Source organism: Streptomyces sp. NPDC001717 (genome assembly GCF_042892775.1).
Taxonomy (GTDB): domain Bacteria; phylum Actinomycetota; class Actinomycetes; order Streptomycetales; family Streptomycetaceae; genus Streptomyces.
Genome location: NZ_JBIAUK010000016.1, coordinates 51,778 through 109,448 on the forward strand (window position 1 = coordinate 51,778; position 57,671 = coordinate 109,448).

Sequence of the window (57,671 nt, forward strand, 5' to 3'; positions counted from 1 at the left end):
CCGGTGGCGGTTCGCTGGGTGGTGGGCTGGACCATGCCGCGACGATGTTGGCGGGTCCGGCGGTCACCGGTCAGCCGCCGGCGCCTCCGGGTCCGCCTCCGGGCGGACCCGTGGCGGGGCATCAGGCTCCCCAGGCCCCTCCGGCGCACCAGATGCCGCCGCAGGCTCCCTCCGGCGCGCCCACGGTCGGGCCCGGCTACCAGGCGGTGCTCCGGTACCGCGCGCCCGACGGTTCCGAGCAGCAGCTCATCCGTCGCTCGGCGCCCGGTACCCCGCACCCGGAGTGGCAGATCCTGCACGAGCTGCGCGCCATGAACGTGCCGCCGCAGCAGGTGCTGGAGCTGCACACGGAGTTGGAGTCCTGTGAGCTGCCCGGTGGTTACTGCGCCCGGATGATCCGGGAGACGTGGCCGCAGGTGCGGATCACCAGCGTGGCTCCGTACGGCAAGGACCATGCGGGTCGTCAGCAGGGCATGCGGCATCTGCTCACCCATCAGGGCGAACTCCACCAGGTGGCGGACGGTCCGGCGCGCCCGGCGCCGGTGCGGGCGCCGCTGCCGCAGGTTCCGTTGCAGCCGGCGATCCCGCTGGACGCGATCGCGGCGGAGTTGGCGGGGGCGTTCGGTCCGCAGGGCGTGTTCCGCTTCGACCAGCGGGCGGTGTCCCGTCAGGGTGTGCCGGAGATCGTGGCGCAGACGCTGGTGTGGTCGGGTCTGCCGGTCGATTTCGGGCCGTTCTTCTGGGCGCAGGCGGTGCCGGGTCAGCCGGTGCCGACGCTGGCCGAGCTGGCGGCGCAGCGTCAGGTGCAGCCGGCTTCGGACGCGGGTTCGTACCTGGTGGTCGGCAGTGACTTCGGCAAGGCGCTGTGCGTGCAGTACGGGACCGCGCACATCGTGGCGGTGCCGGTGGAGGGCGGTCCGGGCGGTGCGCCGGTGCCGCCGCAGTTCGTGAATTCGAGCCTGCCGCAGTTCGTGCGGTCGCTGGCGATGCTGGGTCACATGTGGCGGCTGCGGCAGCATCTGACGCCGGAGCAGGCGGGTCGTTGGACGGTCGATTTCCAGGCGAACCTGGCGGGGCTCGACAGTGCGGCGCTGGCTTCGCCGGAGAGCTGGTGGTCGGTGTTGCTGGAGCAGATGTGGGACGGGCTGTTGTAGCGGAGGCCCGTTCGCGGTGGACGCATGGCCGGGTCGAGACCCCTCGAAAGGGGTTTCGGCCCGGCCATTCGGGCTTCCGGGAGCAAATGGCGCATCCTTGACGGGAATCCCCGCGAGAGAGGCGCTTCCAGGATGAGTGCACCCATTGCGATCGTGCGCGGCCGTGGCTACCGGGTGGAGGACGTGGACCGGTACCTCGTCCGGCTGTCGGGCAGCCGGGACGAGGCCTGGGAGCGGGTGGCGCGGTTGACCGTCCTGGCCAAGCAGATGGAGGCGGAGGCGGAGCGGCTGCGGGAGGCGGTGGCGGCGCTGGCGCCGCAGCCGCAGACGTACGACGAGCTGAGCGAGCGCGCCCGCCGGATCCTGCTGCTGGCGCAGGAGGAGGCGCAGACGCTGCGGGCGGACGCGCGGGCGGACGCGTCGGCGACGCGGGGTGCGGCCGAGGCGCACGCGGACCGGGTGGCGGAGCTGGCGCGGCAGGACGCGGTGGCGGTGCGGGAGCAGACGGAGGTACGGGCCCGTCAGGGGTTGCTGCGGGCCCAGCGGGAGGCGGACGACGCGCGGGGTGCGGCGCGGGAGGACGCGGCGGGGTGGCGGTCGGAGGCGGCGGCGGGGCTGGACGCGGTGCGGCGGCGGTCGGAGGCGCTGCTGGCGGACCGGGAGCAGGAGCAGGTGGAGCGGTGGGAGGCGGCGGAGCGGGAGCTGGCGGCGCGGGAGGTCGAGTTGGAGGTGCGGCACGCTGAGGCGGAGCGTCGGGCGGAGTCCGTTCTGGCGGGGGCCCGGCGGGGGTTCGCGGAGGCGCAGGAGGCGGCGCGGCACGGCCAGGAGGACGCGGAGGCGTTGGCCGCGGAGGTGTTGGCGGGGGCGCGGGTGGAGGAGGAGCGGGTGGGGCGCGAGACGGAACGGGTCCTGCGGGAGCATGCGGAGGCGGAGGAGGAGATGCGGGCGCACATGGACCACGTCCGGGCGAGCCTGGCGGCGCTGACGGGGCGGGCCCCGGCGGGGCCCCCTGCGGGGGGCTGAGCCTGGACGCGCGGCCGCGGGCCGTGCGCGCGGGGCTCTGCCCCGGACCCCGCTCCTCAAGCGCCGGAGGGGCTGGGTGGTGTTGCCTGGGCGGGGGCGGTCGGGTGGGGCGGTGCCCCGCCGGAGTGTCTCCTCGTCGTCGCGCACTGAGCCGTGGCTTCGACGGGCGAGCCCGGTTGCGCGCTCCTCCTGCGGGGACACTCCGGCGTGTCCCCACCCCGGCCGCTCGGTCCTGGGTAGCGGGCGGGGGTTCGGCCACGTCCTCCCGGAGGGACGCCGCGGACCGGGCTCAACGGTCGGAGCCCCGCCGATGGGCACCACACCCAGCACCTCCGGCGTTCGGGGAGCGGGGTCCGGGGCGGAGCCCCGGCAGCGGCGGCCGCGCCGACGGGGGCGGGTTTACGGGAGGGCGGCCAGGAAGGTCGCGATCAGCGGCGCGATCACGTTCAGGTGGGTTTCGAGGGCGAAGTGGCCCGCGCCGTCGAAGACGTGGACGGCGGCGTTCGGCGCGTCCCGGAGGTAGGCCTTCGCGCCCGCCGGGGTGAAGAAGGGGTCGCCGGCGCCCCACACGACCAGGACCGGTACTCCGGAGCTCCGCAGCCAGGCCTGCCATTCCGGGTAGCGCCGCAGGTTCGACGCGTAGTCGAAGGCCAGGTCGGCCTGTGCGTCGGCGCGTCCCGGCAGGCCGAGGTAGTGCGCGTCGAGGGTCCAGCTGTCGGGGGAGATCAGGGTGGTGTCGGCGACGCCGGCCTCGTACTGGAAGCGGGTGCCGTCGAGGGTGAACAGGCCGCGGACCTGTTCCTCGTTGCCGGGGACGTCCCGGCGCAGGGCCGTGAACTCGCGGGCCATGTCGGACATGCCCTCCTCGTACGCGTTGCCGTTCTGCACGATCAGGCCGGTGACGCGGTCCGGGCGGCGGGTGGCGAGGCGCAGGCCGATGGGGGCGCCGAAGTCGAAGACGTAGAGGGCGTAGCGGTCCAGGCCGAGGACGTCGGTGAACCCTTCGAGGGTGTCGGCGAGCCGGTCGAAGGTGTAGGTGAAGTCGTCCGGGGTCTCGGTGCGGCCGAAGCCGGGGTGGTCGGGGGCGATCAGGCGCCAGGGGGTGTCGCCGAGGGCGTCCATCAGGCGGGCGAACTGGTGGGAGGAGGTGGGGAAGCCGTGCAGGAGCAGCAGGACGGGGCCGTCGGAGGGGCCGCTCTCGCGGTAGGCGACCCGGACTCCGTCGACGTCGACCGTGTGGTGTCGGACTTCGACCGCGACTGCGCTCATCACATGCCTCCTGTGGTGTCGGTTCCATTAGTCTTGTCGATGATCCTTAATGGGTCAAGGGGGGTTGATAGCATTAGTGGCGTGACTGCTGACTTTCCGCTCATCGGTGAGCCCCTCGCCCTGGACCTCCTCAACACCCGTACCGCCGTCGGCGATCTGATCGCGGATCCGGCGGGTCTCGCGGCGTGGCTGGCCGAGCAGGAGGGGCGGGTGGCCCCGGTCGCCGAGGTGGGCGCGGCCGAGGTGGCGGCCGTGTGCGGGGTGCGGGAGGCCGCGCGTGCGGTGGTCGGGGCGGTGCGGAGCGGGGAGCGGCCGCCGGCGGATGCGCTGGGCGTGCTGAACGGGGCCCTGGCCGCGGCACCGGCCCACCGCGAGCTGGCCTGGGAGGCCGAGGGCGGGGTGGCGGCGGTCTCGCGCAGGACGGCCTCCCCGGCCCGGCTGCTCGCGGCGGAGTTGGCCGATGCGGTCGCGGACCTGCTGACGGATCCCCGGGTGGGGTCGGTGCGCGCGTGCGAGGGGGAGGGGTGCGTGCTGCTGTTCCTGCCGGCGCACCCGCGCCGCCGCTGGTGCGTGGCGTCGGTGTGCGGCAACCGGGCCCGGGTGGCCCGGTATTACGCCCGCCACAAGGGGGGCACCCCCTAGGGCCTGTCGTCAAATCCTGTCGTCGCCCGGAGGGCGGCCCCGCGGCGTCTGGTGCGTGCTCTCGGTGCGCCGGGCGGAAGCCCGCGTACTGGACGTACTTGGGCTTTCGCCCGGTGCGGCGAGAGCGCGTGCCAGGCGTCGCGGGGCAGACGGGAGTTTGACGACAGGCCCTAGGACTCCAGGCGGTACGGGTCGCTGCGCAGGCCGCGGTTGGTGGTGACCACCAGGGTGAGCGGGGGTTTGGTTCCCTCGGGGAGGGTGGCCGTCAGGTGGCCCGTCGCGGGGTCGCAGGTGGCCGGGGTGGCGGTGTCGTTCACGGTGACCGTGGGGTCGGGTGTGAACCCGCCGCCCTCGATGGTGAGGGTCGGGCCGGTGAGGGTGGCGTCGGTGATGACCGGGTTCCCGCGGACGGCCATCTTGTTGATCAGGTACGCGCCGGCCGGGGCGCCCGTCAGGGCCCAGATCTCCGAGGGGAGCCGGGGGAGTCCGCCGTCGACGTCCGCGAGGAAGAACAGGACCACGTACGCCATCGTGACCGCGCCGAGGGCGACGTACTGGAGGTCGACGAGGTCCACGCGGCCGCTGTCGTTCGCGACGAGCTCGCGCAGCGGCCTGCGGCCGGAAGCGGTCGGCTTCGGGGCGGGTTTGGCCATGGTGCCGTTCTCCAGCCGCATGCCGACGACCGTCTTCGCGCCGATCAGGGCCGCGTACGGGCCGCCGAGCAGCGGCAGGTAGACGCTGGTCAGCGTGGAGAGCGGGCCGTCGGCGCCCTGGAAGTACGAGACTCCGCCGCCGGCGGTGAGGCCGTGGACGAGGATCGCGAGCAGCAGCCAGACGAGGATGATCGTCCAGGCCAGGGCCAGGACCGTCGAGGTGGAGAGGCGGCCGTCGCGGCCGGTGACGAAACCGGGGTGGCGGCGCAGGCGCAGGCCGACGGGCACGGTCAGTGCGGCGAGCAACGCCAGTGCGAAGAGTGCGGATGCCATGTCGTCCCCCCGGATGCGGTCCTGGCCACAGGGTGTCCGAATGGCCGGGGTCATGACAAGTGAGCCCGCGCCTACCGCTCCCGCCGGCGCCGCTACCGCTCCTGGTCGGGCAGGACCGGGAACCGGCGCGGGGCCACCAGCAGCAGGATCAGCAGGGCCGCGACGGCCGCGGCCGTGGCGCCGAGGAAGATGTGCTCCACCGCCGCGGCCACGGCCTGGCGCAGGTACGCGGCGGCGGCCCCCGGGAGGAGTCCGGGCCGCTCCAGAGCCTTCGCCACGTCGTCGAGGTGGTCGGGCAGTCCCGGCACGGGGGCGTCCGCGAGCCGCGCGGCGAGGGTGGCGTTGGCGACGGCCGCCAGCAGGGCCGCCCCGACGCTCTGTCCGACCTGACGGCAGAACAGTACGGAGGCGGTCGTGGTGCCGCGCTCGGCCCAGCCGACGGTGGACTGGACGCCGACGATCAGCGGGAGCTGGAAGAGCCCGAGGGCCCCGCCGAGCAGCAGCATGATCAGTGCGGGCTGCCAGGGCCGGGCCGGGTAGGGCATCAGGGTGAAGGAGAAGAGGATGGCGGCGGCCAGGGCGATGCCGAGGGCGGCGGTGTTGCGGAAGCCGATGCGCCGGTAGACGTGCTGGCTGAGGGCGGCGCTGATGGGCCAGCTCAGGGTCATCACGGACATGACCAGGCCCGCGCCGACGGGCCCGAGGCCGAGCACGGACTGGGCGTACGTCGGCATGAACACCATCGGGGCGACCATCAGCAGGCCGAGCGCGCCCATGGCCAGGTTGACGGCGGCGATGGTGCGCCGGCGCCAGACCCAGCCCGGCAGGATCGGTTCCTCGGCCCGGCGTTCCACCCGGACGACCACGGCGGCCAGGAGGGCGCCGGCGGCGAAGAGGCCGAGCGAGGGCGCGGACAGCCAGGGCCAGGCGACCCCGCCCTGGACGAGCGCGAAGAGCAGCACCCCGCCGCAGGCGAAGACGCCGAGGGCGCCGGCCCAGTCGACCGGGCCGCGGCGGCCGGGGGAGCGTACGGGTTCGACGAGGTGGCGGGAGATCATCCACAGCGCGAGGGCGGCCAGCGGCAGGTTGACCAGGAAGATCCAGCGCCAGTGCGCGTACGAGGCCAGCAGGCCGCCGATGGCGGGGCCGGCCACGGCCGAGGTGGCCCACACGGTGGACATGCGGGCCTGGATCCTGGGCCGTTCGGCGAGCGGGTAGAGGTCGGCGGCCAGGGTCTGGATGGTGCCCTGGAGGGCGCCGCCGCCCAGGCCCTGGACGATCCGGAAGGCGATGAGGGCGGCCATGTTCCAGGCGGCGGCGGAGAGCAGGGAGCCGACGAGGAAGAGGCCTATGCCGAAGAGGAGCACGGGCTTGCGGCCGAGGGTGTCGGAGAGCTTCCCGTAGACGGGGAGCGTGACGGTGACGGCGAGCAGGTACCCGGAGAAGAGCCAGGAGAAGACGGAGAAGCCGCCGAGGTCGCCGACGATCTGCGGGACCGCGGTGGCCACGACGGTGCCTTCGAGGGCGACCAGGGCCATCCCGAGCATGAGCGAGGCGACGACGGCCCGGGGCGGTCGCCCGGCGGGCGCCGTCCCCGTGGTCTCGGCCGTGCCGGCCGTGCCTTCCCTTGCGCCCACAAGATCCCTTCCCCGTACACGTATATGCGGGGAACACCATCTCACCGCCGTGGTGTCCGGGGGTATCCCCCAGGAGGCATCGTCCGAAGGGTGGACGACCCCTAAGGGGACCTCCGTATTACGGGCCAGGGGCCGCTCGTCCCGGCGGAGGAGGAATCGGACCCCGACGGCTCCTTAACTGGAACATACGGGCCGGGGCCGGGGGTGGGGTTAACCCCCGGGCGGATACGGCGATGGGCACCAGCGCGCCCGGCACCCCTCCCGCCGGAGACTTCAGGACGACGCCGGCGCAGCCCGCAGGCCGCAGGACCACACACGCCGCGCACCACACGCAGACCGCAGACCGCAGAAGGAGAAAGACCGTGACAACGGCTATGACCGAAACCAGGCACGGGGGTACTGGAGGGCATGAAGCCGTCGCGGCCCGGGCGCGGAAGGTCGTCAAGGCCTACGGCTCCGGGGAGACGCGGGTGGTCGCCCTCGACGACGTGGACGTGGACATCATGCGCGGTCAGTTCACCGCGATCATGGGCCCGTCCGGCTCCGGCAAGTCCACGCTGATGCACTGCCTCGCCGGTCTCGACACGGTGACCAGCGGTCGGATCTTCCTGGACGACACCGAGGTCACCGGGCTGAAGGACAAGAAGCTCACGCAGCTGCGCCGTGACCGGATCGGCTTCATCTTCCAGGCCTTCAACCTGCTGCCCACGCTCAACGCCCTGGAGAACATCACGCTCCCCATGGACATCGCGGGCCGCAAGCCGGACGCGCAGTGGCTGAACCGGGTCGTGGAGACCGTCGGTCTCGCCGGACGCCTCTCCCACCGCCCGACCGAGCTCTCCGGCGGCCAGCAGCAGCGCGTGGCCGTGGCCCGTGCCCTCGCGGCCCGCCCGCAGATCATCTTCGGCGACGAGCCCACCGGAAACCTGGACTCCCGGGCGGGCGCCGAGGTGCTGGGCTTCCTGCGCCGTTCGGTCGACGAGCTCGGCCAGACCATCGTCATGGTCACCCACGACCCGGTCGCCGCCTCCTACGCGGACCGCGTCGTCTTCCTCGCCGACGGCCGCATCGTCGACGAGATGTACGGGCCGACGGCCGACCAGGTCCTCGACCGCATGAAGGACTTCGACGCGCGCGGGCGGACCTCGTGAGCAACACCGTCCTGAAGACCTCGCGGCGCAACTTCGTCGCGCACAAGGGGCGGATGGCGCTCTCGGCCGTCGCCGTCCTGCTCTCCGTCGCCTTCGTATGCGGAACCCTGGTGTTCACCGACACGATGAACGCCACCTTCGCGAAGCTCTTCGCGACCACCGGAGCCGACGTCACCGTCTCGGGCAAGCGCGCCGGGGCCGACGGGGCCGACGAGGGCAACGAGAACCCCGCCAACGCCCGGCCGGCGACCATCCCCGCCGACGCCGTGCAGAAGGTCGCCGCGATCCAGGGCGTCGAGTCGGCCCAGGGCAGCGTCGTCTCCCTGTCGGTGACGGTCGTGGCCGCCGGGAACAAGAACGTCGGCCCCACCTCCGGCGCCCCGACGATCGCCGCGAGCTGGAACGACAACGAACTCAAGTCGATGAAGGTCAGCTCCGGCCACGAGCCGCGCGGCCCCACCGACGTGATGGTCGACGCGGACACGGCGAAGAAGCACGGCCTGAAGCTCGGGGACGAACTGCGCACCATCGCCTTCACCGGCGACTTCCGTGCCACGATCTCCGGTATCGCCACCTTCAAGGTGACCAACCCGGGCGCGACCGTCGTCTACTTCGACACGGCCACCGCCCAGCGTGAACTGCTCGGTACCCCCGGCCTGTTCACCAACGTCAACGTGACCGCCAAGGACGGCGTCAGCGACGAGCAGCTCAAGACGAACATCGCGGCCGCCGTCGGCGCCGACACGTACAAGCTGCAGACCGCCAAGGAATCCGCCGACCAGGGCCGCAAGGACGTCGGTTCCTTCCTCGACGTCATGAAGTACGTGATGCTCGGGTTCGCCGGGATCGCCTTCCTCGTCGGCATCTTCCTGATCTTCAACACCTTCTCGATGCTGGTTGCCCAGCGCACCCGCGAGATCGGCCTGATGCGCGCCATCGGCGCGGACAGCGGGCAGGTCCTGAGGTCCGTGGTCGTCGAGGCCTTCCTGCTCGGCGTGGTCGGATCGGTCCTCGGGGTCGGCGCGGGCGTCGGTCTGGCCGTCGGCCTGATGAAGCTCATGGGCCGGATGGGCATGCACCTGTCCACGGACGACCTCACGGTCGCCTGGACCACCCCGGTCATCGGAGTCTTCCTCGGCGTCGTCGTCACCGTCGTCTCCGCCTTCGTCCCGGCTCGCCGGGCCGGCAAGGTCTCCCCGATGGCGGCCCTGCGCGAGTCCGGCACCCCCGGCGACAGGAAGGCCGGCGTGCGCCGCGCCGTCCTCGGCCTGGTCCTCAGCGCCATCGGCGGCACCGGGCTCTTCCTCGCCGCGGCCGCCGACGACGCCAAGGCCGGATCGGCCTGGCTCGGCCTGGGCGTCGTCTTCACCCTCATCGGCTTCATCGTGATCGGCCCGCTGCTCGCCGCGGGCGTGGTCCGCGTGCTGTCCGGCGCGGTGCTGCGGCCCTTCGGTTCGATCGGCCGGCTCGCCGAACGCAACGCCCTGCGCAACCCGCGCCGCACCGGCGCCACCGCCGCCGCGCTGATGATCGGCCTGGCGCTGGTCGCCTGCCTGTCGGTGGTCGGCTCCTCGATGGTGGCCTCGGCCACCGACGAGCTCGACAAGACGGTCGGCGCGGACTACATCGTCAACTCCCAGACCGGTCAGCCGCTCATGCCGCAGGCCGAGCAGGCGGTGCGTGCCGTGGCGGGCCTCGACCACGTCTCCGCGTACCGGGAGGTGCCGGCCAAGATCACCGCGCCCGACGGCAGCACCGAGGAGGACGTCCTGGGCGCCAACGACCCCTCGTACGTCAAGGACGTACGGCGCAAGATGGTCGCCGGCGAGCACGCGGCCGCGTACGGCAAGGACTCCATGTCGGTGGGTTCGGAGTACGCGACCAAGCACGGCATCAAGCTGGGTGACCAGCTGACGGTCGCCTTCACCGGCGGCAGCACCGTCAAGCTGAAGGTCGCCGCGATCACCCTCGACGGGGGCAACATCGACAAGAACATCAAGTACGTCAGCACCGCGGTCGCCGAGGCGAACGTCCCGGCCGACCGGCTGCCGCGCCCCTTCATGCTGCTGGCCGGCGCGAAGGACGGGAAGAAGGCCGAATCGTACGCCGCGGTCAAGGCGGCGGTGGCGGAGTACCCGCAGTACACGGTGCGCGACCAGACCGACTACAAGAAGGCCATCCAGGACCAGGTCGGTCAGCTGCTGAACATGGTCTACGGGCTCCTCGGCCTCGCCATCATCGTCGCGGTCCTGGGCGTGGTGAACACCCTGGCCCTGTCGGTGGTCGAGCGGACCCGGGAGATCGGCCTGATGCGCGCCATCGGCCTCTCCCGCCGCCAGCTGCGCCGCATGATCCGTCTGGAGTCGGTGGTCATCGCCCTCTTCGGCGCGCTGCTCGGCCTCGGGCTGGGCATGGGCTGGGGGGCGAGCGCGCACCAGCTGCTCGCGCTCCAGGGCCTGAAGGTGCTGGAGATCCCGTGGCCGACGATCCTCGGGGTGTTCGCCGGATCGGCGCTGGTGGGTCTGCTGGCCGCGCTGGTCCCGGCCTTCCGGGCGGGGCGGATGAACGTCCTGAACGCGATCGCGAGCGAGTAGCACCCCCGCCCCGCTCGTACGGGGAGGAAAGGCGCCGGTCCGGGACCCCACGGGGGAGGTCCCGGGCCGGCGCCGTGCGTGCGCCGTACGTTCGTCAGACGCGTCGCATCAGGACGACGCCCTCGGCCTCGCCGACGAGGTCGTAGCGTTCGCCCGGGTGCAGCCGGCCGGCGTACGCGGTCGGGTCCTGGCCCGCCCACTTGGAGCCGTTGTCGATGGCGATCCACTCGGGGACCACGCCCTTGCTCCCGCCGATCCACAGCACCCGGCAGCGGGAGGTCAGCCGGGTCAGCGGCCCGGTGTCGGCCTCCACGGTCGCCCCGTCGGGGATCCGGGACAGGAGGTTCTCGATCGCCGTCACGCGCGCGGGCTTCTCGTACGTCTTCGCCTCGACGAGCTTGGCGGTCGGCATCGAGGTCGCGGCCAGCGCGAGGGACGCGGCGAGCACGGCGATGGGCATGTGCAGGGCGTACGAGCGCAGCCACGGCCGCTCGCTGCGCCGCAGGGCGTCGATGGCGTCGACGAGGGCGAGGGCGACGACGGGCATCAGGACGGCGCTGTAGTGCCAGTCCGTGGACCAGTAGTGGTCGTCCCCGGACAGGAACCGCCAGCCGAGCGTGGGCGCGGCGACCAGCAGCAGCGGGGAGCGCAGCGCGAGCAGCCCGGAGGTGGGCAGCAGCACCCAGGTCAGGGTGGTGAGCTTGGTGCCGAGGCCGTCGAGGGGGCCCGCGCCGTGGATCTTGTCCCAGTAGCCGTAGCCCGCGGTCGCGAAGGCCGGTATGAAGACGGTGAAGACGAGGACGGCGAAGACGGCGGCTGCGGCGGCGACACCGAGCGCGGTCCACACGGCCCGCCGGTCGGTGTGCCGGGCCCGCCAGGCCACGACGACGGCGAGGGCGGCGAGGGTGAAGCCCAGGTCCTCCTTGACGAGGACCAGCGGCAGCCCCCACAGCAGCGCGGCCCGCCACCGGCCGGCGAGCAGCGCCTCCAGGGCGAAGGCGATCAGCGGCACGGCGAAGGCGATCTCGTGGAAGTCGAACTCCACGGCGCGCTGGATCCCCCAGAACAGCCCGTACGCGACCCCGACGGCGATCCCGCGCGGCCGCCCGACCAGCCGGCCGGCGGCGCGGGTGACGGGCACGGCGGACAGCGCGAACAGGGCGGCCTGCACGACCAGCAGGGTGACGGGGCCGGGGAAGACCCGGTACACGGGCGCCACGGCCGCGATGATCGGGCTGAAGTGGTCGCCGAGGATGTTGGCCCCGGGGCCCTTCAGATCGGCGACGGGCGTGCGGAAGTGGGCGTAGGCGCGGATGGCCTGCTCGAAGATCCCCAGGTCCCAGGAGGCCCACTCCATCCGCCGGAACCGTCCGATGGAGAGCACGAGGTAGACGAGGAACAGCCCGCCGGCCACCACCCAGGGCCCCGGCCACCGGGTCCGGCCCGGCTTCGCGGTGGCCGGTGTCACCGGTGTCGGGCGTGCTATGGCGTCACTCGTCACGGAGTCGTGCCCCTCGGCCGGTCGTGTCTCTCCGGCGACAGCGACGCGGCGAGCTCAGACGGTCAGTACGTCGACATCGTAGAGCGGGACCGCGCCATCCCGGTGTTCCCGGCGTGCGGGTCCGCGTCGGATCCGTCACCCCCACGGGGGACCGGAATCCCTCGCGCGCGGCACCCGGGTGCGTCGTAGGGTGGGAACCCCCGGCCCGTGTGACGTGTCGGGTCCTTCGCGTTGCCCCCTCACCGGATGGAAGCCGTTTCATGAGCCTGCACGGACTGCTCGACGCCGTCACCCGGGATCCCGCGCTCGCCGAGGCGGTCACCGCGGCCGGGGACGGCAACCGTATGCACGTCGACGTCGTCGGTCCCGGCGCCGCCCGGCCGTTCGTGATCGCCGCGCTGGCCCGGCGCACCGAGCGGACCGTCCTCGCGGTCACCGCCACCGGGCGCGAGGCCGAGGACCTGGCCGCGGCGCTGCGGTCGCTGCTCCCGCCCGACGAGGTGGTGGACTACCCGTCGTGGGAGACCCTCCCGCACGAGCGGCTCAGCCCGCGCAGCGACACCGTCGGCCGCCGGATCGCCGTGCTGCGCCGGCTCGCGCACCCGAGCAAGGACGACCCGGCCGCGGGGCCCGTCTCCGTCGTCGTCGCGCCGATCCGGTCCGTGCTCCAGCCGCAGGTCAAGGGGCTCGGGGACCTGGTGCCCGTGGGGCTGCGGCAGGGGCAGAGCGCCGACCTCGGCGAGGTGACCGAGGCGCTGGCCGCCGCCGCGTACGCCCGTGTCGAGCTCGTCGAGAAGCGCGGGGAGTTCGCCGTGCGCGGCGGCATCCTCGACGTGTTCCCGCCCACCGAGGAACACCCGCTGCGCATCGAGTTCTGGGGCGACGAGGTCGAGGAGATCCGCTACTTCAAGGTCGCCGACCAGCGTTCCCTGGAGATCGCCGAGCACGGGCTGTGGGCCCCGCCCTGCCGTGAGCTGTTGCTGACGGACGAGGTGCGGGAGCGGGCCGCGGCCCTCGCCGAGCAGCACCCCGAGCTCGGGGAACTGCTGAACAAGATCGCCGAGGGGATCGCGGTCGAGGGCATGGAGTCCCTCGCCCCGGTCCTGGTCGACGACATGGAGCTGCTGATCGACGTGCTGCCGGCCGGGGCGATGGCCGTGGTGTGCGACCCCGAGCGGGTACGGACCCGGGCTGCGGACCTGGTGGCGACGAGCCAGGAGTTCCTGATGGCGTCCTGGGCCGCCACCGCCGGCGGCGGCGAGGCCCCCATCGACGTCGGCGCGGCCTCGCTGCGCGGGATCGCCGACGTCCGGGACCACGCGCGCGAGCTGGGCATGATGTGGTGGTCGGTGTCCCCCTTCGCCGCGGACGAGGCGGTCGGCGGCACGGTGACATCAGTCGGCGAGCCGACGGTGTTGAAGCTGGGCATGCAGGCCCCGGAGGCGTACCGCGGTGACACGGCCCGCGCGCTGGCCGACACCAAGGGCTGGATCGCCGACGGCTGGCACACCGTGTACCTCACCGAGGGCCACGGCCCGGCCGCCCGTACGGTCGAGGTGCTCGGCGGCGAGGGCATCGCGGCCCGGTTGGAGGCCGACCTCGCCACCCTGGAGCCGAGCATCGTCCACGTGGCGTGCGGCTCCCTCGACAACGGGTTCGTCGATCCGGCGCTGAAGCTCGCGGTGCTGACGGAGACCGACCTGACCGGGCAGCGCACCGCCACCAAGGACCTGGGTCGGATGCCGACCAGGCGCCGCAAGTCGATCGACCCGCTGACCCTGGAGGTCGGCGACTACATCGTCCACGAGCAGCACGGCGTCGGCCGTTACATCGAGATGGTGCAGCGCACCGTGCAGGGCGCCACCCGCGAGTACCTCCTCGTCGAGTACGCGCCGGCCAAGCGCGGCCAGCCCGGCGACCGGCTGTACATCCCCACCGACCAGCTGGAGCAGGTCACCAAGTACGTCGGCGGCGAGGCCCCGACCCTGCACCGGCTCGGCGGCGCCGACTGGACCAAGACCAAGGCGCGGGCGAAGAAGGCGGTCAAGGAGATCGCCGCCGACCTGATCAAGCTGTACAGCGCGCGCATGGCGGCGCCCGGCCACACCTTCGGCCCCGACACCCCCTGGCAGCGGGAGCTGGAGGACGCCTTCCCGTACGCGGAGACGCCCGACCAGCTCACCACGATCGCCGAGGTCAAGGAGGACATGGAGAAGTCGGTCCCCATGGACCGCCTGATCTGCGGCGACGTCGGTTACGGCAAGACGGAGATCGCGGTCCGGGCGGCCTTCAAGGCGGTGCAGGACGGCAAGCAGGTCGCCGTCCTCGTCCCCACCACGCTGCTGGTGCAGCAGCACTTCGGGACCTTCTCCGAGCGCTACAGCCAGTTCCCGGTCAACGTGAAGGCGCTGTCCCGCTTCCAGAGCGACTCCGAGTCCAAGGCCACCATGGAGGGCCTGAAGGAGGGCTCGGTGGACGTGGTCATCGGCACGCACCGGCTCTTCTCGCAGGAGACCAAGTTCAAGGACCTGGGCCTGGTCATCGTCGACGAGGAGCAGCGGTTCGGCGTCGAGCACAAGGAGCAGCTGAAGAAGCTGCGCGCCAACGTGGACGTGCTGACGATGTCCGCGACGCCGATCCCGCGCACCCTGGAGATGGCGGTGACCGGCATCCGCGAGATGTCGACGATCACCACCCCGCCGGAGGAGCGCCACCCGGTGCTCACCTTCGTGGGCCCGTACGAGGAGAAGCAGATCGGCGCGGCGATCCGGCGCGAACTGCTGCGCGAGGGCCAGTGCTTCTACATCCACAACCGGGTCGAGTCCATCGACCGGGCCGCGGCCAAGCTGCGTGAGATCGTGCCCGAGGCGCGGATCGCGACGGCGCACGGCCAGATGTCCGAACAGGCCCTGGAACAGGTCGTGGTGGACTTCTGGGAGAAGAAGTTCGACGTCCTCGTCTCGACGACGATCGTCGAGTCGGGCATCGACATCTCCAACGCCAACACCCTGATCGTGGAGCGCGGCGACAACTTCGGCCTCTCCCAGCTGCACCAGCTGCGCGGCCGTGTGGGCCGCGGGCGCGAGCGCGGGTACGCGTACTTCCTCTACCCGCCGGAGAAGCCGCTGACGGAGACCGCGCACGAGCGGCTCGCGACGATCGCCCAGCACACCGAGATGGGCGCCGGCATGTACGTGGCCATGAAGGACCTGGAGATCCGCGGTGCGGGCAACCTGCTCGGCGGCGAGCAGTCCGGCCACATCGCCGGCGTCGGTTTCGACCTGTACATCCGCATGGTCGGCGAGGCCGTGGCCGACTACCGGGCTGCCGTCGAGGGCGGGGTGGAGGAGGAGCCGCCGCTCGAGGTGAAGATCGAGCTGCCGGTCGACGCGCACGTCCCGCACGACTACGCGCCCGGCGAGCGGCTGCGCCTGCAGGCGTACCGGTCCATCGCCGCCGCGAACTCCGAGGCGGACATCAAGGCGGTGCGCGAGGAACTCACGGACCGCTACGGCAAGCTGCCGGAGCCGGTGGAGAACCTGCTGCTGGTGGCCGGGCTGCGGATGCTGGCCCGGGCGTGCGGGGTCGGCGACATCACCCTCCAGGGCCCCAACATCCGCTTCGGGCCGGTGGAGCTGCGCGAGTCGCAGGAGCTGCGACTGAAGCGGATCTACCCCGGGTCGCTGTTGAAGCCCGCCACCTCGCAGGTGCTGGTCCCGCGTCCGAAGACGGGGAAGATCGGCGGGAAGCCGTTGGTCGGCCGGGAACTGCTGGCCTGGACGGGGGAGTTCCTCACCACCATCCTCGGCTCGTGACGGCCGTGGGGGCCGGGCCCGACGGGCCCGGCCCCCACGCGCACCCGGTGCGGGGTGCCGTCAGCCCAGCTTGTCGGCGTCGATGACGTCCTTGCCGGTCGGGGCGTCGGCCTTCACCGGCTCGTTGAACCCGCTGAAGGAGACGTCCGAGGGCTCCTTGCCGGTGTTGCTGGCCTTGAGCAGGTACGGCTCGCCCTTGGTGGCCACCAGCAGGGTCTCGGTGCCGTCGGTGGTCTTCGTGGTGAGGGTCAGGGCCTCCTGGCCGCCCTCCGTGGTCACCTTGCCCTTTTCGGCGCCCTCGCTCTTGTCGAACTCCTTGAGCAGCTGGTTCAGGTCGCAGAGGGCGGCCAGGTCCTTGGAGTCCTCGTCCGTGGCCTTCGACTTCAGCCAGTGCCCCGCCAGCTGCTTGACCGCCGCGTCGGCCTGCTCCTTGGGCAGGTCCTTCATCTGGGCCCGGTAGAAGGGCTCGTCGGCCTTGATGAACACGGACTGGGCGTTGCGTATCAGCTCGAACGAACCGTCCTGGCTGGAGATCGTGCCCCTGCAGTCGCCGCCCTTGCTGACGGCCATGTTCAGCTGCATCTTCTTGCCCGCGTCCCAGACGTTTCCGCTGACGGTGAGCGAGTTCGTGCCCTTCAGGGCGGTCACGGAGTTGTTGGCGACCTGGGACCCGGTCAGGCCGGGGAACGGGCCGGAATCGGCCTGCTTGAGCAGGGAGCAGCCGGTGAGGGCGAGGCCGGCGACGCAGGCGAGGGCGGCGGTGGTGGTGAGGGGACGGAGAACGGTGCGCATGGGGGGACTCTCTCGGGCAGGGAAGGCGGGCGGGGGGAAGGCTAAGGGGGAGGGAAAACCAACCGGAACCCGGGGGTCCGGTTAGCTGTTTCGGCGGCCGGCGACGGGCCGGGCCGGTGGGGGGCGGACGGGGGCCGCGGCGAGGCCGACGGGGGCCGCTTCGAGGCCGGGTGGGGGCCGCGCCGATGCCGGGTGGGGGCCGGCCGGACTCGGGCGGAGCGGGTCAGGACTTCTTCCAGTCCCCGCAGTCGTTGGTCTTGAAGTAGGCGTCGTCGGCTCCGATCGTCACGATCGCGGGCCCGGTGGGGTTCTCGTTCGCGATGATCGAGTCGAGGTCGTGGGCGGCGTTCTTGGTGCGCTCCCAGTAGCAGCCCCCGCCTTCCTCGGCGGGGCCGGCGGACTTGTAGGTGCCCGGCGCGATGTCGGTGCCGACCTTGAGCATCCCGGCCTTGCCGGAGAACTCGGTCTTCGGGGAGCCGCCCGCGGCCTTGGGGTCCACGGCCTCCCAGGACTTGCAGTCGTTGCTCTTGAAGATCTTGTCGGTGTCCGCGATGGTCACGTAGCTCGTGCCGGTCACGTTGTCGTTGGAGATGATCGAGTCGGCCTCGCCGGAGGAGTCCTTGGCCCGCTCCCAGTAGCACCCCGCGGTGCCGTTGCCCGTGGTGCGGTAGGTGCCCGGCTGGACGTCCTTGCCCACTTCGAACGTGCCGCTGCCCTTGAGGGCGGCCTTCTTCTGCGTGGAGTCGCCGCCCGCCGCCGCCGAGGCCGGGGCCGAGGCCGCCGGCTTCTTCGCCGCGTCGTCCTTGCCCGCGGTGTCCGTGCCGGTGCAGGCGCCGAGCGTCATGAGCGCGAGGACCGCGCCGCCGCCGGTGAGGACCTTGTGGCGAGTGATCAGGCTCTTGCGCGAGGTGTGGGACATGGGTGGCTCCTGCCTCTCCGGCGTATTCCGGCTACTGAGCGTTCTCTGTTCGACGGAGTGATCACATCAGATGCCTGTGAACCGAGTCAACAGGATTCAGCGAAGAAGTTGAGTTCACGCTGTGAATGAATCTCTTGCGTGTGGACGGGTATGCTCCGCCGCATGTCCGAGGAGATCGGCGCCCCCCACGCCCCCCACGCACCCCAGACCCCCCAAGCCCCCACTCCGGCCCCCGCCGTGACCGCCCCCGCGGAAGTCACCGCGGCCGAGGTCGCGCGCCTGGCCGGAGTCGGCCGCGCCGCCGTCAGCAACTGGCGCCGCCGCCACGCCGACTTCCCCAAACCCGTGGGCGGCACCGAGACCAGCCCCTCCTTCGCCCTCCCCGAGGTCGAACAGTGGCTGCGCGCCCAGGGCAAGCTCGCCGAAGTCCCGCTGCGCGAACGCGTCTGGCAGCAGATCGCCGCCCACCCCGGCGGGGCGGTCGCCGCACTCGTCAAGGCCGGTGGTGCGCTGCTCGTCGTACGGGAACGCCCCGCCGAGTGGCCGGGGCTCACCGCCGGCTCCGACGAGCAGGCGGCCGAGCGACTGCGGCCCGTCCTCGACGAGGTGCTCCGCGCCCGCCTCGGACCCGGCCACGCCCTCACCGAGGTGTCGCTGCCCCCCGCCACCGTGCCGCTGCTGCGGGCCGCCGCCGAACTCTCCGCCGAACTCGGCGCCCACCAGGCCTTCGAGTTCCTCCTGGGCCGCCACCTCGACGCCAACCCCCGCCAGTACACGCTCACCCCGGACGGCCTCGCCTCGCTCATGGCCGCCCTCGTCGCACCCGCCGACCGGATCGGGCCGGGCCCCCGCACCGTGCTCGACCCCGCCTGCGGCACCGGCACCCTGCTGCGGGCGCTCCCCGGCGCGACCACCCTGTACGCGCAGGACTCCTCGCCCGAACTCGCCGCCCTCACCGCGCTGCGCCTGGCCCTGTCAGGGCCCGCCCCGGTCCGCGCGGCCGCCGCCGACAGCCTGCGGGCCGACGCCTTCGCGGGCGCCGCCGTGGACGCCGTGCTCTGCCACCCCCCGTTCAACGAACGCAACTGGGGCCACGAGGAACTCGCCTACGACCCCCGCTGGGAGTACGGCTTCCCGGCCCGCACCGAATCCGAACTCGCCTGGGTCCAGCACTGCCTGGCCCACCTGCGCGAGGGCGGCACCGCCGTCCTGCTCATGCCGCCCGCCGTCGCCGCCCGCCGCTCCGGCCGCCGCATCCGCGCCGACCTGCTGCGCCGCGGCGCACTGCGCGCCGTCGTCGCCCTCCCGGCCGGCGCGGCGCCGCCGTACGGGATCCCCCTGCACCTGTGGGTGCTGCGCAGGCCCGCCCCCTACGCGACGCCCCCGACCGGACTGCTGCTCGTCGACACCGCGGCCGCCGCGGCCGCCGGCGACGGCGCGGTGGAGGCCGCCTGGGCCGCCTACGACGCCTCCGGCACGGTGGAGGAAGTGCCGGGCGCCACCCGCGTCGTACCCGTCGTCGAACTGCTCGACGACGACGTGGACCTGACCCCCGCCCGCCACCTGCCGCCGCCCGCCGCGGGCGGCGGCCCCGCCGAGCTGACCGCCGTACGCGACCGGCTCGCCGAGACCCTCGGACGGGCGGCCCGGCTCACCCCGCCGCCGGCCGCCCCGCCCGCCCGGGCCGCGGCCAGGCCGCCGCTGACCACCATCGGTGAACTGGCCCGCGCCGGAGCCCTGGAGCTCCACACCGGCACGGGCTCCGGAAGCGGCACCGCCCCCGTCCTCACCGAACAGGACGTCTACGCGGGCACGGGCCCCTCCGGCACCCTGGCGGCGGGCCCCGAGGCCCCCCTGCTCACCGCCCCCGGCGATGTCCTGGTCCCCGTCGTCGGCGCCGCCTCCGTCGCCCGCGTCGTCAACGCGGACGGCGCGGGCGCCGTCCCCGGCCGGGGCCTGGTCCTGCTGCGGCCCGACCCGGCCGCCCTCGACCCCTGGTTCCTGGCCGGATTCCTGCGCGGCACCGCCGGCACCCGCCGCGCCAGCAGCCACGCCTCCACCGCCACCCGGCTCGACGTGCGCCGGCTGCGGCTGCCCCGGCAACCGCTGGCCGAACAGCGCGGCTACGGGGCCCGGTTCCGGGCGCTCGCCGAGTTCGAGGACGCGCTGCGGCTGGCCGGGCGGCTCGGGGAACAGCTCGTACAGGGCCTCTACGACGGCCTGTCGGACGGCACGGTCGCGCCGGACCGGTAAAGCCGCGTGCGGGGTGTGCAGCAGGCGTGCAACGGTTGCGCACACCCCCTCACCGATGGCCGGAAAGGCTTATACGCTCAGACCCGCAACCTTTCCGCACGGCCCGTCAGGAGCAACGATGCACGGCCCCGGCCTCCCGCCGCCGCAGCCCGGTCACCAGTCAGGCAACGGGCTGCAGGTCTCGCTGCGCGTGCTCTTCGTCGCGCTCACCCTGCTCAGCTGCGGGTTCCTGTCATGGGCCGCCATGCTGAAGATCGCCATCATCACGCGGGCGCGGCGAAACTGGATCCTCTTCGTCGGCACGGTCGTGATCAACGTCGTGTGCATCGCGTTCGTCGGCTCGGACAACTCGCCCGACGGCGAGACCGGACCGAACACCAACATCGCGATGATCACCTCGCTGACCACCGCGATCGCCGTCATCGCCTACTTCCTCTACGAGGACATCCGGCACTACTCGGCGGCCGGCAACACCCCGGCCCAGGCCTGGTACGGGCAGCAGGCGCCCACCGTCACCTACCCCCAGCAGCCGGGCTACGGCTACCCGCCCCAGGCGCCCACGCCCGTCCCCGGCCAACTGCAGGTGCCCGGAGTGCCCCCGCAGGCGCCCGCGGTGCCGCGCATCGGCCAGGTGCGCGCCGAACTCGACGAGCTCAGCGAGCTGCTGCGCAGGCAGGACCCGAACCAGCCCCCGAACCAGCCCCCGAACCAGGGCCCGACCTCCTTCCAGGACCCGCACCAGTGACCGACCGGCTCATCGGCGACCGCTACCAACTCGCCACCATCCTCGGCCAGGGCGGCATGGGCCAGGTCTGGACGGCCTACGACCGGCGCCTCGACCGGCGCGTCGCGGTCAAACTGCTGCGCCCCGACAAGGTCGCGGGCCCCGGCACCGTCGCCGAGGAACTGCGCCGCCGCTTCGTGCGCGAGTGCCGGGTCACCGCCCAGGTCGACCACCCCGGGCTGGTCACCGTCCACGACGCGGGCAGTGACGGCGACGAACTCTTCCTGGTCATGGGATACGTCGAGGGCGCCGACCTCGCCGACCACCTCGCCGAGCACGACCCCTACCCGTGGCAGTGGGCGGTGTCCGTCGTCGCGCAGCTGTGCTCGGTGCTGTCCGCCGTGCACGCGGTGCCGATCGTCCACCGGGACCTGAAACCCCGCAACGTGATGATCCGCCCCGACGGCACCGTGCTCGTCCTGGACCTCGGCGTCGCCTCGGTGATGGACACCGACACCACCCGCCTCACCAGCACCGGCTCGCCCATCGGCAGCCCCGCCTACATGGCTCCCGAACAGGCCATGGGCGGCGCGGTGGGCCCGTACACCGACCTCTACGCCCTCGGCGTGCTGCTGTACGAACTCCTCAGCGGCAACGTCCCCTTCGCCGGATCCACCGCGCTCGGGGTCCTGCACCGCCACCTCTACGAGCCCCCGCAGCCGGTCCGCGGGCTGCGCCCCGAGGTCCCGGCGGAGCTGGAGGCGATCCTGCTGCGCCTCCTCGCCAAGGACCCCCAGGAGCGCCCCGCTTCCGCGCAGGAGGTCTACGAGGCCCTCACGCCGCTGCTGCCCGCCCGCGGCAGCGCCGCCCCGACCGGACCGCTCGACCCGACCCGCCCCTTCCTGCGGCCGCAGGCCCCCTGGCCCGACCGGGCGCCGTCGCTCACCGCGCCCCCCGCCGCCCCGTCCGTTCCGGGCATCCCGTCCCCCTCGCCCGCCCCGTCGTCGACACCGGGCATCCCGCCCCGGCCGAGCGCGCCACCGACGGCGCCCGCCAAGCCGGACATCCCCGGCGCCGTGGACCAGGCCCGCCGGCTCCTGTCCCAGGGCCGACTCACCCAGGCCGTGGACATCCTCGGCGGCATCCTCCCGGCGGCCGCCGCCGAGCACGGCGAGCACTCCCCGGTGGTCCGCTCCCTGCGCAAGCAGTACGCGGCCACGCTGATGGACGACGGCCAGTACCGCCGCGCCCTGCCCGAACTGCGCCGCCTCGCGGACGAGTTCCCGGCCGGCGACCCCCAGGCCCTGCGCTTCCGCTACGACTCGGCCCAGTGCCTGGAGCAACTGGGCGAACCGGCCGCCGCGCTGGCGGAGTACCGCTCACTGCTCCCGCTCTTCGAGAACCACTACGCCAACCCGGACCCGGGCCTGCCCCTGGAGGTCCGCCGCCGGATAGCGCACCTCCAGCTCTCCCTCGGCGACCGCCAGGCCGCCCACGACACCCTGGTCCGGCTCCTGTTCGACGCGGAACGCCTGCACGGCCCGGCCCACCCGTTCCCCGCCGAGGTGCGCCGGACCCTCCAGTGGCTGGGTCAGGTGCGCTGACGCCGTCGGCGCAGCGCCAGACCCAGCAGCACGGCCAGGGCCGTCCCCGCCGCCGCCGCGCCCGGCAGCAGGCCCGGCGGGCGGAAGGAGCAGGTGACGGTCGTGGTGCGGCCGTCGAGGGGGAAGGCGACCAGGCCCAGGTGGGACCCGGCCGGGCGGCCGTCGCAGCTCCAGCCCGCGACGGCCGGGACGGACAGCACCGCCGTGCCCGTGGCGCCCGGCGGCAGCGTCGCCTGGACCCCCGAGGAGTCGACCCGTACCGAGGTGGCGGCGCCGGCGCGCAGGGCGGCCACCGCTGGGTCCAGGCGCGAGCGGTCCAGGCAGGACAGGGTCCAGCGGGGCGGCGCCGCCGCGTCGAAGACCAGCGCGGAGGAGGCGCCGCGGGAGACGCCCAGGGGCTGGACGGCCGCCCGGTTGCGGGGCGCGTTGCCGTTCAGCCGGAACGCGGGCCCGTCGGCGAGGCGGGCCGTCGCGTTGTACTCCGGGGCCCACAGGAAGGCCTCGGTGCCCGCGCGGCACACCCCGGGCGCCTCGGGATCCTCGTACACCTTCGCGCCCAGCAGCAGCTCCTGGTTGGCGAACGGCGAGTCCCCGTAGGAGCCGGGCGCCCCCGGCGGGCGGGTGGTGACCAGCGGGGGCACCTGCGCGCGGCGGACCGTGCCGTCGGGCTGGAGACGGGCGCCGACCGCGAACACGGCGTCCGTCACCGGGCTGTCGATGCTCTGGACGTTGCGGCCCCGTGAGGTCCAGCCGGCCCCCAGCGCCACCATCGTGTTCGTGAACACCGCCGGGGTGTGGCTGCTGTAGTACGCGCCGCCCTCCCCGCCCAGCAGCATCGGGTCGTTGCCCGTCAGGGCGGGCCGGCTCGGGTCCGTGCGGTACGCGGGCCAGCCCTCGGCCCCCGCCAGCGCCTCGGCGCGGGCCGTGTGGGCGGCGGACCAGGACGGGTAGTCGTCGAGGCCGCCGAGCTTGCCCTTGTGGCCCCACGCCGTGGTCGCGGCGGCCTGACCCGCGAGCACCGCGGCGAGCAGCAACGCCGCCGGGAGGACCAGCCGGCGGCGGCGCAGCGCCCACCACGCGGCGCCCGCCGACACCAGCCCGCCCGCGAACAGCACGTACCCGATCCGCGTCGCGAGGGGGCTGTCGGCCGCCCACAGCGCCGCCGCCGTCAACAGGACCGCCCCGCCCGCCAGGGCGCGCGGTCCCGGCAGCCCGGCCGCGAGCCCCGCCCAGGCGGCGATCACGGCGATCCCGGCGAGCACGAAGGTCTGCCGGTACGGGCTGCCGTTCGGGGTCGCGAACAGGTGCCAGACCAGGTGCGTCGGCGCCCACTGGAGCGAGAGCGCCACCACCGCGGTCAGCCCCGCCCAGCACAGCCGGGCCCGCGCGGGCACGGCCCGGTGGAAGGGCAGCGCCGCCACCAGCAGCAGCGTGCCGGTGCCGACGAACACGGCGGGGGAGGAGAAGGAGTACGTCGCCGGCAGCAGCCGCGCGAACAGGTCGGCCCAGGACACCGGCCGGAACTCCTTGACCCACCCCGGGTAGGCCTGCCCGGAGCTCAGGAACAGCGGCAGCAGCACCGGAGCCGCCAGCGCGATCCCCAGCGCCGTCGTCCCGACCGCCCGCCCGACCACGACGAGCCGGACCCGGACGCCCTCCCGCGTCAGGACCACCCGTACGAGCACGACCAGGGCGGCGCCCAGCGTCGCCATGTAGGCGGTGTAGAAGTTCGCCGTCCAGCAGACGGCCACGACCAGCACGCCGAGCACGGGCCGGCGCCCGCGCAGCGCCCATTCCCCGGTCAGGCACAGCAGCGGGAAGGCGATCAGCCCGTCCAGCCACATCGGGTTGTAGGAGGCCTCGATCACCGACCAGCCGCACAGTGCGTACGAGGCCCCGAGCAGCCCCGCCGCCCACCACGGGCCGCGCCGCTGGGTGCGCAGCAGCCAGGCCGTCGCCGCCGCGGCGGCCGCCGTCTTGAGCACGGTGACCACGTACACGGCGAGGTCGATGTCGGAGCGCGGGAACAGCGCGACGAGCGGGGCGAACGGGCTGGTCAGGTAGGTGCCCAGATCCGGCAGGAAGCTCGTGCCGTACCCGGAGCGCCAGTTGAACAGCAGTCCGCCCTCCGCCCGGCCGTGCAGCAGGTCCCACAGCTGCGCGTGGAAGGGGACGAACTGGTTGCCGAGGTCGTTGACGCTGCGGTGGCGCGGCCCGTACGGGTAGACGCGGGCGACGGCGTCCCCGGCGCACACGGCCACCGTCGTGAGCAGGGCGGCGAGCGCGGAGCCGTGCAGGCTGCGGCGGCGCGGTGCACTGCGCGGTGCGCTGCGCGGCGAGGGGTGCGATGTCGACATGGTGCGCGCACCTTGGCAGCAGCGGATGACCGAAGGGTGGCTTCCGGGTGGACAGCCGCCCCCGCGCGCCGCCCGGGCGGCGGGGTCCCCAGGACGGGTGACCGAGTGGCGCGGCGGATCGGCCGGAGCGGGCCGACTCGCCTATGAACGGAGCGTGTTCAGTCCGTGCGCGAATCGTTGGTCGAACCAGTGGCTCGGAACACCCCGACCTCATAACATCGATCACCGCACGGCCTTGTGCAAGAACGCACAATCTCCCGGCCCTGGAGGCTCCTTTGCACCGTCGCACAGCGATCTCCGTCTCCGCCGCCCTGCTCCTGGCGGCCCCCCTGTTGACCGCCTGCTCCGGCCAGGCCCACCCCGGTACCGCGGCCGTCGTCGGCGGCGAACGGATCACGACCTCCGCGCTCCAGGCGCAGGTGAACGACGTCCGGGCCGCGCAGAACCGTTCCGGGCAGGGATCCGCCGAGCTCATCGCGAGCACCCCGAACCTGGAGCGGCAGAAGCTCGACGCGATGCTCCAGGCCCGGATCATCGACAAGATGGCCGACACCGCCGGGATCGAGGCCACCGACAAGGACGTCGAGGAGGCCCGCAAGGCGCTGGTGGCAGAGGAGGGCGGGAGCAAGCAGTTCGAGGCGAAGCTCCTCCAGGGCGGCGCCATGGCTCCGGACCAGGCCGACCGCTTCCTGCGCAACCGCGTGCTGCTGGGCAAGCTGACCGCCAAGTACGGCAACGGGAAGCTCGAAGAGCCCGCCCGGGCGGCCGTGAAGGCGCTGCACATCGAGGTGAACCCGCGCTACGGCTCCTGGGACGACAAGCAGATCAGGCTCGGCGCCGGGACGACCCCCTGGATCGTCCAGCGCTCCGGGGCCGAGGGCGCCCCCGTGGATCCGATGGCGGCCGCGCAGAGGTAGGTTCGAAGGGTGACCGACCACGCACCCGCCGACCCCGCATCCACCGACTCCGCCGCCGAGCCCACCGGCCGCATCGTCCTGCTGACCACCAGCCACCGGGTCGCCCCCGGCGTGCTGTCCTGGCCGGCATGGCGGACCCTGCACGCCGCGGACCGGGTGCTGTGCGCCGACCCCGGCCACCCGCAGCTGCCGTACCTGCGGGAGGCCGGCATCGAGGTCGAGCACGAGGCCCCCGACGCGCACGCGCTCGTCGACGCCTGCGCGGGCGGCCGCACGGTCGTGGTGCTCCCCGGCGGGGAGGGCGACCAGCGGCTCACCGACGGGCTGGCGCGGCTCGCGGGCTCGGGCCGCGTCTCGATGCCCGACCTGGAACTGCTGCCGGGTTCCTACGACCTGCCGGGCGCGCGGCTGCTCGACGTGGTCCAGGTGATGGACCGGGTCCGGCGCGAGTGCCCGTGGACCTCGCAGCAGACCCACGAGGGCCTGGCGAAGTACGCGATCGAGGAGGCGTACGAACTGGTCGAGGCCATCGAGGCCGGAGACCGTACGGAGCTGCGCGAGGAGCTCGGCGACGTCCTGCTCCAGGTGGTCTTCCACGCGCGGATCGCGCAGGAGGGCACCGTCGCGGAGGCGGACGGCGACGAGGAGGAAGAGGGCGCGGGCGGGGCGTTCTCCATCGACGACGTGGCCGGGACCCTCGTGGAGAAGCTGATCAACCGGCATCCGCACGTGTTCGGCGACGCGTCGGCCGAGACCCCCGAGGACGTGCACGAGCACTGGCAGCGCACCAAGGCGGTGGAGAAGCGGCGGGAGTCGGTCACCGACGGGATCCCGCTGGGCCAGCCCGGTCTCGCGCTCGCGGCGAAGCTCGCCGGCCGTGCCCGTGCGGGGGAACTGGCCGTGGAGCTGCCCAGGGGTGAGGGCGTGGGCTACGAACTGCTGGCGCTGGCGGCGCGCGCCGAGGAGGAGGGGATCGACCCCGAGACGGCTCTGCGAGCGGCGGCCCGCGTGTACCGGGATGCGATCCGCGCGGCCGAGGGCGTCGGCGAGTAGCCGCCGGCAGCGGTGTTCAGGTGCCGGGAGCGTTCTTCGGGTCCCGGCTCGACGGGTCGTGCCAGTGGGGTGGCGGGGGGTTCAGGAACCACTCGCCGAAGCCCAGCGGGCGGCCGTACCCGGGACCGTGACCGTTGCCACTGGCCGGTACGGCGTCGTGGAAGATCCGGTCGGGAGGGGCACCGAGTTCCTCCAGGAGCCGGGCGGTCTCGTTGATGAACAGCGGCGGCCCGCTGACGTAGACGTCCTGGTCGGGCCAGAGCCCCCGGGTGCCGAGGGCGGTGACGAGCCGGTCGGTGGCCTGTTTGCGGTGCCGGCCGGGAGCGGGCGTGATGTAGGTGACGCCCAGCCAGTCGCAGGTGGCGGCGTACCGGTCGATGAGCGGGCGGTCGTAGAGGTGCGCGGCGTCCCGCGCCACGACGAACAGCCGCACGTCCTGATCGGGAGGGTGCTCCGTGAGTTCCTCCAGCATGGCCCGCACCGGCGCCCAGCCGGTGCCGGCGGCAATGAGGCTGGCCGGCCGGTCCTCGCGGCGGAAGGTCATCCGTCCGCCGGCCGCGGCGAGGCGCAGCACGTCGCCCGGCCGGGTGTCCCGGACCAGGCAGGGGCTGAGGCGGCCGCGGTCGATCCGGCTGACGTGCAGGTCGACGGTGCCGTCGGGGCGGGGTGCGTTGCCCATGGAGTACGTGCGCCAGGTCGTCGGGACCCGTTCGCTGCTCACGCTCGTGTACTGGCCGGGGAGATAGGGGAAGGGGATCCGGGGCTGGAGGGTGAGCACGCCGATGTCCTCTCCGTACTGCAGGTGCCGCACGACCTCCGCGTCCCACCACGGCGGGTCCTCGCTGGCGGCGGCGCCGGCCATCATCGCGTCGGCGATCACCTGGTAGGCCTCGACCCACGCCTTCTCCGTCCGCGTGGTCCAGGCGTCGCCGGAGGTCTCGGCGAGCGCGGCGAGCAGGCTGGAGCCGACGGCCGCGTAGTGCCGGGGCTCGACCAGGAACTTGCGGTGGTCGCGCCCCAGGTCGCGTAGATAGGGGACGAGGGTGTCGTTCTCCAGGTGGGCGATCACGTGCGTGAGCGCGGCGAAGAGCCGGTCCCGTTGTCTTTCCATGTCTTCGAAGGAGGCCGGGAAGAGCTCACGGAGTCCGGGGTTGTGCCAGAAGAGGTGGGAGTAGAAGAACTTGACCGCGTGCTCGGCCCGTCTCTCCACCACCGCGAAACTGCTTTTCAAGATCCTCACGTCCACAGAACCGAAAGTAGGAACGCCAAAGTGCGCGAGGTCAAGCGGAGGGCCATCTACGGACAGCCGCGACGAACGGGCCATATGGGATGACGGGTGGGAGGCGGGATACGGTCGTCGGGTGCACGAGCAGACTCCCGCAGCCCCCGCAGACGTTCCCGCCGACACCTCTTCCACCGAGGGGCCGACCCTCTTCGACTGGGAGTTCGCGACCGATCCGTACCCGGCCTACGCCTGGCTGCGCGAGCACTCCCCGGTGCACCGCACCAAGCTTCCCAGTGGGGTCGAGGCCTGGCTGGTCACCAGGTACTCCGATGCCCGTCAGGCCCTCGCGGACCAGCGGCTCAGCAAGAACCCGGCGCACCACGCGGAGCCCGCGCACGCCAAGGGGAAGACGGGGATCCCGGGGGAGCGCAAGGCGGAGCTGATGACGCACCTGCTCAACATCGACCCGCCGGACCACACCCGGCTGCGGCGGCTGGTGTCGAAGGCGTTCACCCCGCGCCGGGTCGCCGAGTTCACCCCGCGGGTCCAGGAGATCACCGACCACCTCATCGACAAGATCGTCGAAAAGGCGGGGGCCGACCGCGACGGGGAGGCCGACCTCATCCACGAGTTCGCCTTCCCCCTCCCCATCTACGCCATCTGCGAGATGCTCGGCGTACCGCGCGAGGACCAGGACGACTTCCGCGACTGGGCCGGGATGATGATCCGGCACGGCGGCGGTCCGCGCGGCGGGGTCGCCCGTTCGGTGAAGCAGATGCGCACCTATCTCGGGGAACTGATCCACCGAAAGCGGAATGATCTGGGCAATGACCTCATCTCCGACCTGATCCGGGCGAGCGACCACGGCGACCACCTCACGGAGGCCGAGGCCACCGCGATGGCTTTCATCCTGCTTTTCGCCGGTTTCGAAACCACGGTCAACCTGATCGGCAACGGACTGCACGCCCTCTTCGTGAACCCCGACCAGCGCGAGCGCCTCCAGGCCTCCCTCGCCGCCGGAGAGAGCGGCCTGCTGGAGACCGGGATCGAGGAACTCCTGCGCTACGACGGCCCGGTGGAGCTGGCGACGTGGCGGTTCGCCACCGAGGCGATGACCCTCGGCGGCGAGCGGATCGCGGCCGGCGACCCGGTCCTGGTCGTCCTCGCGGCGGCCGACCGGGACCCCGAGCGGTTCGCCGACCCGGACACCCTGGACCTCTCCCGGAGTGACAATCAGCACCTCGGCTACGGGCACGGCATCCACTACTGCCTGGGTGCTCCGCTCGCGCGACTCGAAGGACAGACCGCGCTCGCGAGTTTGCTGACGCGTCTGCCGGATCTGGAACTCGCCGTTCCGCCCGAAGAGCTGCGCTGGCGCGGCGGACTCATCATGCGTGGCCTGCGCACTCTTCCGGTTCGCTTCGCAGTCCCGAACATCTGAGGGGCGCCTGACCTGACGTCAGTTCCCGAGCGAACTTGTGACATGCGTTCGAGTGAGGCTAGGTTCTGCCGTTACCCAGCCGTTATGCGAAAGGTGCAGCCTCATGCGTTCCGGGAACGGCCGCCACAGACGCCCCCGTCAGGTGCCCGCGATAGTCGTCACTGCCGGAGTCACCGGCTCCGCGCTGGCCCTGCCGCTGCTCGCCGCCACCGGCGCGAGCGCGGCCGACACCTCCACGTGGGACAAGGTCGCCGAATGCGAGAGCGGCGGCAGCTGGAGCGCCAACTTCGGCAGCGGTGCCTACGGCGGGCTCCAGTTCACCCAGGAGGAGTGGCGGGAGGCCGGTGGGCTCGAGTTCGCCGAGCGGGCCGACCTCGCCAGCCGTTCCCAGCAGATCGCCATCGCCGAGCGGGTGCTCGCGGCGAAGGGCCCGCAGGCGTGGCCGATGTGCGCCGCGCCCGCCGGGCTGGACGCGCAGGGCCCCGCCGCGGTGGTCGACCCCGGACAGCCCGGCAGCCACGGCAGCGTCAAGCCCACGCCCTCGCGCCCGGACGACGTCGTGCCGCCCTCCGGAGCCGTGCCGCCGTCCACCGACTTCGGGGCCCCGACCCCGGGGATCGCCGACGGCCCGCTCGGACCGAACCTCGGACTGCCCGTCATGCCCCCGGCCGACCTCCCGATTGACGAGCCGAAGACTCCGGGCAACCCGAACAACCCGGGCGACCAGGGCAACCAGGACAACAAGGGCGGTCAGGGCAACTCGGGCAAGCCTGCCGACCCGGGCTCCCCGACGGCGCCTCCCACGACCACGCCGGCCGACCCGAGCCTGCCCCCGGTGAACCCGGCCGACCCGGCCAACCCGGGCATCCCCACGGCGCCTGACGCCTCGACCGCACCGCCCGTCACGCCCGCCGACGGCACGGGCAAGCACCGCGGCGCGCCCGCCACCGAGACTCCCGGGGCGTCTGATGCCGCGTCGGAGCCCACGTACACCGTGAAGTCGGGCGACAGTCTGACGGCCATCGCGGATGCCAAGGGCGTCAAGGGCGGCTGGGGCGCCCTTTACAAGGCCAATGAGCAGGTCATCGGCGGGGACGCCAACTTGATCAAGCCGGGACAGAACCTGGATCTATCCGGACAGTAAGGGCACTTCGGTCGACCGGTACGAGTTGATTGTCTGTTTTCTGTAAGTGAGACATGTGTCTCTTCCGGTCAACTGGCGTGTCCCGCCTCGGGGCTTGCGCAAACCCCGTCCTCACCTGCGCAAACACCCCCGAGAAGGGCGCAAGTAGGGGCCGTTTCTCCCCGATGTCGCGCGTTGAACATCGGGGAGAGACCTGCCTACCTTCTGAATCGCCCGCCACCGCGGGCTCCTTCGACCGCATCGCCGAATCCTGCCGGCGGACGGGGGGAACAGTCGTCGCGTCAAGCGCCGAAGGCAGGAGCGGGGGAACCAAGGTAGGTGCCGGGCGCGGCCGTTGAGAGACGGTCACAACCGGCTAGGGGTCAAGACGTGCGCAAGGTCGCACGGCCGGGCAACTCACTCGCCCGAACCCGACAGCTCACCTCGTAGGCGTCGGTGAGGAGAACGTCATGCTGCTTTCCGGCAAGGGCAAGCACCGTCGCGCCACCAAGGCCGTCCGCATCGCCACGCTGGCCGGTGTCGCCGGTGCCGTCGTCGCCGCGCCCCTGATGGCCGCGGGCACCGCGAGCGCCGCCACCGCGAGCGAGTGGGACCGCGTCGCCCAGTGCGAGTCCGGCGGAAACTGGTCCATCAACACGGGCAACGGCTACTACGGCGGCCTGCAGTTCTCTTCCTCCACCTGGGCCGCGTACGGCGGCAAGTCGTACGCCCCGCAGGCCAACCAGGCCTCGAAGTCCCAGCAGATAGCCATCGCCGAGAAGGTCCTCAAGGGCCAGGGCAAGGGCGCCTGGCCGTCCTGCGGCGTGGGCCTGTCGAACTCGTCCTACACCGGCGGCTCGACCGAGACCCCGAAGGTCGAGACCAAGAAGACCCAGCCGAAGAAGACCGAGACCAAGAAGGTCGAGCCGAAGAAGACGGAGACCAAGCGCTCCGAGACCCCGGCCCCGACCACCCGCTCCGAGCGCACCGAGGCCCCGAAGACGGGCAACGGCTCGTACGAGGTCAAGGCCGGCGACACCCTGGGTGCCATCGCCGATGCCAACGGCGTCAAGGGCGGCTGGGAGAAGCTCTTCGAGCTGAACAAGGACACCGTGTCCGACGCCGACCTGATCTTCCCGGGTCAGAAGCTGAAGCTCAGCTGAACAATGCGGCAATAGCCGCAGGCGTCTTCACCACACGTAACAGCCACACCGCCCGGCGCGCCTTCCCCTCCACGCGCCGGGCGGTGCTGTGTGCGCGGCCAAGACCCCTTCCTTCAGAGACGTATGTCCTGGAACGGGGGTATTCGGGCCCTTTTTCGTCCCAGGACCCGGGCGGTCGGCGGGCCGAGTGCCCGGATCCGGTTAGGCTCTAAGCGGCAAGGCCGTCCCACGGCCTGACATGCCGCCGCACACCCAGCGTCACATCCCAGAAGGAGATGCTCGTGCCGTCCATCGACGTCGTCGTAGCCCGGGAAATCCTGGACTCCCGAGGCAACCCCACGGTCGAGGTCGAGGTGGGCCTCGACGATGGCAGCACCGGCCGTGCTGCAGTTCCGTCCGGTGCCTCCACCGGAGCGTTCGAAGCCGTAGAGCTCCGTGACGGTGACCCCAACCGCTACCTCGGCAAGGGCGTCGAGAAGGCCGTCCTCGCCGTCATCGAGCAGCTCGGCCCCGAGCTCGTCGGCTACGACGCCACCGAGCAGCGCCTGATCGACCAGGCGATGATCGACCTGGACGCCACCGAGAACAAGGGCTCCCTCGGCGCCAACGCCATCCTCGGCGTCTCCCTCGCCGTGGCGCACGCCGCGTCCGAGGCCTCCGACCTTCCGCTCTTCCGCTACCTCGGCGGTCCGAACGCGCACCTGCTGCCCGTTCCGATGATGAACATCCTCAACGGTGGGTCGCACGCCGACTCCAACGTCGACATCCAGGAGTTCATGATCGCCCCGATCGGCGCGGAGTCCTTCTCCGAGGCCCTTCGCTGGGGTGCCGAGGTCTACCACACCCTCAAGAAGGTCCTGCACACCAAGGGCCTGTCCACCGGTCTCGGTGACGAGGGCGGCTTCGCCCCGAACCTGGAGTCCAACCGCGCCGCGCTCGACCTCATCGTCGAGGCCATCAAGCAGGCGGGCTACACCCCCGGCAAGGACATCGCGCTCGCGCTCGACGTCGCCGCGTCCGAGTTCTACAAGGACGGCAAGTACGAGTTCGAGGGCCAGTCCCGCTCGGCCGCCGAGATGACGGAGTACTACGAGGAGCTCGTCGCGGCGTACCCGCTCGTCTCCATCGAGGACCCGCTGTTCGAGGACGACTGGGCCGGCTGGAAGACCGTCACCGAGCGCATCGGCTCCAACGTGCAGATCGTCGGCGACGACCTCTTCGTCACCAACCCGGAGCGCCTGGCCCGCGGTATCGAGGAGGGCTCCGCGAACGCCCTGCTCGTGAAGGTGAACCAGATCGGTTCGCTGACCGAGACCCTCGACGCCGTCGAGATGGCCCAGCGCAACGGCTTCAAGTGCATGATGTCGCACCGCTCCGGTGAGACCGAGGACGTCACCATCGCCGACCTCGCCGTCGCCGTGAACTGCGGTCAGATCAAGACCGGCGCCCCGGCCCGCTCGGACCGCGTCGCCAAGTACAACCAGCTGCTGCGCATCGAGGAGATCCTCGACGACGCCGCGGTGTACGCGGGCCGCAGCGCGTTCCCCCGCTTCAAGGGCTGATCCGGACCTCCGGGTCTAGCCTCCGTACGTCCCCGCACTCGGTCCCGTACCGTGTGCGGGGACGTATTGGTTGGTACGTGTACACAGGGGAGGCGGATCAATGGCCGGGAACCGGGATCGGTTCTCCACCTTCTCCACCGCGACCAGGCTCAAGCAGCTCGGCGAGCGGACCGCGGCCCACGTCTACCGCTCCCAGTCGCGCCGTCAGGTCCGCCGCAGCCGGCTCACCGGACGCGCGGCCCTCCTGGTGCTCGTCCTCTGTACGCTGGTCGTCGCCCTCGCGTATCCGATGCGCCAGTACGTCTCCCAGCGCTCGGAGATCGCGGAGCAGCAGAAGGCGGCCGCCGCGGCGCGGAACCGCCTGGAGCGGCTCCGCGACGAGAAGGCCCGCTGGCAGGACGACGCGTACGCCGAGCAGCAGGCGCGCAAGCACCTGCACTTCCTGCGCCCGGGGGAGATCGGCTACATCATGACCGACCCCGGGGCGCAAGGCCCCGAGCGACACCGCACCGGCAAGGCCGGTACCGTCCGGCCCTGGTACTCCAACGTCTGGGACGGCGTCGACAAGGCCGACCGCCCGGGCGACTGAGCACCGCACCCATCCACGAGAACGAAGAGACTTCCTCCAGGCATGCAGACGCCCCCGCCCCAGACCGACCGGACCGAGCCGACCGACGCCGACGTCGACGCCTTCCAGCAGCAGCTCGGCCGCCCGCCGCGCGGGCTGCGCGCCATCGCGCACCGCTGCCCGTGCGGCCAGCCGGACGTGGTGGAGACCGCCCCGCGGCTCCCCGACGGCACCCCCTTCCCGACGCTGTACTACCTGACGTGCCCCCGCGCCGCCGGCGCCATCGGCACGCTGGAGGCCAACGGCGTGATGAAGGAGATGCAGGCCCGGCTCGCCGAGGACCCGGAACTGGCCGCCGCCTACCGGGCCGCGCACGAGGACTACATCCGGCGCCGTGACGCGATCGAGGTGCTCCAGGGCTTCCCGAGCGCCGGCGGCATGCCGGACCGGGTGAAGTGCCTGCACGTCCTGGTCGGCCACTCCCTGGCCGCGGGCCCGGGCGTGAACCCGTTCGGCGACGAGGCCCTCGCGATGCTGCCGGAGTGGTGGGCCAAGGGCGCCTGCGTCACCCCGTGTACGGACAAGGCGGACAAGAAGGACGAGGTGTCCGAGTGACCCGGGTCGCGGGCATCGACTGCGGCACGAACTCCATCCGGCTCCTCGTCGCGGACTGCGACCCGGCCACCGGGGACCTCGTCGAGCTCGACCGCCGCATGACCATCGTCCGGCTCGGCCAGGGCGTGGACCAGACGGGCCGGCTGGCCCCGGAGGCCCTGGAGCGCACCTTCGCGGCCTGCCGTGAGTACGCGCAGGTCATCAAGGAACTCGGCGCGGAGCGGGTGCGCTTCGTGGCCACCTCCGCCTCGCGGGACGCCGAGAACCGCGAGGAGTTCGTGCGGGGCGTCAAGGAGATCCTGGGCGTCGAACCCGAGGTGATCACCGGGGACGAGGAGGCGGAGTTCTCCTTCACCGGCGCCACCAAGGAACTGACCTCCCACGAGCACCTGGAGCGGCCGTTCCTGGTGGTGGACATCGGCGGCGGCTCCACCGAGTTCGTGGTCGGTGAGGAGCACGTGCGGGCGGCCCGTTCGGTGAACGTGGGCTGCGTCCGGATGACCGAGCGCCACCTGGTGGTCGACGGGGTCGTCACCGACCCGCCGACCGCCGAGCAGATCGCCGCGATGCGGGCCGACATCGAGGCCGCGCTGGACCTGGCCGAGGAATCGGTCCCGCTGCACGAGGCCCGCACCCTCGTGGGGCTGGCCGGCTCGGTGACCACGGTCGCCGGGATCGCGCTCGACCTGCCGGAGTACCTCTCCGAGCGGATCCACCACTCCCGCATCTCCTACGAGCAGGTCCGGGAGATCAGCGGGCGGATGCTGACGCAGACGCACGCCGAGCGCGCCGCGATCCCCGTGATGCACGAGGGCCGGGTGGACGTGATCGGCGCGGGCGCCCTGGTCCTGCTGGCGATCATGGAACGCATCGGGGCCACGGAGGTCGTCGTCTCCGAGCACGACATCCTGGACGGGATCGCCTGGTCCGTAGCCTGAGACGGGGCGCGGCGGGCAGCGGATTCCCAGGCAGAACGGTCTCTCCGGCTGCCTCTACAGGGGTCTGCGGGGGACTTTGGTCCCTTGATCCACATGAAGTTCGTGAAGTTCTTCACAAGGAAAAGAGGTCCGCGGGGCAACTGGAGGGGCCGTTTGAGGCTCTTCCGGGGCCCCCGGGCCCGTTTCTCCGAGCGTTCGTGCGAATGTCGGAGCCGACGGGTTCCGTGTCAGACGTATGGACAAAGGCCGGTGGTCCAGTCCGGTCGAGGGCCTACAGCCCAGTTCAGGACGGGTGAACAACGATTCCCGAAGTGCCACGGTTCCCGTTGCGCGTCATGACTTCCGTCACGCGGGCCGCGGAGTGTAGCAGAGGGTCCCCCGTACCTTGTGAAGGGGCTCACGAGCATCACCCCTGAGGGTGCTGGATACTCGTTCCATGAGCACCACGGAGCGTCCCAGGATCCTCGTTGTAGGAGGTGGGTACGTAGGTCTGTACGCGGCCAAGCGCATCATGAAGAAGATGCGTTACGGCGAGGCGACCGTCACGGTCGTCGACCCGCGGTCGTACATGACCTACCAGCCCTTCCTCCCCGAAGTGGCCGCAGGCAGCATCTCGCCTCGGCACGTCGTCGTACCGCTGCGACGCGTGCTGCCCAAGGCAGAGGTACTCACCGGCCGGGTCACCAGCATCGACCAGGACCGCAAGGTCGCCGTCGTCACGCCGCTCGTCGGCGAGGCGTACGAGCTGCCCTTCGACTACCTGGTGATCGCGCTCGGCGCCGTCTCCCGCACCTTCCCGATCCCCGGCCTCGCCGAACAGGGCATCGGCATGAAGGGCGTCGAAGAGGGCATCGGCCTGCGCAACCACGTCCTCGAGCAGCTCGACAAGGCCGAGTCCACGACGGACGAGAACGTCCGCCGCAAGGCCCTCACCTTCGTCTTCGTCGGCGGCGGCTTCGCCGGCGCGGAGACCATCGGCGAGGTCGAGGACATGGCCCGCGACGCCGCGAAGTACTACTCCACGATCAAGCGCGAGGACATGCGCTTCATCCTGGTCGACGCGGCCGACAAGATCCTTCCCGAGGTCGGGCCCAAGCTCGGCACCTGGGGCAAGGAACACCTCGAGTCCCGCGGCATCGAGATCTACCTCAACACCTCCATGGACTCCTGCGTGGACGGCCACGTGGTGCTGAAGAACGGCCTCGAGGTCGACTCCAACACCATCGTGTGGACCGCGGGCGTCAAGCCCAACCCGGTGCTGGCCCGCTACGGCCTGCCGCTGGGCCCGCGCGGCCACGTCGACGCCGAGCCCACCCTCCAGGTCAAGGGCACGGACTACATCTGGACCGCCGGCGACAACGCCCAGGTTCCCGACATGGCCGCCCGCAAGGCCGGCGTCGAGAACGCCTGGTGCCCGCCGAACGCCCAGCACGCGCTGCGCCAGGCCAAGGTCCTCGGCGACAACGTCATCTCGGGCATGCGGGGCTTCCCGCAGACCGAGTACTCGCACTCCAACAAGGGTGCCGTGGCGGGCCTCGGCCTCCACAAGGGCGTCGCGATGATCGTCATGGGCAAGATGAAGATCAAGCTCAAGGGCCGGCTCGCCTGGTACATGCACCGTGGCTACCACGGCATGGCCATGCCGACCTGGAACCGCAAGATCCGCGTCTTCGCCGACTGGACCCTCGGCATGTTCCTCAAGCGCGAGGTCGTCTCCCTCGGAGCGCTGGAGACCCCGCGCGAGGAGTTCTACGAAGCCGCCAAGCCGGCGCCGGCTCCGGCCGCCGCCTCCGCCCCGGCGGAGAAGGCCAAGGCCTCGTAGGCGCTCCGGCGCACGTAGCACGACCCCGAAGGGGCCGCCCGCCATCCGTGGTGCGGGCGGCCCCTTCGGCGTACCCGGAGCCCTGGGTGGGTAGACGGATTCGTCGGAGCTTTGTGGAGGTGCGCCATGAACGACGCCGCGCCGCGGCTGGCTGCTTTGGCCGAGACCCTGCTGGGAGCCCCGCTGCCCGTGCGCATCCGTGCGTGGGACGGCAGCGAGGCGGGCCCGCCCACCGGTCCCGTGCTCGTCTTCCGCCACCGCCGTGCCGTGCGCCGGATGCTGTGGAAGCCGGGTGAACTCGGCCTGGCCCGCGCCTGGGTCGCGGGCGACCTGACGGTCGACGGCGACCTGTTCGAGCTGCTGGACCGGGTCGCCGGCCTCGTCTGGGAGAAGGGGCTCGACCTGCCGCCCACCGCCCTCCCCGCGCCCGCCGCAAGGGCCGGGAAACGGGCCGGGCGGATCGGGCCGCGCGCGGCCCTGGGCGCCGTCGCCGACCGTGCGAGGGAGGCCCGTCCGGCCGCCCTGCCCGAGGCCGCCCGGCTGCTGCGGGACCCCGAACGGCGGGCAGCCGTACGCGGTCTGATCGCGCTCGCCGGACCACTGCCGCCGCCCGCGCCCCCGGCCGAGGAGGCGAGCGCCCGGCGCGGCGGGCAACAGCACAGCAAGGGCCGCGACCGACAGGCCGTCAGCCACCACTACGACGTCGGCAACGACTTCTACGAGCGCGTGCTCGGCCCCTCGATGGTGTACTCCTGCGCCTACTGGACGCCCGGCGGGACCCTGGAGAGTGCCCAGCGCGACAAGCTCGACCTCGTCTGCCGCAAGCTCGCGCTGCGGCCCGGCGTCCGGCTCCTCGACGTCGGCTGCGGCTGGGGCTCCATGGCGGTGCACGCGGCCCGCGAGTACGGCGTCCGGGTCACCGGGGTCACCCTCTCCCGCGAGCAGGCCGCGTACGCCCTCAAGCGCGTCGCCGACGAGGGGCTCACCGACCTGGTGGAGATCCGGATCCAGGACTATCGGGACGTCAAGGACGGGCCGTACGACGCCGTTTCCTCCATCGGCATGGCCGAACACGTGGGCGCCGAGCGCTACCACGAGTACGCCCGCACCCTGCACGCCCTGCTGCGCCCGGGCGGGCGGCTGCTGAACCACCAGATCGCCCGGCCCCCGGAGCCCGACGAAGACGCCTACCGGATCGACGCGTTCATCGACGCCTACGTCTTCCCCGACGGGGAGCTGTCCCCGCTCGGCAGCACCGTCGGCGAGCTGGAGCGGGCCGGCTTCGAGGTCCGCGACGTGGAGGCGCTGCGCGAGCACTACGGGCTCACCCTGCGGGCCTGGGTGGCGCGCCTGGAGACGCACTGGGAGGAGTGCGCACGGCTGACCTCGCCCGGCCGGGCCCGGGTCTGGCAGCTCTACATGGCGGCTTGCGCCCTCGGCTTCGAGCGGGGGCGGCTCGGGGTCAACCAGGTCCTCGCGGTGCGCCCCTCGGCGACGGGGGACTCGGGCCTGCCGCTGCGGCTGCGGACCTGGACCGAGTAGGGAGAGACCTCACGTCGAAGGGCCCCGGGGCGGCTGCCCCGGGGCCCTTCGACACGCCGTGCCCCGTGCTACTCCGTCTTGATGGCGGTCAGCATGTTCAGGCGGGCCGCGCTGCGGGCGGGCCACATGGCGGCCAGGACGCCGACCACGGCGGCCAGCAGCAGGAAGACACCGATCCGGTCCCACGGGAGGACGAGCGCGTAGTTCGGCACCGCCTTGGCGAGGGTGGAGCCGACGGCCCAGGCGAGGAAGACGCCGATGGCGACACCGAGCACCGCGCCGAAGAGCGAGATGACCACGGCCTCCAGGCGGATCATGTTCTTGACCCGGCCGCGGTCGAGGCCGATCGCCCGCAGCATGCCGATCTCCCGGGTCCGTTCGAAGACGGACATCGCGAGGGTGTTCACGACGCCGAGCACCGAGATGATCAGGGCCATGCCGAGCAGGCCGTACATGATGTTGAGCATCGTGTTGATGATGCCGCCCATCTCGTTGCGCATGTCCTGCTGGGTGGAGACCTTCATCGCCGGGTTCTTGCCGAGGGCGTCGACGACGGCCTGCTGGTTCGCCTTGGAGGCGCCGCCGGCGGTCTGGACGTAGACCTCGCGGATGTACTGGTCGTCGCTGTGCGCGGCGAGGATCTTGTTGTCGAGCACGTACGGGGACAGCAGGCTTTCGAGGTCCTTGAAGACGCCGCCGACCTTGAGCGTGGCCTTCTGGCCGTCGTCGTACCGGACCTGGAGCGTCGAGCCGACCTTGAGGTCCTTGTCCTTGGCGGTCTTCTCGGCGACGAGGACCTCGCCCCTGCCGAGGGAGTCCACCGAGCCGCTGACCGTCTCGATGTTCAGCAGCTTGCCGATGCCGGCCGGATTGACGCCGGAGGCCGAGCGGAAGCTGTCGCCGATCTTCAGGAAGCCGGCGGCCTGCTCGGAGACCGCCTTGACCGCGGGGTCCTTGGCGAGGGTCTCGGCGACCGACTTGTCCAGGGGCATGCCGTCGGCGGCCATGGAGACCTTGTAGTCGGCCTTGATGTTGTCCGTGCTCATCCGGTCGACGGCCTTGCCCATGGTGATGCCGAGCACCGACAGGGTGGTGACCAGCGTCAGGCCGATCGCCAGCGACGCGGCGGTGACGGCGGTGCGGCGCGGGTTGCGCACGGCGTTCTGGGCGGCCAGCTTGCCGGGCACGCCGAAGACCTTCTGCAGGCCGGGGCGGATCGCGGCGATGACCGGCTGGGACAGCAGCGGCAGGATCACGATCACGCCGATGAGCAGGAAGAACGCGCCGGCGCCGATGACCATGCGGCCGTCGCCGGCCATCGAGACGCCGAGCATGACCACGCCGATGCCGGCGAGGCTGATGACCGAACCGAGGACGTTGCGGACGATCAGGGACTTCGCGGTGGCCGGCAGGTGGGCGCTGCCCATCGCGGCGACCGGGGCGATCCGGCCGGTGCGCCAGGCGGGCAGCAGCGCGGCGAGGGTGGTGACGAGGACGCCGATGACCAGGGCCGCGATGACGGTGGTCGGGGCGATCACGAGGTCGCCGGCCGGGAGCTTCGCGCCGAAGGCCTCGATCACGGAGCGGATGCCGACCGCCAGGCCCACACCGCCGGCCAGGCCGACGGCGGCGGAGACGAGACCGACGAGGAGGGCTTCGACGAGCACCGAGCGCATGACCTGGCCGCGGTTGGCGCCGACGGCGCGCAGCAGGGCCAGTTCCCTGGTGCGCTGGGTGACCAGCATGGTGAAGGTGTTGTAGATCAGGAAGATGCCGACGAAGAGCGCGATGCCCGCGAAGGCGAGGAGCATCTGGTTCATGTTCGTCATCCCCCGCTCCACGTCCTTGGCCTGTTCCCGGGCGAGTTCGGCACCGGTCTGCGCCTTGGTGTGCTTGGCGTCGAGCAGCGGCTTGATCTCGGCGAGCAGCCCGTCGGCGGAGGTGCCGGCCTTGGCGGCGACGGAGAGCTCCTCGTAGAAGCCGGGCTTGAGGTACAACTCCTGGGCGACGGCGGTGTCGAAGAGGACCAGGCTGCCGCCCGCGCTGACCGCGCCGTCCTCGGTGGTGAAGACCCCGGAGAGGGTGTACTCCTTCACCGGGCCGTTGGTGGCGACGCGGACCTTGTCGCCGACCTTGTACTTGCCGGTGTCGGCGGTCGCCCTGTCGAGGGCGACCTGGTCGGCCCTGACCGGGCCGGCGCCCTCGACGAAGGCGTAGCGCGGGTCCTTGCCGTCCTTGACGGGCGCGTAGTTGGCGCCCTTGTTGGACCAGCCGGAGCCGATCAGCTCGCCCTTCTCGTCACCGACGCCGGCGAAGCCGGAGACGCGGCCGGAGACGGAGTCCACGCCGCGCAGCGCCTTGACCTTGTCGAGGGTCTGCGCGCTGATGCCCGGATCGCCCTCCTTCTGGCCCTCGTCGTTGCGGCCCTGGCCGTAGGAGGTCACGGAGACCGCGACGCCGTCGTAGCTCTTGGCGGACTGGCTGGAGAGGGACTTGCCGAGGGTGTCTGTGAAGATCAGGGTGCCGGAGACGAAGGCGACGCCGAGGGTGACGGCCAGCACCGTCATCAACAGTCGGGCCTTGTGCGCGAGGACGTTGCGCAGGGCGGTACGGAACATGGTGGAGGAATCCAGAGAAGTCGGCGGGACCGGGCAGGGGAGTCGGGGGGAGCCTCAGCTCGTACGGCCCTTGGAGTCGAAGGCCTTCATGCGGTCCAGCACGCCGTCCGCGGTGGGGGCGTACATCTCGTCGACGATGCGGCCGTCGGCGAGGAAGATGACGCGGTCCGCGTAGGAGGCGGCGACCGGGTCGTGGGTGACCATGACGACGGTCTGGCCGAGCTCGCGCACCGAGTTGCGCAGGAAGCCGAGGACTTCCGCGCCGGAGCGGGAGTCGAGGTTTCCGGTGGGCTCGTCGCCGAAGATGATCTCGGGGCGGGAGGCCAGGGCGCGGGCCACGGCCACGCGCTGCTGCTGGCCGCCGGAGAGCTGGGTGGGGCGGTGGGAGAGGCGTCCGGAGAGGCCGACCATCTCGATGACCGTGTCCAGCCACTGCTTGTCGGCCTTGCGACCGGCGATGTCCATGGGGAGCGTGATGTTCTCCAGGGCCGTCAGGGTCGGCAGCAGGTTGAAGGCCTGGAAGATGAAGCCGATCTTGTCCCGGCGCAGCTGCGTGAGCTGCTTGTCCTTGAGGGAGCCCAGCTCGGTCTCGCCGATGCGCACGGACCCGGAGGAGAAGGTGTCCAGGCCGGCGACGCAGTGCATCAGCGTCGACTTGCCGGAGCCCGAGGGGCCCATGATCGCGGTGAACTGGCCCTGTGCGAAGTCCACGGAGACGTTGTCGAGGGCGACCACCTGGGTCTCGCCCTGGCCGTACACCTTGGAGAGGCCGGTGGCGCGGGCGGCCACGGCCTGGATGGTGCGCGGGGCGTGGTTCATGGTGGTCACGGGAGGGCTCCTCGGTCTGCGGTGCGGGGACTTTTCCATCGTCTCCGCGCCGGCCGCGCTCCGGATCAGCCCCGGTGCCGGTTCGCAGGCCCACTGGAGTCTGACCGGGAAGACGTCGGCATACGCCTCTGGTATGACGGCGACCCTGATCCACCTGCGCGGACCCGGGGCGGCGCGGGGAGGCGCGGGGGTGGCGTGCAGGGTGGCGCGGGGCATCGAAATCCCGTCATTCCCGTATCGGCGGTGATCGTCCCGGAGAGGGGGCCCACCGTGCGTTCTGCGCCCTGACGCACCCTCAATCGCCAATAAAATCAGACAACATCGGAAAGACGGCCAGGTGGAGGCAGGGGTGTTCCGGATAGGCTCGGGGCAGCGCTGAAGGCTTTATCGGGGGCCGCCACGCCCTGCCCGGATGGTGGAATGCAGACACGGCGAGCTTAAACCTCGCTGACCTTCGGGTCGTGCCGGTTCAAGTCCGGCTCCGGGCACTCCTCAGCTCCCCCGAGGCCCGGTCGATTTATCCCCTGCGCTTCTCCCTGTCTTCTCCTAAGATCCTCCTCCAGCAGTAGGGTGATTTTTTTGCGAGCGCATTACTCTTGATGCGAGGCCGCGCTCGGTGGCCACTGAGGAGTGAGATGAGGAGCAGTAACCCGGTCTTCTCGCGACGGGGGTTCAGCCGCGACAACGGTGGCTACGCGGGCTTTGACGCGCAGTACCAGCAGGCCGGGACCAACCCGTACGCGACGAACCCGTACGCGACCGACCCGATGACGGGTATGCCGCAGGCGCCGGCGCGCACGAACGCGATGACCATGGACGACGTCGTGAGCCGCACGGCCATGACGCTCGGCACGCTCATCGTCACGGCGACGCTGTCCTGGGTCCTCCTGCCGGTCGACCCGGCGAACCTCGGCAAGTCGTACGGCATCGCCATCGGCGCGGCCCTCGTCGCGTTCGTGCTGGCCATGGTCCAGTCGTTCAAGCGCAAGCCGGTTCCGGCGCTGATCCTGGGCTACGCGGCCCTGGAGGGTGTCTTCCTCGGCGTCATCAGCGCGGCCACCAGCACCTACTTCGGTGCCGGCGTGGTCATCCAGGCCGTCATGGGCACGATGTGCGTCTTCGCCGCCGTGCTCCTCGCCTACAAGATGGGCTGGATCCGCGTCAACCGGCGCTTCACCGGCTTCGTGATGGCGGCGGCGCTCGGCTTCGTCCTGCTCATGGTCGCCAACTCGCTGTTCGCCCTCTTCGGCGGTGGCGACGGCCTAGGCTTCCGCAGCGGCGGCCTCGGCATCGTCTTCGGCATCATCGGCGTCATCCTCGGTGCCGCCTTCCTCGCCATGGACTTCAAGCAGGTCGAGGACGGCGTGACCTACGGCGCCCCGCGCGAGGAGGCCTGGCTGGCGGCCTTCGGCCTCACGCTGACCCTGGTGTGGATCTACCTGGAGCTGCTGCGCCTCTTCCAGATCCTCTCGGGCGACGACTAGTCGTACCGGCAGCCGTCCGGTTCGCCCACCGCATGGGGAAGGCCCCGCGAGCACACGCTCGCGGGGCCTTCCCGCGTCTCGGCGTCCTGGGGTCCTGGTGTCAGCCGAACCGGCGTGCGGCTCTGCGCAGGTCGTACTCGTGGATGATCGCCTTGGCCTGGCCGTACGACAGTTCGTGCGCGCCGCGCAGCCAGCTGACCTTCTCCTCGAACCGGACGAGGGAGGGGCCTTCGTCCACGGTGCGGAGCCAGTCGGACACTTCACGACCGGTGGTCAGGGGGATTCTGTCGATCATGTTGCGGTGGGTCTGCTCGGAGAACTCTACGGACATGGGCGCCTCCGGAAGGTTGCCGTGCTGTTCTCTTCACGTCACCGTGCCGGAGAGTTCGCCCGTTGGCAATGGTGCGCGGACGGCGCGTAAGGTCGGCCGGGTGCTCGATACTTCACCTCTGACCGCCGCCGTGGACCGTTTCGCGGACCGGCTGCGGGCCGCGCCGCAGAGCCGCCTGCGGCAAGGAGCCGCCGAGGCGGCACTGGAGCTCGCGCGCGAGCTCTCGGCGACGGCGCAGACCCTGGAGGGCGCCGCGGGCGCCGAGGTGCGGGAGATCCCGGACGCGGGGCTCTTCGTCGTCGGCGACCAGGTCGCGGTGGCCGGCGCCGATCTGGCGGAGGCGCTGCGCGGCGTAACGGCCCCGGACGGCGCGAAGGCCCCGTCCGAGGTGCTGGACGAGGCCGTGCGGTGGGTGGAGCGGGCCGAGGCTAGAGCGATGCGATGACGCGGTCCGCGAGGATGTAGACGTTGTTGTCCGGGTCCTCGGAGTCTCCGCAGGAGAAGGTCAGCGCGTAGGCGCCGGAGATTCCCGAGCCGCCGAGGAGGACCGGAGCGGTGCCCGAGCGCAGGGCCTCTGCGAGGCGCTCCGCGGTCTCCCGGTGCCCCGGGGTCATGCAGAGCGTGGTGCCGTCCGTGAAGACGTACACGTCGAGGGTGCCCAGCGGGCCGGGGCGGACGTCCGCGAGGGCCGTACGGGCCTCCGCGAGCTCCTCCAGGCGGCTGACCGTGCGCTCGTGGTCGGCGCCGGGGTGCGAGGGCTGCACCGGAACGAAATCGGGGTGCGAGGGGTGGCGCCGGCGGGCGGCGGCCAGCTCGGCCGAGTCCTCCGGGTACGGGTTCTCGTCGAGGACCTCGTCGCCGAGGACCGGCTCCAGACCCACCAGGTCGGCCTGGCGGGGCAGGAAGACGTGCGGGCCGTCGTCGCCGAGTCCGGGCAGGCCGCCCAGCAGGGACGGCGCGTCCGCGGCGTCACGGGCCTCCTGCGCGGCCCAGAAGGCACGCGCCTCGGCCAGCTCGCGCTCGCGCTCCTCGGCGAGGGCTTCGGCCACGGCGGCTCGTATCTCGGCGGCGGGGGACTCCACGGCGCTGCGGGCGTGCGGGACGGTCGCACCGCGGGGGTGCGGCACCGCCAGCTCACTGCGCAGGGCCGTGACCTGCTTGCGCAGGCCGTGGACGGCGTGCAGCGCAGCAGCGCCGACGGCCGTGGCAGCGGCCGCGGTCAGCAGCAGGGCAAGAGACATGGCGCTCACTGACTAACTCCCGGTGTGATTCGATCCCCCGACTTCCTACATCAGAGTGTCCCGACCTGGGAATGGCGTGCAGTGCATTACGTCATGAAATGGACAGGCCTTTCGTCCCGATGCACCCATCCGTATGGCACCTGACCTGCATATATGCCGAGCCCCCAGGAGATAGGTCACATCCTGGGGGAGATTCGGTCACAGGTCGGCCGCGACGGGGTTAGACCCGGCGTCAGTACGCCGCGAGGGATCAGGCCCGATCCCTTGCGGCGTCTGGGGCCGCTCTTGATCCCCTCAGCTGCGGTTACGGCTCAGCTGAGCCGCTCGATGACCATCGCCATGCCCTGGCCGCCACCGACGCACATGGTCTCCAGACCGAACTGCTTGTCGTGGAACTGCAGGCTGTTGATCAGCGTGCCGGTGATCCGGGCGCCGGTCATCCCGAACGGGTGACCGACGGCGATGGCCCCGCCGTTGACGTTCAGCTTGTCGAGGGGGATCTCCAGGTCGCGGTAGGACGGGATGACCTGGGCCGCGAACGCCTCGTTGATCTCGAACAGGTCGATGTCGCCGACCGTCAGGCCCGCGCGCTTCAGCGCCTGCTTCGAGGCCTCGACCGGGCCGAGACCCATGATCTCGGGGGACAGGGCGGTCACGCCGGTGGAGACGATCCGGGCCAGCGGGGTCAGACCCAGCTCGCGGGCCTTGGTGTCGCTCATGATGACGAGGGCGGCGGCGCCGTCGTTCAGCGGGCAGCAGTTGGCGGCGGTGACCAGGCCGTCGGGGCGGAAGACGGGCTTGAGGCCCTGCACGCCCTCCAGGGTGACCCCGGCGCGCGGGCCGTCGTCGGCGGTGACCACGGTGCCGTCGGGGGTGGTGACCGGGGTGATCTCCCGCTCCCAGAAGCCGTTCTTGATCGCGGCCTCGGCGAGGTTCTGCGAGCGCACGCCGAACTCGTCCATGTCCTGACGGGTCACGCCCTTGAGGCGGGCCAGGTTCTCGGCGGTCTGCCCCATCGCGATGTACGCGTCCGGGATCAGGCCGTCCTCGCGCGGGTCGTGCCAGTCGGTGCCCTCCTGGGCGGCACGGGCGGCGGTGCGGGCCTCGGCGTCCGCGAAGAGCGGGTTGTGGGTGTCCGGCAGGCCGTCGGAGGAGCCCTTGGCGAACCGGGAGACGGTCTCGACGCCGGCGGAGATGAAGACGTCGCCCTCGCCCGCCTTGATGGCGTGCAGGGCCATGCGCGAGGTCTGGAGGGAGGAGGAGCAGTAACGCGTGATCGTGGTGCCGGGCAGGAAGTCCATGCCCATCTGCACGGCGACGATACGGGCGAGGTTGTGGCCCTGCTCACCGCCGGGGAGGCCGCACCCCAGCATCAGGTCGTCGATCTGGCGCGGGTCCAGCTCGGGGACCTTGGCGAGGGCGGCCTGGATGATCGTGGCGGTCAGGTCGTCCGGGCGGACGTCCTTGAGGGACCCCTTGCCGGCGCGCCCGATGGGGGAGCGGGCGGTGGAAACGATGACTGCTTCGGGCATCGGGACTCCAAGGGGGTGCGTGCGTCGTTGCGGGACCGCATGCGAAGTTACCGCCCCGTACGGTCGAGGTCACCGCTGGGGCGGTGTGATGCCGGTCGCTCCCGCGGGGGTGGCGGTGTCCGGTGCACCTGCGGCGCCGCTGCCGGGGCTCTGCCCCGGACCCCGCGCCTCAAACGCGGCGGGGCTGGACGTGGCTGCTGCCGTCCGCCGGGCGCGGCCGGAGCGCCCGCAGGGCGATTCCAGCCCGTCCGGCGATCGAGGGCCGGGGCTACGGCAGGTCGGCCGGGGCCGGGGTGGCGGCCGGGTCCTCGGCGGTGAGCCGGCGCCGTCGGCGGTGCTTGAGCAGCACCCAGGGGCCACGCGCGGCCGTGACCTCCGTACCCGCCAGACCGGCCGCGGCCGACGCCGCCTTCGCCACCGGCAGCATGTCCTCGTTGCGGGACACGTCCAGCCGGTCGGACTCCGGCCACAGCGCCAGTGCCGCGCACAGCGTGGGCAGGACGGCCATCGCCGCGGTCGCGTACCCCTCCGCCGACGGGTGGTAGGAGTCCGGGCCGAACATCTCCCGGGGGTTCGCCGCGAACTCCGGCCCGAGGAGGTCGCCCATCGAGACCGTACGGGCGCCCAGCGCGACCACTCCTATGGTCTGCGCGGCAGCGAGCTGCCGTGAGACCCGCCGGGCCAGCCACCGCAGCGGCTGGTACACCGGCTCGATCGTGCCCAGGTCGGGGCAGGTGCCGACCACGACCTCGGCGCCCGCCATGCGCAGCCGCCGCACCGCGGAGGTGAGGTGGCGGACCGACTGCGTGGGCGGCATGCGCCGCGTCACGTCGTTCGCCCCGATCATGATCACGCACACGTCCGGCGCGGGCCGGTCCCCGTCCAGCAGCAGCCCGACCTGGCGGTCCAGGTCGTCGGACATGGCCCCCGACAGGGCCACGTTGCGCAGCTCCACCGGCCGCTCGGCCACCGCCGCCAGCCCGGACGCCATCAGCGCCGCCGGGGTCTGCCGGGCACGCCGTACGCCGAGGCCCGCGGCCGTGGAATCGCCCAGCATCGCCAGCCGCAGCGGGCCCGGACCCGACTCCGGCCCGTTGAACTCGCTCCCGTACAGTCCGTCCGCGCGCGGCGGATCGCCCAGCCCGCTCCCCACGGCCCGCCTGGCGAACTGCATCTCCGCGAGTACGAGCCCCACCGCGGCGACCCCGACCAGCCCGAGCCCGCCACCGCCGTACGCCGCGCCCGCCGCGATGCGGCGGGCCGTTCTCGCCCTGGACACCCTTCAGGCCACCTCGCTTCGCTGACTGGGGCTTCGATGACCTTCCTGCCCCGTACGGACGGTCGTCCAATCCCTTTCCGCATACTCTGGCCGAACCTCCCGGAGAACCCGTGGAGTCCCGTACTTGGAGAACATGGTGCAATTCCACGACTCGATGATCAGCCTCGTCGGCAACACCCCGCTGGTGAAGCTCAACCGTGTGACCGAAGGCCTCCAGGCCACCGTCCTTGCGAAGGTCGAGTACTTCAATCCCGGCGGCTCCGTGAAGGACCGGATCGCCCTGCGCATGATCGAGGCCGCCGAGCAGAGCGGAGCCCTCAAGCCCGGTGGCACCATCGTGGAGCCCACCAGCGGCAACACGGGTGTAGGACTCGCCATCGTGGCCCAGCAGAAGGGCTACAAGTGCATCTTCGTCTGCCCTGACAAGGTCTCGATGGACAAGATCAACGTCATGCGCGCGTACGGCGCCGAGGTCGTGGTCTGCCCGACCGCCGTCGACCCCGAGCACCCGGACTCGTACTACAACGTGTCCGACCGCCTCGCGCGAGAGCCCGGCGCCTGGAAGCCGGACCAGTACAGCAACCCGAACAACCCCCGTTCGCACTACGAGACCACCGGCCCCGAGCTCTGGGAGCAGACCGAGGGGAAGATCACCCACTTCGTCGCCGGCGTCGGCACGGGCGGCACGATCTCGGGCACCGGCAACTACCTCAAGGAGGTCAGCGGCGGGAAGGTCAAGGTCATCGGCGCCGACCCCGAGGGCTCGGTGTACTCGGGCGGCTCCGGGCGCCCGTACCTCGTCGAGGGCGTCGGCGAGGACTTCTGGCCGACCGCCTACGACCCGAACGTCACCGACGAGATCATCGCGGTGTCCGACAAGGACTCCTTCCAGATGACCCGCCGCCTCGCCAAGGAGGAGGGCCTGCTCGTCGGCGGCTCCTGCGGCATGGCGGTCGTGGCCGCGCTGCGCGCGGCGGAGGGCCTCGGCCCGGACGACGTGGTCGTCGTGCTCCTCCCGGACAGCGGCCGCGGCTACCTGAGCAAGATCTTCTCGGACGAGTGGATGGCCGGGCACGGCTTCCTGGAGGAGGCCGGGCCGGCGGCGCGCATCGGCGACGTCCTCGCGGACAAGGAGGGCGCCATGCCGTCCCTGGTCCACATGCACCCCGAGGAGACGGTGGGCGAGGCGATCGAGGTCCTGCGCGAGTACGGCGTCTCGCAGATGCCCGTCGTCAAGCCGGGCGCGGGCCACCCCGACGTGATGGCCGCCGAGGTCATCGGCTCGGTCGTGGAGAAGGAACTGCTGGCGGCCCTGTTCGCGCAGAGCGCCTCGCTGGGCGACCCGCTGGAGAAGCACATGAGCGCGCCGCTGCCGCAGGTCGGCTCCGGCGAGCCCGTCTCCGACCTGATGGAGGCCCTGGGCGAGGCGGACGCCGCGATCGTCCTGGTCGAGGGCAAGCCGACGGGCGTGGTGAGCCGGCAGGACCTCTTGGCGTTCCTGGCCAAGACGGCGAAGTAGCCTGCGGCTCGCTCGACGGGGTGCGGGCGCGGTCCCCACGACCCGCACCCCCGGGCACGCGCACCGACCCCCGGGCCTCGGCCCGCACTCCCTGGGCAAGCGCACCGGCCCCCGTGCTCTGCGCCCCCGGGCCTCGGCCCGCACCCCCTGGGCGCGCGTACAGACCCCGGCCTTTGCGCCCCCCGGGCCCACCCCTACGGCGCTCCGCGCCCGCGCCTCAAACGCCGGCGGGGCTGGATTCGGCCGCTGCCGTCCGCCAGGCGCGGCTGGTTCCGGCAATCTCAGCCTCGCCGGCGTTTGAGGCGCGGGGTCTGGGGTGGAGCCCCAGGACGGGTCCGGGGCGGAGCCCCGGGGAACGGTGGAAGGGCGGGTAGGGGACCAGCCCCGCGCAGCGGCACCCCGCCCCCGCCCGCACGGGGGGTGCCGTCGGGGTCCGGCGCGCGCCGGGGCACCTCCTCGGGCGTCGAACGGGCAGGGGCAGCGGACATGTATGACGTGGTGCGTTCGACGCCCTGCGGGGGCGCCCCGCCGCACACCCGACCCCGCCGGCGCGGGAGTGCCAAGTGGGGGCCGCCCCGCCGAGCACCGGCGTTCGACGTCCCCGCGGGGGCTCGCCGCGCACCCGACCCCGCCGGCACGGCGGTACGGGCGCGGGGCCGGCCCGCTGGGCACGCGCGTTCGGCGGGGGCGCGGGGAAGTCGTGGAAACGGTACGGGCCCGACACGTGGCGGCAGCACCGGCTTAACACGGCTCCGGCACAGTGGTTGTCGTCGGCAGGGAGGCCCCGGGAGACCGGGCCCGGCCGGCGCCACCGAACGGCGCGAACGCACCTCCGGAGCGGCTCCCGGACCGCGTGGACGCCATGGACGCGGACGGCCCTGACCCGGCCCGTGTCCTTCGCGGGGACCGCCGTCGTCCCGCCCCCGGGCAACCGGGGTGCGGCGGTCCCCGCCTACTCCGTCCGGCGGCGCAGGCTCTTGGACGCGTGGATGAAGTTGACTCCCACGATGCCGCCCCAGGCCACCAGCAGCCCCGGTAGATGCGCCTGCGCAGCGGCGATCGCCGACAGCGGGACCGCCAGCACCAGCGTGACGATGGCGAAGCCGAAGCGTTCGCCGAAGTTCCCGTCCCCGAGGGCGGCGGTCGGGCCGCCACCGCCGCGCGCCGACAGGAGCCGTTCCTCCGCCAGCCGGCGCCGGACCTGGGTGTCGACCTTCTCGACGAACGAGTCCACCAGCGCCGCCTCGTACTCCGGCCCCAGCTCCCGCCGGGCGTCCAGGGTGGCGTCGAGTTCCTTCTTCAGCTCTTGGCCGTGTGCGTCCATGCCCACACGCTAGGAACCGGCCCGGGCGCCCGCACTGGGGCTGGCCCCCGTATCCGGATTCCGGGCACGGCTTGCCCGCGTGCATAACCGCATGCAGAGTGCTCCGTGACTGAATATCTCACCGGGACGGAGGGGGCGGCATGAGTGACAGCCCGGCAGCGCGGCTGCAGAAGCTGTTCGAGGGGCACCGGCTGACGCCGACCCAGCGGAGGATCGCGCACTGCATGGTGCGCGGGGCCGCGGAGGTGCCGTTCCTGTCGAGCGTGGAACTCGCCGAACTGGCCGGGGTGAGCCAGCCGTCCGTGACCCGGTTCGCGGTGGCGCTCGGCTTCGACGGGTATCCGGCGCTGCGCCGCCACCTGCGCGAGGTGGCGCCCCCCGTGGAGCGGGCGGCCCCGGAGCACGACGACGCGTACAACGAGTACCAGCAGGCCGTTCAGGGGGAGATCGAGAACCTGCGCCGGCTGTCGGCGATGCTCGCCGACCCCTCTCCGGTCCAGGAGGCGGGCCGGTTGCTCGCCGCGTCGACGCCGCTGCCCGTGCTGGGGCTGAGGGCGGCGTCCTCGCAGGCGCGCGGGTTCGCGTACTTCGCCGCCAAGGTGCATCCGGACGTACGGCTCCTCGACGAGGGCGGGTCGATGATGGACGACCGCATCGACGCGGCCGTGGCCGCCGGGGCGAGCACGCTGCTCTGCTTCGCGCTGCCGAGGCATCCCCGGGAGGTCGTGGACACGCTGGAGCGCTCCCGGCGGGCGGGCCTGACGGTGGTGACCGTCGCCGACTCGGCCTTCGCCCCGGTGGCCGGCCACTCGGACCTGCTGATCCCGGCCCCGGTCGGCACCGGGCTGGCCTTCGACACGGCGTGCGCGCCGATGCTGTTGGGGCGGGTGCTGCTGGAGGCGATGGCGGACGCGTTGCCGGATGCGCAGGCGCGACTGGAGGCCTTCGACGCACGGGCGGCGGCGCGCGGGCTGTTCGTCGACTAGTGCTCTGGCCGGAAAGGTTTGCCGACTCGCGGCGTCCGGTGCGGTGCATCGCGAGGCGGAGGGCCACGGCTCGTACTGGACGTACTTGCGTGGCCCGACAACGCGGCGAGGTGCCGTGCCGGGCGTCGTGAGGCGGTGAACCTTTCCGGTCAGAGCACTAGGGGGTGTCGGGGCGGGCCGGCCCTGACGGCCGGCGGTAGTTCAGCTCGGCGAGCTCGGTGGCCAGGCGCCGGCGCAGTGCGGGGATGCGGGAGGCGAGGGGCAGCACGGTGTTGCGTGCGGCGCGCAGGGCCGGGTTGCGGGTGGTCGCGACGCGGGTCATCCGGTCGGTGAGGGCCACCACGCGCTGGGCGACGGGCCGGCGGTGGGCCTCGTAGCCGTCGAGGGTGCCGTCGGCGAAGGCGCGGCCGAGGGCGTACGCGTCCTGGATGCCGGTGTTCATGCCCTGGCCGCCGGCCGGGCTGTGCACGTGGGCGGCGTCCCCGGCGAGCAGCAGCCGGCCGGCCCGGTAGCGGTCGGCGACGCGGTGGTGGATCCGGAACCGGGAGGACCACGCGAGCTCGCGGACGGTGGCCTGGCCGGGTGCGCGCTCGTCGAGCAGTCGCCGTACGAAGGCGAGGTCCGGCTCGGCGGGGGCTTCGGCGATGCTCGCGACCACCCGGTAGTGCCCTCCGGGCAGCGGGGCGATCACGGTGAGCCCGGCTGCCCCGAGGGTGAGGGAGACCTCGGCGGGGCCCGGAGCCCAGTCCATGACGACGTCGGCCAGCACGAAGGACTCCTCGTACGCGCTGCCGGTGAAGCCGATCCCGGCGGCCTCGCGGACCGCGCTGTGCATCCCGTCGGCGCCGACGGCGTGGCCGGCGCGCAGGGTCTCGCCGGTGGCGGTGGTGAGGGTGACGCCTTCGGCGTCCTGGGCGATCGCGGTGACCTCGTAGGGACGGTGGACGTCGCCGCCGAGGGAGCGCAGGCGGGCGAGGAGCACGGCCTCGGTCTGGTCCTGGGGGACCATCAGCGCGTACGGGTGGGCGGTCGGCAGGCCGTCGAACCCGACCTCCGCCAGCGGGCGGGCGCCGTCGCGGATCCGGAAGGTGCTGACGGGGATGCCGCGGCCGGTCAGCTCGGCGGAGAGGGCGCGGGAGGGGTCGAGCTCGTCGAGGACCTCCAGGGTGCGGGCGTGCACGACGGCGGCGCGGGAGGTGTTGGCGCCCTCTGCCTGCCGGTCGAGGAGCACGAAGCCGATGCCTGCCTCGGCCAGGGTCACGGCGAGGGCGAGTCCGGTGGGGCCGGCGCCGACGATGGCGACGTCGGTGGTGGCGGGGAGCGGGAGCGGGGTGGTTCCGGTCATCGCGGGCCTCCTCCAGAGGGCCAACGGTTGTTGGCCAACGGCTGTTGACTCAAGGGTGCCGCGGCCGGTCTGGCGTGTCAACGGTTGTTGGCCTACGGTTGTTGGCATGACGGAACGACGCACCTCCGACCGGACCAAGGCGGCGATCCTGCGGGCCGCGCGCGAGCGGTTCGCGGTGCAGGGCTACGAGCGCACCACCATCCGGGCCATCGCCGCGGACGCGGAGATCGACCCCTCGATGGTCATGCGGTACTTCGGCAGCAAGGAGCGGCTCTTCGACGTGGCCCTGGCGGTGGACCTGCGTCTGCCGGACCTGGGCGGCGTGCCGGTGGAGGGCCTCCCGGAGGCCCTCGTACGGCACTTCGTGGAGCGGTGGGAGGGCGACCCGGCGGATGACGCGCTGCTGGTGCTGTTGCGCTCCGCGGTGACGAACGAGCAGGCGGCGGCGCGGATGCGGGAGGTGTTCGCGGCGCAGGTGCTGCCGACGCTGGCCGCCGCACTCGGCCCGGAACGGGCCGCACGGGTGGCCGGCCTGGTCTCGGCCCAGCTCCTGGGGCTGGCCCTGACGCGCTATCTGCTGAGGCTGCCGGGGGTGACCTCCTTGTCCAAGGAGGGTGTGGTCCAGGGCCTGGCCCCGGCTTTGGCGGCCACCCTGTCGACCCCCTAGTCCAGCCCTGCCGGGCCGATCCGGCGGATCCGTGCGTATTCGGCCTCGCCGGCGTTCGAGGCGCGGGGTCCGGAGCCGCGGGCGATTCCAGCCCGTCCGGCGTACGAGGCGTGGGGTCCGGGCCGGCGGGCGATTCCAGCCCGTCCGGCGTTTGAGGACCGGGGTCTGGGGCGGAGCCCCAGGACGGGTCCGGGCGGAGCCCGGGGAACGGTGGAAGGGCGGGTAGGGGACGGCTCCGCGCAGCGGCACCGCCCTGGCCGGGGCCGGGCCGCAGGGTGGGCCGTCGGGCCCGGGCGCGCGCCGGGGCACCTCCTCGGGCGTCGAACCCCATGCGGCACCGGCAAGACGAGCGGGTTTCGTTCGACGCCCTGCGGGGGCGCCCCACCGCACACCCGACCCCGACGGCGCGGGGGTGTCACGCGGGCCGGGCCGCCGAGCACCGGCGTTCGACGCCCTGCGGGGGCGCCCCGCCGCACACCCGACCCCGCCGGCGCGGGAGTGCCGAGTGGGGGGCGCACCGGCGGCGGGGGGCCGGTCAGAGCAGCGCGTCCGCGTGGGTGCCGCCCGCTTCTGCGATGAGTTCCGCGGGGGTCTGCGCCGGTCGGGCCAGGGAGAAGCGGACCCCCGCCGGGGTCACGGCGAAGCCGTGTACGGCCGGGCGCGGCAGGCTGTTGTAGCCGTAGTGCGCGGTGAAGAAGTACGCCCCCGTGTCCGGGACCGCGATGACGTCGCCCGCGGCGAGGGGCGGGAGTTCCCGGGCCGTCGCCAGGAGGTCGCCCGCGAAGCAGGCGGGGCCGGCGACGTCCTGCGCCACCGGGTCCCCCTCCTTCGGCGCGCCCTTCGCGTCGTACGGCAGGATCCGCACCGGCCACGACGCCGGGGCGTAGGCGGTGCGGGTCGCCAGTTGGACCCCCGCGTGGGTGAGGGCGATCGCGCGGCCCCCGCTGGTCTTGGTGTACTCGACCCGTGCCAGGACCAGGCCGTTCTTGGCCATCAGGGACCGTCCGAATTCGGTGACCAGGCCGTACGAGCCGTCGAAGAGGCGCGGGGCCGCCCCGCGCAGGGCGGTGACGTACTCCGCGTACGTCGGGGCCGTCTCGTCCGAGGCGAAGTTCACCGGCAGGCCCCCGCCGATGTCGAGGGTGTCGACCTGGCGGCGGCCGGCCGCCGCGTTGATCTCCTCGGCGAGGGCGTGCAGTTCGCGCACGCCCTCGGCGATCAGCGGCAGGGGGACGCCCTGCGAGCCCGAGTGGGTGTGCAGCCGGGTGAGCCATGGGCGGTCGAGGTAGGCCCGTACGAGCCACTCGCGCGCGCCCGGGTCGCGCAGGGCGATGCCGAACTTCGAGGTCGCCGTGGCGGTGGACAGGGCGTCGATGGTGCCCGCGCCGGTCTGCGGGTTGATCCGCATGCCGACGGGGGACTTGGGGTCGGCGCCGATCAGGGCGTCGAGGCGGTGCAGCTCCTGGCGGTTGTCGGCGTTGACGGCGATGCCCAGGGCCAGGGCCTCGCGCAGCTCGCCGGTCGTCTTGGCGGGGGAGTCCAGGACGATCCGCCCGGCGGGGAGCCCGGCCGCCCGGGCCAGTGCCAGTTCGCCGGGGCTGGCGACCTCGCAGCCGAGGCCGGCGTCGGCGAGCAGCCGCAGGACGGGCACCAGCGGGGCGGCCTTGACGGCGAAGGCGTGCAGGACGGGGGTCCCCGGTGGCAGCGCGGCGGCGAAGGCGCTGGTCAGGGCGGCGGCGGAGGCCCTGATCCCGGCGATGTCCAGTAGGCAGGCCACCGGCTCGGAGTCCAGCAGGCCCTGTTCGACGGCGGCTCGTACGACCACGTCCCTGTCCATGCCCGCCATCCCATCATCCGAAGGGACCGGCCGCAGCTGTTGACTGAATCTATTCAGGACGGGAGTATGTGAATGGATTTACCAACATCGGAGGAGGCAACGCCATGTCAGGACCCCGCCCCGTACGTGCCGCGCGAGGCACCGAGCTCAGCGCCCTGGGATGGCAGCAGGAAGCCGCGCTGCGGATGCTCCAGAACAACCTCGACCCCGAGGTCGCCGAGCACCCCGACAAGCTCGTCGTCTACGGCGGCACCGGCAAGGCCGCCCGCGACTGGCGCTCGTACGACGCGATGGTCCGCACCCTGCAGACCCTCAAGCAGGACGAGACGATGCTCGTCCAGTCCGGCCGCCCGGTCGGCGTCATGCAGACCCACGAGTGGGCCCCGCGCGTCCTGCTCGCCAACTCCAACCTGGTCGGCGACTGGGCGAACTGGGAGGAGTTCCGACGCCTGGAGCACCTCGGCCTGACCATGTACGGCCAGATGACCGCCGGTTCGTGGATCTACATCGGCACCCAGGGCATCCTCCAGGGCACGTACGAGACCTTCGCGGCCGTCGCGGCGAAGAAGTTCGGCGGGACCCTGGCCGGCACCATCACCCTCACCGCCGGCCTCGGCGGCATGGGCGGCGCCCAGCCGCTGGCCGTGACGATGAACGACGGCGTCGCCATCTGCATCGACGTCGACCCGCGCGCCATCGAGCGCCGCATCGAGCACCGCTACCTGGACGTCAAGGCCGACAACCTGCGGCACGCCCTCCAGCTGGCCGTCGAGGCGCGCGACGCCCGCAAGCCGCTCTCCATCGGCCTGCTCGGCAACGCCGCCGAACTGCTCCCGCAGATGCTGGCCGAGGGCGCCCCGATCGACATCGTGACCGACCAGACGTCGGCCCACGACCCGCTCTCCTACCTGCCCGTGGGCGTCGACTTCGACGACATGGCCTCCTACGCCGCCAAGGACCCGGCCGGCTTCACCACCCGCGCCCGCGAGTCCATGGCCAAGCACGTCGAGGCCATGGTCGGCTTCATGGACGCCGGCGCCGAGGTCTTCGACTACGGCAACTCCATCCGCGGTGAGGCCCAGCTGGCCGGCTACGACCGCGCGTTCGCCTTCCCCGGCTTCGTCCCGGCCTACATCCGGCCGCTGTTCTGCGAGGGCAAGGGCCCCTTCCGCTGGGCGGCGCTGTCCGGCGAGGCCTCGGACATCCACAAGACCGACAAGGCGATGCTGGAGCTCTTCCCGGAGAACGAGTCCCTGCACCGCTGGATCAAGATGGCGGGCGAGCGCGTCCACTTCCAGGGCCTGCCCGCGCGCATCTGCTGGCTCGGCTACGGCGAGCGCGACAAGGCCGGCGAGCGCTTCAACGAGATGGTGGCGGACGGCACGCTGGCCGCGCCGCTGGCCATCGGCCGCGACCACCTCGACTGCGGCTCCGTGGCCTCCCCGTACCGCGAGACCGAGGCCATGCTGGACGGCTCCGACGCGATCGCCGACTGGCCGCTGCTCAACGCCATGGTCAACGTGGCCTCCGGTGCCTCCTGGGTCTCCATCCACCACGGCGGCGGCGTCGGCATGGGCCGCTCCATCCACGCGGGTCAGGTCACGGTCGCCGACGGCACCGCGCTGGCCGGCGAGAAGATCCGCCGCGTCCTCACCAACGACCCGGGCATGGGCGTCATCCGCCACGTCGACGCGGGCTACGACATCGCCGAGTCCGTCGCGGACGAGCGCGGCGTCCGTGTCCCGATGCGCGAGGGTGACCAGGCGTGAACTCCCCCGCTGACGGGGGTGTGGGCAGTCGTTCCGCTGGGGCGGAACGGGTGGGCACACCCCCCACCGGGCCGCACCCGGCGGCCCCGGCCCCCGGTGGCCGCGGCGCGGGCTCGTTCCACGCCATGTGGGACGAGCTGCGTCCCATCGGCCGCCACGCGGAAACCGGCGGGTACCGCCGCCACGCGTGGACCGGCGCCGACGCCGACTGCCGGACCTGGTTCCAGGTGCAGGCCGAGGCGCGCGGGCTCGCGTACGAGACCGACCGCAACGGCAACCAGTGGGCCTGGCTCGGCGACCCCCTCGCGGGGGACGCCGTGGTCACCGGCTCGCACCTGGACTCGGTCCCCGACGGCGGGGCCTTCGACGGCCCCCTCGGCGTGGTGTCCTCCTTCGCGGCCCTGGACGAACTCCGCAGGAGGGGCGCGGAGTTCTCCAGGCCGTTGGCCATCACCAACTTCGGTGACGAGGAAGGCGCCCGCTTCGGCCTGGCCTGCGTCGGCTCCCGGCTCACCGCCGGG

Annotated in this window: 44 protein-coding genes, 1 tRNA gene and 1 riboswitch (1 of these 46 running past the window's edge); of the genes, 28 read left to right on the forward strand and 17 right to left on the reverse strand. The window is 72.4% G+C overall.

What is annotated here, in order from left to right; genetic code table 11:
* Window positions 1-1,154, forward strand: a 1,154-nt coding sequence (locus ACFYZL_RS24350) for an SUKH-4 family immunity protein (RefSeq protein WP_388681601.1), incomplete at its 5' end; no start/stop codon positions are given.
* Between the two features lie 132 nt (window positions 1,155-1,286).
* Window positions 1,287-2,177 (forward strand): cellulose-binding protein, encoded by an 891-nt coding sequence (locus ACFYZL_RS24355; RefSeq protein ID WP_388681604.1) that lies wholly within the window; start codon window positions 1,287-1,289, stop codon window positions 2,175-2,177.
* Window positions 2,178-2,576: 399 nt separating this feature from the next.
* Here the strand turns inward: ACFYZL_RS24355 and ACFYZL_RS24360 are convergent, their stop codons facing one another.
* Entirely contained in the window at window positions 2,577-3,446 is an 870-nt protein-coding gene (locus tag ACFYZL_RS24360) for an alpha/beta fold hydrolase (protein WP_388681607.1), read from the reverse strand.
* Window positions 3,447-3,527: 81 nt separating this feature from the next.
* On the opposite strand from ACFYZL_RS24360, the gene ACFYZL_RS24365 reads away from it, so the two are divergent.
* Window positions 3,528-4,088, forward strand: a complete 561-nt coding sequence (locus ACFYZL_RS24365) for a CGNR zinc finger domain-containing protein (protein ID WP_384746404.1) — start codon at window positions 3,528-3,530, stop codon at window positions 4,086-4,088.
* Between the two features lie 170 nt (window positions 4,089-4,258).
* Here the strand turns inward: ACFYZL_RS24365 and ACFYZL_RS24370 are convergent, their stop codons facing one another.
* Window positions 4,259-5,074 carry a hypothetical protein gene (locus tag ACFYZL_RS24370; protein ID WP_384746405.1) on the reverse strand — a complete coding sequence of 272 codons (816 nt, stop codon included), beginning with the start codon at window positions 5,072-5,074 and terminating at the stop codon, window positions 4,259-4,261.
* A gap of 92 nt (window positions 5,075-5,166) precedes the next feature.
* Window positions 5,167-6,711 carry an MFS transporter gene (locus ACFYZL_RS24375; protein ID WP_384746406.1) on the reverse strand — a complete coding sequence of 515 codons (1,545 nt, stop codon included), beginning with the start codon at window positions 6,709-6,711 and terminating at the stop codon, window positions 5,167-5,169.
* 374 nt (window positions 6,712-7,085) lie between these two features.
* On the opposite strand from ACFYZL_RS24375, the gene ACFYZL_RS24380 reads away from it, so the two are divergent.
* Window positions 7,086-7,862 carry an ABC transporter ATP-binding protein gene (locus tag ACFYZL_RS24380; protein WP_384746407.1) on the forward strand — a complete coding sequence of 259 codons (777 nt, stop codon included), beginning with the start codon at window positions 7,086-7,088 and terminating at the stop codon, window positions 7,860-7,862.
* 53 nt (window positions 7,863-7,915) lie between these two features.
* On the forward strand, window positions 7,916-10,456 hold the full coding sequence (locus ACFYZL_RS24385) for an ABC transporter permease (protein ID WP_384746432.1): 2,541 nt from the start codon (window positions 7,916-7,918) through the stop codon (window positions 10,454-10,456).
* Window positions 10,457-10,550: 94 nt separating this feature from the next.
* On the opposite strand, the gene ACFYZL_RS24390 is transcribed toward ACFYZL_RS24385, so the two are convergent.
* Complete coding sequence (locus ACFYZL_RS24390; RefSeq protein WP_388681612.1) at window positions 10,551-11,957, reverse strand: DUF2079 domain-containing protein; 1,407 nt, start codon at window positions 11,955-11,957, stop codon at window positions 10,551-10,553.
* A gap of 260 nt (window positions 11,958-12,217) precedes the next feature.
* Between ACFYZL_RS24390 and mfd the strand changes: the two genes are divergently transcribed.
* On the forward strand, window positions 12,218-15,772 hold the full coding sequence (gene mfd / locus ACFYZL_RS24395; protein WP_384746409.1) for a transcription-repair coupling factor: 3,555 nt from the start codon (window positions 12,218-12,220) through the stop codon (window positions 15,770-15,772).
* A 60-nt stretch (window positions 15,773-15,832) separates the two neighbouring features.
* Here the strand turns inward: mfd and ACFYZL_RS24400 are convergent, their stop codons facing one another.
* A complete protein-coding gene (locus tag ACFYZL_RS24400) occupies window positions 15,833-16,564 on the reverse strand; it encodes a hypothetical protein (RefSeq protein ID WP_384746410.1) in 732 nt (243 codons plus the stop codon).
* A 223-nt stretch (window positions 16,565-16,787) separates the two neighbouring features.
* On the reverse strand, window positions 16,788-17,483 hold the full coding sequence (locus tag ACFYZL_RS24405; RefSeq protein ID WP_388681616.1) for a hypothetical protein: 696 nt from the start codon (window positions 17,481-17,483) through the stop codon (window positions 16,788-16,790).
* A gap of 162 nt (window positions 17,484-17,645) precedes the next feature.
* Here ACFYZL_RS24405 and ACFYZL_RS24410 point away from each other — a divergent pair, with 162 nt between their 5' ends.
* The 3 genes from ACFYZL_RS24410 (at window position 17,646) to ACFYZL_RS24420 (ending at window position 22,064) form a co-directional block, all read left to right on the forward strand.
* Window positions 17,646-19,736: an N-6 DNA methylase gene (locus ACFYZL_RS24410; protein ID WP_388681619.1), complete on the forward strand. Its 2,091-nt coding sequence runs from the start codon at window positions 17,646-17,648 to the stop codon at window positions 19,734-19,736.
* Between the two features lie 118 nt (window positions 19,737-19,854).
* The gene (locus ACFYZL_RS24415; RefSeq protein WP_384746413.1) at window positions 19,855-20,481 is read left to right on the forward strand and encodes a hypothetical protein; all 627 of its coding nucleotides are present in this window, start codon (window positions 19,855-19,857) and stop codon (window positions 20,479-20,481) included.
* Window positions 20,482-20,537: 56 nt separating this feature from the next.
* On the forward strand, window positions 20,538-22,064 hold the full coding sequence (locus tag ACFYZL_RS24420; RefSeq protein WP_388681710.1) for a protein kinase: 1,527 nt from the start codon (window positions 20,538-20,540) through the stop codon (window positions 22,062-22,064).
* On the opposite strand, the gene ACFYZL_RS24425 is transcribed toward ACFYZL_RS24420, so the two are convergent.
* Window positions 22,052-24,421 carry a YfhO family protein gene (locus ACFYZL_RS24425; protein ID WP_388681622.1) on the reverse strand — a complete coding sequence of 790 codons (2,370 nt, stop codon included), beginning with the start codon at window positions 24,419-24,421 and terminating at the stop codon, window positions 22,052-22,054. The genes ACFYZL_RS24420 and ACFYZL_RS24425 overlap by 13 nt on opposite strands.
* 275 nt (window positions 24,422-24,696) lie before the next feature.
* Between ACFYZL_RS24425 and ACFYZL_RS24430 the strand changes: the two genes are divergently transcribed.
* Window positions 24,697-25,338 (forward strand): SurA N-terminal domain-containing protein, encoded by a 642-nt coding sequence (locus ACFYZL_RS24430; RefSeq protein WP_384746416.1) that lies wholly within the window; start codon window positions 24,697-24,699, stop codon window positions 25,336-25,338.
* 9 nt (window positions 25,339-25,347) lie between these two features.
* The gene (locus ACFYZL_RS24435; protein WP_388681624.1) at window positions 25,348-26,391 is read left to right on the forward strand and encodes a nucleoside triphosphate pyrophosphohydrolase; all 1,044 of its coding nucleotides are present in this window, start codon (window positions 25,348-25,350) and stop codon (window positions 26,389-26,391) included.
* 16 nt (window positions 26,392-26,407) lie between these two features.
* Here ACFYZL_RS24435 and ACFYZL_RS24440 read toward each other — a convergent pair whose 3' ends face one another.
* Window positions 26,408-27,631 (reverse strand): globin domain-containing protein, encoded by a 1,224-nt coding sequence (locus ACFYZL_RS24440; protein ID WP_384746418.1) that lies wholly within the window; start codon window positions 27,629-27,631, stop codon window positions 26,408-26,410.
* A gap of 121 nt (window positions 27,632-27,752) precedes the next feature.
* Between ACFYZL_RS24440 and ACFYZL_RS24445 the strand changes: the two genes are divergently transcribed.
* The 9 genes from ACFYZL_RS24445 to ACFYZL_RS24485 all read left to right on the forward strand — a co-directional run bounded on the left by ACFYZL_RS24445 (window position 27,753) and on the right by ACFYZL_RS24485 (window position 38,390).
* Window positions 27,753-29,057, forward strand: coding sequence for a cytochrome P450 (locus ACFYZL_RS24445; protein ID WP_384746419.1), 1,305 nt, complete (start codon window positions 27,753-27,755; stop codon window positions 29,055-29,057).
* Between the two features lie 103 nt (window positions 29,058-29,160).
* Window positions 29,161-30,201: a transglycosylase family protein gene (locus ACFYZL_RS24450; protein WP_384746420.1), complete on the forward strand. Its 1,041-nt coding sequence runs from the start codon at window positions 29,161-29,163 to the stop codon at window positions 30,199-30,201.
* Window positions 30,202-30,477: 276 nt separating this feature from the next.
* Window positions 30,478-30,648: riboswitch (cyclic di-AMP (ydaO/yuaA leader) on the forward strand.
* Between the two features lie 2 nt (window positions 30,649-30,650).
* Window positions 30,651-31,343 (forward strand): transglycosylase family protein, encoded by a 693-nt coding sequence (locus ACFYZL_RS24455; RefSeq protein ID WP_384746421.1) that lies wholly within the window; start codon window positions 30,651-30,653, stop codon window positions 31,341-31,343.
* Window positions 31,344-31,618: 275 nt separating this feature from the next.
* On the forward strand, window positions 31,619-32,905 hold the full coding sequence (eno, locus tag ACFYZL_RS24460) for a phosphopyruvate hydratase (protein ID WP_388681628.1): 1,287 nt from the start codon (window positions 31,619-31,621) through the stop codon (window positions 32,903-32,905).
* Window positions 32,906-33,005: 100 nt separating this feature from the next.
* Complete coding sequence (locus ACFYZL_RS24465) at window positions 33,006-33,494, forward strand: septum formation initiator family protein (RefSeq protein ID WP_384746422.1); 489 nt, start codon at window positions 33,006-33,008, stop codon at window positions 33,492-33,494.
* Window positions 33,495-33,536: 42 nt separating this feature from the next.
* Window positions 33,537-34,088 (forward strand): DUF501 domain-containing protein, encoded by a 552-nt coding sequence (locus tag ACFYZL_RS24470; RefSeq protein ID WP_384746423.1) that lies wholly within the window; start codon window positions 33,537-33,539, stop codon window positions 34,086-34,088.
* The gene (locus tag ACFYZL_RS24475; protein WP_388681633.1) at window positions 34,085-35,026 is read left to right on the forward strand and encodes an exopolyphosphatase; all 942 of its coding nucleotides are present in this window, start codon (window positions 34,085-34,087) and stop codon (window positions 35,024-35,026) included. Before ACFYZL_RS24470 ends, ACFYZL_RS24475 begins: the two co-directional genes overlap by 4 nt.
* A 436-nt stretch (window positions 35,027-35,462) precedes the next feature.
* Entirely contained in the window at window positions 35,463-36,848 is a 1,386-nt protein-coding gene (locus ACFYZL_RS24480) for an NAD(P)/FAD-dependent oxidoreductase (protein ID WP_384585504.1), read from the forward strand.
* A 126-nt stretch (window positions 36,849-36,974) separates the two neighbouring features.
* On the forward strand, window positions 36,975-38,390 hold the full coding sequence (locus ACFYZL_RS24485) for a class I SAM-dependent methyltransferase (protein ID WP_388681636.1): 1,416 nt from the start codon (window positions 36,975-36,977) through the stop codon (window positions 38,388-38,390).
* A 68-nt stretch (window positions 38,391-38,458) separates the two neighbouring features.
* Here the strand turns inward: ACFYZL_RS24485 and ACFYZL_RS24490 are convergent, their stop codons facing one another.
* Window positions 38,459-41,008 carry an ABC transporter permease gene (locus tag ACFYZL_RS24490; RefSeq protein ID WP_388681639.1) on the reverse strand — a complete coding sequence of 850 codons (2,550 nt, stop codon included), beginning with the start codon at window positions 41,006-41,008 and terminating at the stop codon, window positions 38,459-38,461.
* 54 nt (window positions 41,009-41,062) lie between these two features.
* On the reverse strand, window positions 41,063-41,836 hold the full coding sequence (locus tag ACFYZL_RS24495) for an ABC transporter ATP-binding protein (RefSeq protein ID WP_384585495.1): 774 nt from the start codon (window positions 41,834-41,836) through the stop codon (window positions 41,063-41,065).
* Between the two features lie 406 nt (window positions 41,837-42,242).
* Between ACFYZL_RS24495 and ACFYZL_RS24500 the strand changes: the two genes are divergently transcribed.
* Both ACFYZL_RS24500 and ACFYZL_RS24505 read left to right on the forward strand, forming a co-directional pair.
* Window positions 42,243-42,324: transfer RNA gene (locus ACFYZL_RS24500), tRNA-Leu, on the forward strand.
* Between the two features lie 147 nt (window positions 42,325-42,471).
* A complete protein-coding gene (locus ACFYZL_RS24505) occupies window positions 42,472-43,320 on the forward strand; it encodes a Bax inhibitor-1/YccA family protein (protein ID WP_384746427.1) in 849 nt (282 codons plus the stop codon).
* A 100-nt stretch (window positions 43,321-43,420) separates the two neighbouring features.
* Here ACFYZL_RS24505 and ACFYZL_RS24510 read toward each other — a convergent pair whose 3' ends face one another.
* Window positions 43,421-43,651 (reverse strand): DUF4287 domain-containing protein, encoded by a 231-nt coding sequence (locus ACFYZL_RS24510; RefSeq protein ID WP_030036969.1) that lies wholly within the window; start codon window positions 43,649-43,651, stop codon window positions 43,421-43,423.
* Between the two features lie 100 nt (window positions 43,652-43,751).
* Between ACFYZL_RS24510 and ACFYZL_RS24515 the strand changes: the two genes are divergently transcribed.
* On the forward strand, window positions 43,752-44,096 hold the full coding sequence (locus ACFYZL_RS24515) for a hypothetical protein (protein WP_384746428.1): 345 nt from the start codon (window positions 43,752-43,754) through the stop codon (window positions 44,094-44,096).
* Here ACFYZL_RS24515 and ACFYZL_RS24520 read toward each other — a convergent pair.
* The 3 genes from ACFYZL_RS24520 to ACFYZL_RS24530 form a co-directional block, all read right to left on the reverse strand.
* Window positions 44,080-44,892, reverse strand: a complete 813-nt coding sequence (locus ACFYZL_RS24520; RefSeq protein ID WP_384746429.1) for a hypothetical protein — start codon at window positions 44,890-44,892, stop codon at window positions 44,080-44,082. The two genes, ACFYZL_RS24515 and ACFYZL_RS24520, sit on opposite strands and share 17 nt — an antisense overlap.
* A 311-nt stretch (window positions 44,893-45,203) precedes the next feature.
* On the reverse strand, window positions 45,204-46,424 hold the full coding sequence (locus ACFYZL_RS24525; protein ID WP_384746430.1) for an acetyl-CoA C-acetyltransferase: 1,221 nt from the start codon (window positions 46,422-46,424) through the stop codon (window positions 45,204-45,206).
* Window positions 46,425-46,692: 268 nt separating this feature from the next.
* Entirely contained in the window at window positions 46,693-47,703 is a 1,011-nt protein-coding gene (locus tag ACFYZL_RS24530; protein ID WP_384746431.1) for an SGNH/GDSL hydrolase family protein, read from the reverse strand.
* Window positions 47,704-47,839: 136 nt separating this feature from the next.
* Here ACFYZL_RS24530 and ACFYZL_RS24535 point away from each other — a divergent pair, with 136 nt between their 5' ends.
* The gene (locus tag ACFYZL_RS24535) at window positions 47,840-49,222 is read left to right on the forward strand and encodes a cystathionine beta-synthase (protein WP_384746433.1); all 1,383 of its coding nucleotides are present in this window, start codon (window positions 47,840-47,842) and stop codon (window positions 49,220-49,222) included.
* Between the two features lie 952 nt (window positions 49,223-50,174).
* On the opposite strand, the gene ACFYZL_RS24540 is transcribed toward ACFYZL_RS24535, so the two are convergent.
* Complete coding sequence (locus ACFYZL_RS24540; RefSeq protein ID WP_384759328.1) at window positions 50,175-50,546, reverse strand: hypothetical protein; 372 nt, start codon at window positions 50,544-50,546, stop codon at window positions 50,175-50,177.
* A 140-nt stretch (window positions 50,547-50,686) separates the two neighbouring features.
* On the opposite strand from ACFYZL_RS24540, the gene ACFYZL_RS24545 reads away from it, so the two are divergent.
* Window positions 50,687-51,532 carry a MurR/RpiR family transcriptional regulator gene (locus tag ACFYZL_RS24545; RefSeq protein ID WP_384759325.1) on the forward strand — a complete coding sequence of 282 codons (846 nt, stop codon included), beginning with the start codon at window positions 50,687-50,689 and terminating at the stop codon, window positions 51,530-51,532.
* Window positions 51,533-51,689: 157 nt separating this feature from the next.
* Here the strand turns inward: ACFYZL_RS24545 and ACFYZL_RS24550 are convergent, their stop codons facing one another.
* Window positions 51,690-52,877 carry an FAD-dependent oxidoreductase gene (locus ACFYZL_RS24550; protein WP_384759295.1) on the reverse strand — a complete coding sequence of 396 codons (1,188 nt, stop codon included), beginning with the start codon at window positions 52,875-52,877 and terminating at the stop codon, window positions 51,690-51,692.
* A gap of 106 nt (window positions 52,878-52,983) precedes the next feature.
* Between ACFYZL_RS24550 and ACFYZL_RS24555 the strand changes: the two genes are divergently transcribed.
* On the forward strand, window positions 52,984-53,544 hold the full coding sequence (locus ACFYZL_RS24555; protein ID WP_384759292.1) for a TetR family transcriptional regulator: 561 nt from the start codon (window positions 52,984-52,986) through the stop codon (window positions 53,542-53,544).
* 535 nt (window positions 53,545-54,079) lie between these two features.
* Here the strand turns inward: ACFYZL_RS24555 and ACFYZL_RS24560 are convergent.
* Entirely contained in the window at window positions 54,080-55,390 is a 1,311-nt protein-coding gene (locus ACFYZL_RS24560; protein WP_388681648.1) for a diaminopimelate decarboxylase, read from the reverse strand.
* A gap of 95 nt (window positions 55,391-55,485) precedes the next feature.
* Here ACFYZL_RS24560 and hutU point away from each other — a divergent pair, with 95 nt between their 5' ends.
* Together hutU and ACFYZL_RS24570 are read left to right on the forward strand one after the other, a co-directional pair.
* Complete coding sequence (gene hutU / locus ACFYZL_RS24565; RefSeq protein WP_384758493.1) at window positions 55,486-57,150, forward strand: urocanate hydratase; 1,665 nt, start codon at window positions 55,486-55,488, stop codon at window positions 57,148-57,150.
* 125 nt (window positions 57,151-57,275) lie between these two features.
* A protein-coding gene (locus ACFYZL_RS24570) for an allantoate amidohydrolase (protein ID WP_388681713.1) crosses the window boundary here: on the forward strand, window positions 57,276-57,671 show its 5' portion. The gene runs 795 nt beyond the window's last position; only the first 396 of its 1,191 coding nucleotides appear in the window; it begins with the start codon at window positions 57,276-57,278; its stop codon lies off the right edge, out of view.

Bases quoted from the DNA above. Each gene is read 5' to 3' on its own strand.
- hutU (WP_384758493.1), top strand. From the start codon at position 55,486: ATGTCAGGACCCCGCCCCGTACGTGCCGCGCGAGGCACCGAGCTCAGC.
- ACFYZL_RS24425 (WP_388681622.1), bottom strand. From the start codon at position 24,421: ATGTCGACATCGCACCCCTCGCCGCGCAGCGCACCGCGCAGTGCACCG.
- ACFYZL_RS24465 (WP_384746422.1), top strand. From the start codon at position 33,006: ATGGCCGGGAACCGGGATCGGTTCTCCACCTTCTCCACCGCGACCAGG.
- ACFYZL_RS24360 (WP_388681607.1), bottom strand. From the start codon at position 3,446: ATGAGCGCAGTCGCGGTCGAAGTCCGACACCACACGGTCGACGTCGAC.
- ACFYZL_RS24420 (WP_388681710.1), top strand. From the start codon at position 20,538: ATGGGCCAGGTCTGGACGGCCTACGACCGGCGCCTCGACCGGCGCGTC.
- ACFYZL_RS24380 (WP_384746407.1), top strand. From the start codon at position 7,086: ATGACCGAAACCAGGCACGGGGGTACTGGAGGGCATGAAGCCGTCGCG.
- ACFYZL_RS24415 (WP_384746413.1), top strand. From the start codon at position 19,855: ATGCACGGCCCCGGCCTCCCGCCGCCGCAGCCCGGTCACCAGTCAGGC.
- ACFYZL_RS24405 (WP_388681616.1), bottom strand. From the start codon at position 17,483: ATGTCCCACACCTCGCGCAAGAGCCTGATCACTCGCCACAAGGTCCTC.
- ACFYZL_RS24450 (WP_384746420.1), top strand. From the start codon at position 29,161: ATGCGTTCCGGGAACGGCCGCCACAGACGCCCCCGTCAGGTGCCCGCG.
- mfd (WP_384746409.1), top strand. From the start codon at position 12,218: ATGAGCCTGCACGGACTGCTCGACGCCGTCACCCGGGATCCCGCGCTC.
- ACFYZL_RS24510 (WP_030036969.1), bottom strand. From the start codon at position 43,651: ATGTCCGTAGAGTTCTCCGAGCAGACCCACCGCAACATGATCGACAGA.
- ACFYZL_RS24485 (WP_388681636.1), top strand. From the start codon at position 36,975: ATGAACGACGCCGCGCCGCGGCTGGCTGCTTTGGCCGAGACCCTGCTG.
- ACFYZL_RS24470 (WP_384746423.1), top strand. From the start codon at position 33,537: ATGCAGACGCCCCCGCCCCAGACCGACCGGACCGAGCCGACCGACGCC.
- ACFYZL_RS24520 (WP_384746429.1), bottom strand. From the start codon at position 44,892: ATGTCTCTTGCCCTGCTGCTGACCGCGGCCGCTGCCACGGCCGTCGGC.
- ACFYZL_RS24385 (WP_384746432.1), top strand. From the start codon at position 7,916: ATGGCGCTCTCGGCCGTCGCCGTCCTGCTCTCCGTCGCCTTCGTATGC.
- ACFYZL_RS24410 (WP_388681619.1), top strand. From the start codon at position 17,646: ATGTCCGAGGAGATCGGCGCCCCCCACGCCCCCCACGCACCCCAGACC.
- ACFYZL_RS24355 (WP_388681604.1), top strand. From the start codon at position 1,287: ATGAGTGCACCCATTGCGATCGTGCGCGGCCGTGGCTACCGGGTGGAG.
- ACFYZL_RS24505 (WP_384746427.1), top strand. From the start codon at position 42,472: ATGAGGAGCAGTAACCCGGTCTTCTCGCGACGGGGGTTCAGCCGCGAC.
- ACFYZL_RS24550 (WP_384759295.1), bottom strand. From the start codon at position 52,877: ATGACCGGAACCACCCCGCTCCCGCTCCCCGCCACCACCGACGTCGCC.
- ACFYZL_RS24555 (WP_384759292.1), top strand. From the start codon at position 52,984: ATGACGGAACGACGCACCTCCGACCGGACCAAGGCGGCGATCCTGCGG.
- ACFYZL_RS24400 (WP_384746410.1), bottom strand. From the start codon at position 16,564: ATGCGCACCGTTCTCCGTCCCCTCACCACCACCGCCGCCCTCGCCTGC.
- ACFYZL_RS24545 (WP_384759325.1), top strand. From the start codon at position 50,687: ATGAGTGACAGCCCGGCAGCGCGGCTGCAGAAGCTGTTCGAGGGGCAC.
- ACFYZL_RS24480 (WP_384585504.1), top strand. From the start codon at position 35,463: ATGAGCACCACGGAGCGTCCCAGGATCCTCGTTGTAGGAGGTGGGTAC.
- ACFYZL_RS24525 (WP_384746430.1), bottom strand. From the start codon at position 46,424: ATGCCCGAAGCAGTCATCGTTTCCACCGCCCGCTCCCCCATCGGGCGC.
- ACFYZL_RS24370 (WP_384746405.1), bottom strand. From the start codon at position 5,074: ATGGCATCCGCACTCTTCGCACTGGCGTTGCTCGCCGCACTGACCGTG.
- ACFYZL_RS24540 (WP_384759328.1), bottom strand. From the start codon at position 50,546: ATGGACGCACACGGCCAAGAGCTGAAGAAGGAACTCGACGCCACCCTG.
- ACFYZL_RS24560 (WP_388681648.1), bottom strand. From the start codon at position 55,390: ATGGCGGGCATGGACAGGGACGTGGTCGTACGAGCCGCCGTCGAACAG.
- ACFYZL_RS24455 (WP_384746421.1), top strand. From the start codon at position 30,651: ATGCTGCTTTCCGGCAAGGGCAAGCACCGTCGCGCCACCAAGGCCGTC.
- eno (WP_388681628.1), top strand. From the start codon at position 31,619: ATGCTCGTGCCGTCCATCGACGTCGTCGTAGCCCGGGAAATCCTGGAC.
- ACFYZL_RS24490 (WP_388681639.1), bottom strand. From the start codon at position 41,008: ATGTTCCGTACCGCCCTGCGCAACGTCCTCGCGCACAAGGCCCGACTG.